The organism is Methylobacterium sp. Leaf89 (genome assembly GCF_001422215.1).
Taxonomy (GTDB): Bacteria; Pseudomonadota; Alphaproteobacteria; order Rhizobiales; family Beijerinckiaceae; genus Methylobacterium.
Map to the genome: position 1 here is coordinate 66,387 of NZ_LMML01000029.1, position 47,988 is coordinate 114,374.

The following is a 47,988-nucleotide window of genomic DNA, read 5'->3' on the forward strand; positions in this document are numbered from 1 at the left end:
CGCCGTCTGGCGCCCGCCGCATCGCAGCATGAGTCGCCAAGGGCGGGAGCAAGACGCCTCGCTCCCGCCTCTGTCAAGGGTTGGACGCTCCGATCACGCCACCAGGGCGGCCGGGGCGGCCTCGAGGGCGTCCCGCGCCTCCGCCAGGATGGCGTAGGAGGTTCGTCGCGCGCCCTGGTCGTGGATCGCCGCCGCCACCATGATCTCGTCGGCGCCCGTCTCCCGGATCAGCTCGGCGAGCCCCGCCCGCACGGTCTGGGGCGAGCCGACTAGGCTGCGGGCCAGCATGCGCGAGGCCTGTGCCTTCTCGTGCGGGGCCCAATATGTCTCGATATCGTCGATCGGCGGTCGCAGCAGGCCGCGCGTGCCGCGCACGAGGTTGGTGAACTGCTGCTGGGCCGAGGTGAAGAGCCGGCGCGCCGCGGCGTCGGTCTCGGCCGCCACCACGTTGATGCCGATCATCGCATGCGGGTGGCTGAGCTGCGCTGACGGTTTGAAACGCTCGCGATAGAGGGCGAGGGCCGGCAAGAGCTGCTCGGGCGCGAAATGCGAGGCGAAGGCGTAGGGAAGTCCCAGCATCGCGGCGAGCTGCGCGCCGTAGGTGCTCGAGCCGAGGATCCAAAGGGGCACCTTCAGCCCCGTCCCCGGAACTGCCTGGACCGTCTGTCCGGGCTGCGGGTCGCCGAAGAGGGCCTGCAGTTCCAGCACGTCCTGCGGAAAGGTGTCGGCGGCATCTGGGGAGCGCCGCAACGCGCGCGTGGTGCGCGGATCGGTGCCGGGCGCGCGCCCGAGGCCGAGATCGATCCGGCCGGGGAACAGGGTCTCCAGGGTACCGAATTGCTCGGCGATGACCAGGGGGGCGTGGTTCGGCAGCATGATGCCGCCCGCGCCGACGCGGATCGTCCGTGTGCCAGCCGCGACGTGCCCGATCACGACAGCCGTCGCCGCACTGGCGACGCCGATCATGTTGTGGTGCTCGGCGAGCCAAAAGCGACGATAGCCGTGCTCTTCCGCGTGGCGGGCGAGATCCACGCTGTTTCGCAGGGCATCGGCAGGCGTCGCGCCCTCGGGCACGAAGGCGAGGTCGAGGACGGAAAGGGGGATCATGAAGTCCTTCTGTGTGTCGCGCAGTGGGCCCCGTACCGAGAGATCGCGATGGGCAGGGCCCGCTGCAAGCACGGGCCGGCATGTGTCGCCCGCATGGGTCGATACCAACGATTCACCCTGTCGTCGGAAAGGCGGAGGCCGCACCCGATCCGGAAACCCCGGTTTGCCGGAGTGGGGAGCAGGATGGGCTCGGGCGGCGCGCGGCCGCCGAAGAACCCCGGAACGCGATGCGAACGGTTTTCGAGCGAGACGGATTGGGAACGGACGCGACGGCTACGGAGCGGATGCGGCTTCCTTGTCCGTCGGTCCGCCACCTCATGCAGGTCTTGGCAGCGGGGGCCGTGGTCGCGGTCTTGAGTCTGGCGGCACGGGGAGGAGGGCCCGACCCTGCCGCTCCGGCCATGGAGGCGCCGCCCGGGCCCGGCTTCGTGCCGGTCTCGGCTCAGGCCGTGCGCCCCGCGTTGCCCCTCGCCCTGTCGGCGCCCCGCTTCCGCCTGAACGACCCCGAGGCGATCGAGGCGCCGCGCGCGGAGGCGGCCCGGCTCAATCCGTCGAGCGGCCGTCGGGAGGACCTTTTGGTCCAGGGCGGCTTCGATACGATCGAGGCACCATACCTGCGCCTGACCCTGACCGAAGCATCCGAGACCGAGCCGGGCCCTAGCCTGTTCATCACCCTGGCCCGACGGGCCGCGGATGGTCAGGCCCTGGCCGTGATCCGCACCGGTGAGCGCGGTGCCATCGAGACCAAGTTCGGCCCCATGGAGACCCTCCAGTTCACTCTCGGTGGCGAGGGCAAGCGCGCCTGCACGGGCTTTGCCAGCCTGAACCCCGGCGCGCTCCGCCTGGACGGCTGGCTCTGCGCGCCCCTCGGACAGGCGCCGGAGCCGCGGGCCATCACCTGTCTTCTCGACAAGGTCGTGCTGAACGGTCAAGCTTCTCCAGAGCGAGAGGCCGCCTTCGCGAGCTTCGAAGCCCGGCGCGATCCCGGATGTGGGCCGCCTGCCCTCGTCGCGACGGTTTCGCCGCGGGATTTCGGAAGCGAGACCGGATCGATCCCAAGCCGGGCCACACGAAAAAATGAGGCCAAACTGCGGCGATCACGCGAAGCGCGGCCATAATCCGGGAACCTCGGCCGGGCTGGCACGTCTTCCCTCCATGCTAAGGCCTCAGTTTCTTAAGGAAGCCCGGCCTACAGTCCCACAGCTTCAACGAAGGTGCGTCATGCGCTCTGTCTCGATTGCCCTGATGGGTGCCCTCACGCTCGCAGCCGTCGGCGCGAACACCGCTGCCGAGGCCCAGGGGCGTTATGCGCCGGCCGGCTACCGCGTCAGCCAGCCCCTGCCGATCCGCATCCGTCCGCGGAGCTGGCTCGATGCCGGCAACGTGGTCGAGGCGAACAACGGCTCGGTCAGCAACCCGGCAACCAACCCGCAGTTCATCACTGCGAGCTACCTGAACTCGCCCCCCTATGGCCGCAACGATCGCTTCGGCGGTGGCATCCTGTCGGATCCGATCACCAACGGCCCGTTCGTCGGCGCCCGTTCGAGCGCGATCCGCAACGTCGACCTGTCGGCCATCGACGCGATCGACCCGACCTCCTACGTCTCGCGCTTCGGCAACCCTTACTAATTCCAGCCACGAAAGCCGGACATGCGACGGGCCCCTCACGGGGCCCGTTTTCGTTTGGACGTCGCTCGCTGCGACATCCGCACCTGAATCAGGCGGCGGCGTGCCTCAATTCGCGGATGATCGCGTCGCCCATCTCGGCGGTGCTGATCGGAGCCGTTCCCTCGGCGGCGATGTCCCGTGTGCGGGCGCCGGACGCGAGGGTGCGGGTGACGGCCGAGTCCAGAAGGTCGGCGGCTTCACCCAGGCCGAAGGAGTAGCGCAGGCACATGGCCAGCGAGCCGATCATGGCGATCGGGTTCGCGTAACCCTTACCGGCGATGTCGGGTGCCGAGCCGTGGACCGGCTCGTAGAGGGCCTTGCGGCTGCCCTTGGCATCGACGGCGCCCAGGGAGGCGGAGGGCAGCATGCCGAGCGAGCCGGTGAGCATCGCCGCCACGTCCGAGAGCACGTCCCCGAACAGGTTGTCGGTGACGAGGACGTCGTACTGCTTCGGGCGGCGGACCAGCTGCATGGCACAGTTGTCGGCGAGCACGTGCTCCAGGCTCACGTCGCTGTACTCGGCATGGACCCGGGTCACGACCTCCTTCCAGAGGACGCCCGACTTCATCACGTTGTGCTTCTCGGCCGAGGCGACCCGGCCCGAGCGCTTGCGGGCAAGGTCGAAGGCCACGTGGGCGATCCGCTCGATCTCGGCCGTGGTGTAGACCTGGGTGTCGACGGCGCGCTTCGAGCCGTCCGGCAGGGTGGTGATCTCCTTCGGCTCGCCGAAATAGACGCCGCCCGTGAGCTCGCGCACGATCATGATGTCGAGGCCTTCGACCAACTCGCGCTTCAGGGCCGAGGCCTCGGCGAGGGCCGGGTAGCAGATCGCCGGACGCAGGTTGGCGAAGAGGCCCAGATCCTTGCGCAGGCGCAGGAGCCCTGCCTCGGGCCGGATCTCGTAAGCGACATCCGCCCATTTCGGGCCGCCCACCGCGCCGAGCAGGATGGCATCGGCGGCATCGGCCAGGGCCAGGGCCTCGTCCGTCAGCGGCTTGCCGTGGGCGTCGATGGCGCTCCCGCCGACGAGGTCGCGCTCGATCTCGAAGTGGGCGAGACCCAGCGCATCCAGAGCGCCGATCACCTTCTCGACCTCTGCCATCACCTCGGGGCCGATGCCGTCGCCGGGGAGGAGGAGGAGCTTGTAGGGGGTCATGGGATCAACTCGCGATGGATGTTCGAAGGACGGGGGGCAGGCGGTCCGCCGTCGGATCAGGCGTCAGACCTTGCGCGCCACCGTGAACCGCGCCGCCTGGCGCAGGGTCTCGGCCTTGTCGCCCCAGGATGCCACGGCCTCCTCGCAGACGCCGACGAGGCGGTCGCACTCGGCACGGGCGCCGTCGAGGCCGAGGCGGTCGACCAGGGTCGCCTTGCCGGCATCCTTGTCCTTGCCGGTGGCCTTGCCCATGGCTTCGGACGAAGCCTCGCGGTCGAGGATGTCGTCGGCGATCTGGAAAGCCTGGCCCAGGGCGTGGCCGTAGCGCAGCAACGCCTTGCGCTGGTCCGGGGTCGCGCCGCCGACGATCGCACCGGCTTCCACCGAGAAGGCCAGGATCGCGCCGGTCTTCATGGCCTGAAGCTGCAGCGTATCGTCGACATCGAGGGAGACGGGACCGAAGCGACCCTCGGCGCCGAGGTCGAGGAGCTGGCCGCCGACCATGCCGCCAAGGCCCGAGGCCTTGGCGAGACCGAGCACGAGGTCCGCGCGCACGGCTGGATCGGGTTGCCAGGCGGCGTCGGCCAAGATCTCGAAGGCCAGGGTCTGGAGGGCGTCGCCCACCAGGATCGCGGTCGCCTCGTCATAGGCCTTGTGCACGGTGGGCTTGCCGCGGCGCAGGTCGTCGTCGTCCATGGCGGGCATGTCGTCGTGGACGAGGGAGTAGCAGTGCACCAGCTCGATGGCCGAGCCGGCTGCGAGGGCGCCGGTCTCTGTCCCGCCGAGCATCCGGGCGGTCTCGATGGCCAGGAACGGGCGCAGGCGCTTGCCGCCGCCGAGGACGGCGTGGCGCATCGCGTCCATCAGGCGCACCGGACGGGTGATCTCGCCGGCCTGCGTCTCCGGGGTCAGGCGCTCGGCGAGGTAGGCCTCCACCGTGTCCGCAACCGTGGCAAGCCTGTGGGAAAACGCGTCGACCGGGGCATCCGCCTTGACCGAAGCGTGGGATCCTTGCGTTGAGGTCATGTTCGGTCGGGCCTTCGGTCAGACGGTGTCGTGTCGTGGGCGGGGGAGGTTCGAATTCAGGATCGGGAGGAGAGGGCGGAGCAGCCGTTGCGGCAGGTTTCGGCGCGCCCGCTGCCGATGCGCGAGGCATCCGGCAGGACACGGGCGAGAGGCTTGCGACGGATCGTCAACCTCATCCTGCTCCTCCCCGTCATCGGCCTCGTCCTCTTATTGTCGCTCGCGCTCGTCTATAGTGCGCTGACCCCGCCCTCAACCCTGATGCTGGGGCGATGGTTGACGCTGCAGTCCGTCGACCGGCAGGCGGTGGGGCTCGAGGCCATCTCACCCTACCTCGTCCAGGCCGTCATCGCGTCGGAGGACCAGCGCTACTGCCTGCACAACGGCGTGGATTGGAGCGCCCTGCGGGACGTGGTCGACGACGAGGAGGGCCCGAGCCGCGGCGCCTCGACGATCCCGATGCAGACGGTGAAGAACGTCTTCCTGTGGCCGGGTCGATCGGTGATCCGGAAGGCGCTCGAGATCCCCCTGGCCCTCGTGGCCGATACCCTGTGGGGCAAGCCGCGCACCATGGAGATCTACCTCAACATCGCCGAGTGGGGGGAGGGGGTGTTCGGGGCCGAAGCCGCCGCCCGGCGCTGGTTCGGCAAGCCGGCCCGCGCCCTCACCCGCGGTGAGGCGGCGCTGCTGGTCGCCGTGCTGCCCAACCCGATCCTGCGCAATCCGGCCCTGCCCTCGCGTGGCGTCCGGGCCCAGGCCGCCCGGATCCAAGCGCGGATGAACGGCGTCTCGGGGCTGATGGGCTGCCTGAAGCGGTAGCCCGAGGCCACGGGATCGGCTACCTGCCGCCCATCCTCATCGCGGTGCTGAGCCCCCGCGACCACGACCTGCCCCCGCGCGACCCCACGGGCGAAAGACCGACGATGACCCAGCCGACCTTCGAACTCACCCTCGAGCGCATCGCGCTAATTCGCCGGATGGTGGTAGCCTGGAACCTTGAGGGCGTCGGTGCGCCCATCGTCCACCCCGACGCGCCCTACGGCAGCACCGACCGCGACGGCGATATCTTCAACGTCACCGGCGACGACGACGGGGCCGACGAGGAGCACCGCGCTCTGGGCGATGCCCTTGCGGTTTTCACCGCCAATGCCGTTCTCAAGCCGGGGCGCTACGCCTATCACAACACCCTGGCGAAGCTTGCCTCCGACGATGTCGGCGATGTCTTTCGCGATGAGGCCACCGGTGAGACGCCCGAGCACGTCACCTTCGACGTCGCGGCCGAGCAGGTCGCCCGCGTCAAAGCCCTGGCGATCCGCTGGGACGCCGCCCGCGACGTGCCGGCCGTGGACACGGACGCGCCCTACGGCCCGGGGGTCGGCCTGCCAACCGGGCACCGCGAGATGCAGCCGGTGCTCCAGATCTTCCTGCGCTACGCCGATCTCGGCCCGGGCGACTTCTCCCGCGGCACCTCGGGCTGGCAGCCGGCTTGAGGGGTGCGAACGACGCAGCAAGCGAACGGATCGGCCTGCAGGAACGTTGGCGGTGGAGAACAAGCCGAGGAACGTGACGGATGCTGCAACGCTGGCCGAGCCGGATCTGGGTCGTCCGACACGGCGAGAGCGCGGGCAACGTCGCGCGCGATGCCGCCCATGACGCTGGGCTGGAACGCATCGACATCCCGGAGCGCGACGTCGACGTTCCCCTGAGCGATCGCGGCCGTCGGCAGTCCGAGGCGTTGGGGCGCTGGTTTTCCGAGATGCCGGACGCGGAGCGTCCGAACGTGGTGCTGAGCTCGCCCTACCTCCGGGCACAGCAGACCGTCGCGGGCATTCGCCGGGCCGGCGGCCTCGCATCGGACACGGCCGACGACACCGTCGACGAGCGACTGCGCGAGAAGGAACTGGGGCTGCTCGACCGGCTCACGCGCACGGGCGTCGAGGCGCTTCATCCGGAACAGGCCGAATTGCGGGCCCGCCTCGGAAAATTCTACTATCGCCCCACCTGCGGCGAGAGCTGGTGCGATGTCATCCTGCGTCTGCGCGGCGCCATGGACACGATTTCCCTGCACCACGGCGAGAAGCGCGTCCTGATCGTCGCCCACCAAGTGGTGGTGCTCTGTCTGCGCTACCTCATCGAGAACCTCAGCGAGGCCGAGATCCTCGGCATCGATGCCGAGGGAGACGTCCTGAACTGCTCCGTCACGGAATATGCCTTCCGGGCGCAAACGGGTTCCACCGGCCGCCTCCATCTCGCGCGCTACAACTTCGTCGCCCCGGTCCAGCGGGCAGGCGCTCCCGTCACCGCCGAACCCTCGCTGACGGAAGACGTGCGATGACCGGGAGCGAACTCAACGCCGCGTGCCTGCGGGCGCGTCCGCTTCCGACCCCGGAGGCCGGCAGCAAGGACGACCGCGGCAGCGTTCTCGTCCTCGGCGGCTGCGCCGAGGTGCCGGGCGCCGTTTTCCTCGCCGGCGTCGCGGCCCTGCGGGCCGGTGCAGGCAAGCTGAAGATCGCCTCCGTGCGGAGCGTCGCCGTGACGATGGCCCTGGCCGTGCCCGAGGCCATGGTGATCGGTCTCCCGGAGACCGACGCGGGCGAGATCGAGGCGGAGGCCGCGGCCCCTCGCATCGCCGAGGCGGCCCGGCGCTGCGACGCGGTGCTGCTCGGACCCGGCATGAACACCTGCGCGATCACCACAACGCTGGTCCGCACGCTGCTCGCGGACCAGGACGAGATCGCCTACGTCCTCGATGCCGGCGCCATCTGCGGCCTTGCTGCCCATGCCGAGACGGTGCGCGCCCTTCGCGCTCCGCCGGTGCTGACACCGCATGCGGGGGAGATGGCGCAGCTCCTGGACTGGGACCGCGGGGCCGTAGAGGCCGAACCCCTGAAGGCGGCCCGGCGCGCTGCCGAAATGCTGCGGGCCGTGGTCATCATGAAGGGCGCCGAGAGCTGGATCGTCGCCCCCGACGGCGCGCACTGGCACTACGATGGCGGCGGCGTCGGCCTCGCCACCTCCGGCTCGGGCGACGTCCTCGCGGGCGTCATCACCGGCATCCTCGCCCGGGGCGTCGATCCGCTGACCGCCGCTCTGTGGGGCGTCTACCTCCACGGTGACGCCGGCGCCCGGCTCGCGAAATCGGTCGGGCCCGTGGGATTCCTCGCCCGGCAGATTTCCGGCGAGGTGCCCCAGATCCTCCAGGGCTTCTCTGCAAGTCCGTCCGTCTAGCCGGGTCCCCGTGGGGAGGGGACCCGGCGGGTTTCGCCTCAGGCGCCGAGTTTCTTCCTGCGCTGGGCGAGGGTGCGCAGGCGCAGGGCGTTGAGCTTGATGAAGCCGGCCGCGTCGCGGTGGTCGTAGGCGACGGCGCCCTCCTCGAAGGTGACGAGGTCCTGGTCGTAGAGCGAGTTCGGGCTGGTGCGGCCGATGACATGGACGCCGCCCTTGTAGAGCTTCAGCCGGACCTCGCCGGTGACCATCTCCTGGCTCTTGTCGATCAGGGCCTGCAGCATCTCGCGCTCGGGCGAGAACCAGAAGCCGTTGTAGATCAGCTCCGCGTATTGCGGCATCAGCTGGTCCTTGAGGTGTGCGGCACCCCGGTCCAGCGTGATCGACTCGATGGCCCGATGGGCGGGAAGCAGGATGGTGCCGCCCGGCGTCTCGTACATGCCGCGGCTCTTCATGCCGACGAAGCGGTTCTCGACGAGGTCCAAGCGACCGATACCGTTGTCGTGGCCGAGTTGGTTGAGCTTGGCGAGCAGGCTCGCGGGCGACAGCCGCTCGCCATCGATGGAGACCGCGTCTCCCGTCTCGAAGCCGATGGTGATCACGGTCGGCGTATCCGGCGCCTCCTCGGGCGAGCGAGTGCGCGAGTAGACGTAATCCGGCACCTCGTCGGCGGGGTCCTCCAGCACCTTGCCCTCCGAGGAGGCGTGCAGGAGGTTGGCGTCCACGGAGAACGGGCTCTCGCCGCGCTTATCCTTGGAGATCGGGATCTGGTGCTGCTCGGCGAAGGCGATCAGCTGCTCCCGGCTCTTCAGGTCCCACTCGCGCCAGGGGGCGATGACCGTGACGTCGGGCTTCAGGGCATAGTAGCCGAGCTCGAACCGGACCTGGTCGTTGCCCTTGCCGGTGGCGCCGTGGCAGACGGCGTCCGCCCCGAGCTTCTCGGCGATCTCGATCTGCTTCTTGGCGATCAGCGGCCGGGCGATGGAGGTGCCCAGGAGATAGACGCCCTCGTACTGGGCGTTGGCCCGGAACATCGGAAACACGTAGTCCCGCACGAATTCCTCGCGCAGATCCTCGATGAAGATGTTCTCGGGCTTGATGCCGAGCAGTTCCGCCTTCTTGCGGGCCGGCTCGAGCTCCTCGCCCTGGCCGAGATCGGCCGTGAAGGTGATGACCTCGCAGCCATAGGTCGTCTGCAGCCACTTCAGGATGATCGACGTGTCGAGTCCGCCCGAATAGGCGAGCACGACCTTGTTGACGGGCTTCGGGTTCGCGTCGGTCATGGGCTCGCTTCCGGTTCGGGCGTCGTGTGCGTCGGCGTCGCGCGCCTCCGCGTCGTGATTGCCGCGGCTTATCAGTGGAGCGCGGGGCCGTGCAACCGCTGTGCCGTCGGACGCGTTCGCTCAGCGTGGCCGTGAGCGTGAACCGCCTTGTCGCGAGCCTTCGGGCGGGCGACACTCACGACCGTTCTCGACCCCGGAGATTCGACGCATGCCGCGCAGGCCGACCCTCGAATTCTGGTACGAGTTCGCATCGACCTATTCCTACCTCTCGGCCATGCGGATCGAGGCCCTGGCGGCGGCGGCCGAGGTCGAGATCCGCTGGCGCCCCTTCCTAGTCGGACCGATCTTCGCCGCGCAGGGCTGGAATTCTTCGCCGTTCAACCTCTACGCCGCCAAGGGGCGCCACATGTGGCGCGACGTCGAGCGCGAGGCGGCCCGGCTTGGCCTCCCACCCGTCAAGCGCCCCGATCCCTTCCCGCAGAACAGTCTGAGCGCCACCCGCGCGGCGACCTACGGCATGGACCACGATTGGCTCGTGCCCTTCTCCAAGGCCGTCTACGAGGCCGAGTTCGCCCGCGGGCAGTCGATCGCCGAGCCGCCCGCCGTGGTGTCGATCCTCAACGGCCTCGGCCTCGACGGCACGATCATCCTGAAGCAGGCGGCGGCGGAGGCGAACAAGGGGCGGCTGCGCGTCAACGGCGAGGAGGCCCGGTCCCGCGGGATCTTCGGCGCACCGACCTTCCTGTCCGGAGATGGCGAATTGTTCTGGGGCAACGACCGCCTGGAACAGGCCCTCGCCTGGGCGGCGGGGGACCGGCCCGGCGCGATGCGCTGAGGCGGGGCGGCGCGGCGGCGCTGGCGGTCGGGCACCGGCGGGTCTAGAAGCCGGGCGGCTTTCCGCACGCTTCCCCGATCCCCACGCTACCAGGGCCGCCCCATGAGCTTCGCGTTACCGGGCCTCCACCGCCGGCGCTTCCTCCTCGCCTCCACCGGCCTCGCCGCTGGCCTCGCGATCGCCGGGGAGAGTGTGGCACAGGGCTACGGCCAGGCGTTCAAGGTGGACAACGACGAGGGCCGCCCGGTCGCGAACATGCGTCTGCCCGGCGAGATCGTCGGCGAGATTCCAGCTCTGCGCGGGGTCACCTATGTCGGACCGGCCGAGGCCGAGACGACCCTATACGAGTTCTTCGACTACAATTGCCCGTATTGCCGGAAGGCGGCGGCCGACATGGTCTCCCTCAGCGAGAGCGATCCATCGCTGCGAATCGGCCTGATCAACAATCCCATTCTCGCGGTGCAATCGGCCCAGGCCGCGAAGGTCGCCCTTGCGATCCAGCGCAAGCTCGGATCGGCAGCGGCCTGGAGCCTGTATCGAACGCTGCTGGCCAAGCCCGGCAAGATCGACGGGCCCGGCGCCCTCCAGGCCGCCGCCAAGCTCGGTGTGCCCGCCGCCGAGGTCGAAAGCATCGCCGACAGCGAGGAGGTGCGGCTCGCCCTCAAGGCGCAGATGCGCATCGCCGCCGATCTCGGCCTCGCTGCGACCCCCTCCTACGTGCTCGGCAACACGGGGCTTCTCGGCCATCCCGGCCCGAAGGCCCTCGCACGGATGGTCGCCGCGACCCGACGCTGCGACCGCATCGCCTGCTGAGGCGGCCTCACCTTCGCCACCGTTTGTCCGCATCTGAACAGGGTTCGGCATCTCGCGTTGCACAACGCACCGGCGCAAGTTCCATCGTCTTGCGCCCCCCGGACACGCATGCTAGGCCCTCGCCGCGCCGGAAGGGCGGGCTTTTCATGGCCCGCGCAGACCGGCACGTTCCCAATCCTGACGGTTTCAGAGCCCGCGCCGAACACGGCGCGACGCGGCCGGAGCCCTCAGGCAGGATTGAAGAGAGAGCGGCGCGTGGCGCAGAACGGTTCCGAGGCGGGTTCCCCGGTTGCAGGCGTAGCGGCACGCTACGCGTCGGCCTTGTTCGAGCTGGCGCGCGATGAGCGCGACGTCGATGGCGTGGCGGCGAGCCTCGACCGGTTCGACGCGATGCTCAAGGAGAGCGCCGACCTGCGACGCTTCGTGCGCAGCCCGATCTTCACGGGCGCCGAGCAGGAGGCCGCCATCGTCTCGCTGCTGGAGAAGTCCGGCATCGGCGGCATCGGCGGCAACTTCATCCGCCTCGCGGCCGCCAACCGTCGACTGTTCGCCCTTCCCGACATGATCCGCGCCTTCCGCACCCTGGTGCGCGAGTCGAAGGGCATCGTCCGCGCCGAGGTGACCGTCGCCGAGCGTCCCTCCGACGCCGTCGTGGAGGAGATCAAGGCCTCCCTGCGCGACGTGGCGCGCGCCGAGATCGACCTCGACCTCAAGATCGACCCCAGCCTGATCGGCGGCCTCGTGGTCAAGATCGGCAGCCGCATGGTGGACGCGTCCCTGCGCACCAAGCTCAACGGAATTCGCCTCGCGATGCGGGAAGCCCGGTAAGGGCCTTCGAGGCCCGACCGCTTCCCGTTCCCAACCCCATTCATTCAATCCAAGACAAGAGGCCCGACGATGGACATCCGCGCCGCCGAGATCTCCGCGATCCTAAAGGATCAGATCAAGAATTTCGGCCAGGAAGCCGAAGTCACCGAGGTCGGTCAGGTTCTGTCCGTCGGTGACGGCATCGCCCGCGCCTACGGCCTCGACAGCGTCCAGGCCGGTGAGATGGTCGAGTTCGAGTCGGGCGTGCGCGGCATGGCCCTCAACCTCGAGCAGGACAACGTGGGCATCGTGATCTTCGGATCCGACCGCGACATCAAGGAAGGCCAGACCGTCAAGCGCACCGGCGCGATCGTGGACGTGCCGGTCGGCAAGGCGCTGCTCGGCCGCGTCGTCGACGCCCTCGGCAACCCGATCGACGGCAAGGGCCCCATCGCCACCACCGAGCGTCGCCGCGTCGACGTGAAGGCGCCGGGCATCATCCCGCGCAAGTCGGTGCACGAGCCGATGGCCACCGGCCTCAAGGCCATCGACGCCCTGATCCCCGTCGGCCGCGGCCAGCGCGAGCTCATCATCGGCGATCGCCAGACCGGCAAGACCGCCATCGCCCTCGACACGATCCTGAACCAGAAGCCGGCCCATGCCGGCACCGACGAGAACGCGAAGCTCTACTGCGTCTACGTCGCCATCGGGCAGAAGCGCTCCACCGTCGCCCAGTTCGTGAAGTCGCTGGAAGACAACGGCGCGCTCGAGTACTCGATCGTCATCGCCGCCACCGCGTCCGACGCCGCGCCGATGCAGTTCATCGCACCCTTCGCCGGTTGCGCCATGGGCGAGTACTTCCGCGACAACGGCATGCACGCCGTGATCGTCTATGACGATCTCTCCAAGCAGGCCGTCGCCTACCGCCAGATGTCGCTGCTGCTGCGCCGTCCGCCGGGCCGCGAGGCTTACCCGGGCGACGTGTTCTACCTGCATTCGCGCCTGCTCGAGCGCGCCGCCAAGATGGGCGATGCCGCCGGCAACGGCTCGCTGACCGCGCTGCCGGTCATCGAGACCCAGGCCAACGACGTCTCGGCCTACATCCCCACCAACGTGATCTCGATCACCGACGGCCAGATCTTCCTCGAGACCGACCTGTTCTACCAGGGTATCCGCCCGGCGGTGAACGTCGGTCTCTCGGTCTCTCGCGTGGGCTCCTCGGCCCAGACGAAGGCGATGAAGAAGGTCGCCGGCAAGATCAAGGGCGAGCTCGCGCAGTACCGCGAGATGGCCGCCTTCGCGCAGTTCGGCTCGGACCTCGACGCCTCGACCCAGAAGCTCCTGAACCGCGGTTCGCGCCTGACCGAGCTCCTGAAGCAGCCGCAGTTCTCGCCGCTGAAGATGGAAGAGCAGGTGGCGGTGATCTACGCAGGCGTGAACGGCTACCTCGACACCCTGCCGCTGAACAAGGTCCGTCCCTTCGAGGACGCCCTGCTCTCGGCCCTGCGCACCAAGCACGCCGACCTGCTCACCAAGATCCGCGACTCGAAGGACCTGTCGGACGACAGCGCCAAGACGCTGAAGGGCGTCGTCGAGAGCGTCGCCAAGTCGCTCGCGTAAGTCGCGGCATCGACAGCGAACCCGGTCGCCTGCGGGCGACTGGATCTTGAGCGAGCGCAGGCGCCCGGATCGTCCGGGCGCCTCGCCTTGAGCGGCAGCGGATGGATCTGGAAGTCACCCCATGGCGAGTTTGAAGGATCTGCGGAACCGCATCACCTCGGTGAAGGGAACGCAGAAGATCACCAAGGCGATGCAGATGGTCGCCGCCGCCAAGCTGCGGCGCGCCCAGATGGCCGCCGAGAGCGCGCGTCCCTATGCCGAGAAGATGTCCCAGGTTCTGGGAAACCTCGCGGCGAACCTCGTCGGCGGCGTGCAGGGACCCCGACTCCTCTCCGGCACCGGCGCTGAGAAGACCCACCTGCTCATCGTCTGCACGGCCGATCGCGGCTTGTGCGGCGGCTTCAACTCCTCGATCGCCCGCCTCGCCCGTGACCATGCCCGGCGGCTGATGGCCGAGGGCAAGACGGTGAAGATGATCACCGTCGGCAAGAAGGGCTACGATCTCCTCCGCCGCCAGTTCCGCGACGAGATCATCGAGAACCGCGACCTGCGCGGCAACAAAGCGGTCGACTACGAGTTCGCCGCCGAGATCGCCGACAGCATCATCGCCCGCTTCGACGCCGGCGAGTTCGACGTCGCGACGCTGTTCTACTCGCGCTTCCGCTCCGTGATCTCGCAGATCCCGACGGCGCAGAAGCTCATCCCGGCCGAGCTGCCGGTGACCGGCGCTTCCGCTCCGGATGCCGCCCTCCAGTTCGAACCGAGCGAGGAGGCTATCCTCGACACGCTGCTCCCGCGCAACCTCACCGTCCAGGTGTTCCGCGCGCTCCTGGAGAACGCCGCCTCCGAGCAGGGCGCCCGCACGGGTGCCATGGACTCCGCCACGCGCAATGCGGGCGAAATGATCAAGAAGCAGACGCAGATCTACAACCGGACGCGTCAGGCCATGATCACCAAGGAACTCATCGAGATCATCTCGGGCGCCGAAGCGCTATAAGCGCAGACGACGCCCCGACCGCAACAATCCCAAAGGACCCGTAACATGGCGAACACCGCGATCCCCGGCGCCGGCTCGAACAAGGTCGGCAAGATCACCCAGGTCATCGGCCCCGTGGTCGACGTTCACTTCGACGGCCACCTGCCCGAGATCCTGAACGCCCTGGAGACCAAGAACAACGGCAGCCGCCTCGTTCTCGAAGTCGCCATGCAGCTCGGCGAGAGCACCGTGCGCTGCATCGCCATGGACACCTCGGAAGGCCTGGTCCGCGGCCAGGAAGTGACTGACACCGGCGAGGCCATCAAGGTCCCGGTCGGCTTCAACACCCTCGGCCGCATCATGAACGTCATCGGCGAGCCGATCGACGAGGCCGGCCCGATCCAGTCGGACACCCTGCGCGCCATCCACCAGCCGGCGCCCGCCTATTCCGAGCAGTCCACCGAGTCGCAGATCCTCGTCACCGGCATCAAGGTCGTCGACCTCCTCGCCCCCTACGCCAAGGGCGGCAAGATCGGCCTGTTCGGCGGCGCCGGCGTCGGCAAGACCGTGCTGATCATGGAGCTCATCAACAACATCGCCAAGGTGCACTCCGGCTACTCGGTGTTCGCCGGCGTCGGTGAGCGGACCCGCGAGGGCAACGATCTCTACCACGAGATGATCGAGTCCAAGGTGAACATGGACCCCAAGGAGCACAACGGCTCCGCCGAGGGCTCCAAGTGCGCCCTCGTCTACGGTCAGATGAACGAGTCCCCCGGCGCCCGCTCGCGTGTCGCCCTCACCGGCCTCACCATCGCCGAGGACTTCCGCGACCAGGGCCAGGACGTGCTGTTCTTCGTGGACAACATCTTCCGCTTCACCCAGGCCGGCTCGGAAGTGTCGGCGCTCCTCGGCCGCATCCCGTCGGCGGTGGGCTACCAGCCGACGCTCGCCACTGACATGGGCGCCCTCCAAGAGCGCATCACCACCACCACCAAGGGCTCGATCACCTCGGTGCAGGCCATCTACGTGCCCGCCGACGATCTGACCGACCCGGCCCCGGCCGCCTCGTTCGCCCACCTCGACGCCACGACTGTGCTGTCCCGCTCGATTGCAGAGAAGGGCATCTACCCGGCCGTGGATCCGCTGGACTCCACCTCGCGCATGCTCAACCCCGCCGTCCTCGGCGAGGAGCACTACGACGTCGCCCGCAAAGTCCAGCAGACCCTGCAGCGCTACAAGGCCCTGCAGGACATCATCGCGATCCTGGGCATGGACGAGCTCTCGGAAGAGGACAAGCTCACCGTCGCCCGCGCCCGTAAGATCGAGCGCTTCTTCTCGCAGCCCTTCTCGGTGGCCGAGATCTTCACCGGCTCGCCGGGCATTCAGGTCCCGCTGGCCGACACGATCAAGGGCTTCAAGGGTCTCGTGAACGGCGAGTACGACGACCTGCCGGAGGCGGCGTTCTACATGGTCGGCACGATCGAGGACGCCAAGGAGAAGGCGAAGAAGATCGCCGCGGCGGCCTGAGATCTTGAACCTCAAAGCCGTTCTCCTTCTCGTCGGTCTCGTGGTCGGCGGTCTCGCCGGGTATCTCACCCGGCCCGAGGCCGCCGAGATCAAGATCGGGTCGTTCAGCCTCGAGGTTCAGGGGGATTCGCCGGCGGGAACCCGCGGCGGTTCCCTGACCACGGGCCAGATGCAGCATATCGGCATCTTCGCCGTCATCGGCGCGGTGCTGGGCCTCGGGATCGGCTTCGTCGCCGATCGCCGCAGGGCCTGACGACGAACACGACGGCGCGCGCCCCTCTCGGGCACGGCGCGCCGTCCTTCCGCACAGACAACCCGAGCCGGGATCCTCGACCTCATGGCCACCTTCCAGTTCGATTTCGTCGGTCCCGAGCGGACGCTGTATTCCGGCCAGATCGAGGCCGTGCAGCTGCCCGGCATCGAGGGCGAAATGACCGTGCTCCCCGGCCACGCTCCCGTGCTCACCGCCCTCAAGGTCGGCGTCATCGTGATCAACGAGGCCGGCCATACCGGCAAGCGCGTCCTGGTCCGCGGCGGCTTCGCCGATATCGGCCCGACCTCCGTCACCGTCATCGCCGAGCGTGCGAACCCCTTCGAGGAGATCTCGCCGGAGTCCCTCGACCGCGACATCGAGGCGGTCGAACTCCTGCGCGACGCCACCGAAGACTTCGCCAAGAAGGACGAGCTCACCGGCCAGATCGTCCAGCTCCGCGATGCCAAGGTCGCGCTCAAGCTCTGAAGGCTCATCGCCTACGAGGTCCTACCCGGCCGCGTGCGCGAGCAAGGCCTCGCGCGCGGACGCATCGTCCGGGCAGCCCAGATCCAGCCACAGGGCCCGGGCCAGGGCGAGTCGACGACCGATCTCGGGACCGGGCCGAACGCCCCGCGCCACCAGATCGGCCCCCCCGAGGGGAAATTTCGGCGCCCCGACGCGGCCGCTCGCCAGATCGTCGAGATAGCGTTCCGCCCCCGGCGAGAGGTCCGGCATCGGTTCGCTCCGAGTGGTCGTCCGCGCCAGGGAGAGGCCCCGGCGGTCGTGATCGGCGGCCAAGCGTCGAATCTCCGTGCCGTCGATCATGGCCCGTCCATGCAGAGCATCGAGGGCGCGCCCATAGGCCGCGAGGACGTCAAGGTCGGTCTTCGAGAGCCGTAACCTGGCCTCCAGCCGTGCGGCATCCGCAGCGGACCACACCGCCAGTGCCGCCAGTCGGTCGATCGCGGACGTCTCCGAGCCATCCGCGAGGGCACGGGCGAAGCGTCCGAGATCCCCGAATCCGCCGATCAGCCGCAACAGCAGTCCGGTCTCACTCAAGATCGCGACGGCCGCGGCCGTGCCGGGCGCGAGGAGCAGCTTGAGGAATTCCGCTCGGATGCGCTCGCGCGAGAGCCCATCCAAAGCATCGCGGGCGGAGGTGCAGGCCGACAGGCCCTCCGGGTCGGGAGGTCCGGCGCCGTAGCGGGCATGGAACCGGAAGAACCGTAGGATGCGCAGGGCATCCTCGCGAATGCGGGTCCGGGCCTCGCCGATGAAGCGGACGCGTCCCGCCCGCAGATCGTCGACCCCGCCGGTCGTGTCGTGGAGGGTGCCGTCGGGCGTGAGGGAGAGCGCGTTGATGGTGAAGTCCCGGCGCTGCGCGTCGAGGGCAAAGTCGCGCCCGAACCGCACCACGGCGCGGCGCCCGTCGGTTTCGACATCCTCCCGCAGGGTCGTGACCTCGAAGGAGGCTTCGCCCGCGAGCAGCGTGATGGTCCCGTGCTCGATCCCGGTGGGAATGGCGCGCAGGCCGGCCGCCTCGGCCCGGGCGATCACCGCCGGGGGCAGCAGCGTGGTGGCGAGGTCGATGTCGTCGCCGGCGCGCCCGAGCAGAGCGTCGCGGATGCAACCGCCGACGAGCCGGGTCGCCTCGCCCTCGGCGGACAGGGCGCCGAGCACGCGACGGACCCCCGGTCGGTCGAGAAGGTGGCCGAGGCCCGCTCCATCGAGGACGTGTCCGCTCACTGGAACCGCCCGGGCACGACCTGGCCGTTCTCCAGGTGGGGCGGTACGTAGCCGCCACGATGCCGTTCGCTGAAGAGCCCCGTCGCCACCAGGGAGAGGACGACGAGGACGATGCCCGCCAGGGTCAGGCGGAAGGCCTGCCCGTCCCAATGCACGCCGTGGTCGGGCCGGCGTCCGCGGACCGCCAGGTAGAGGGCGTAGAGCAGGAACGGCGAGAGGAAGATCAGGAGTTCTTCGAGGACGCGGCGGATCATGAACGTCTCGAATCGCGATGGGATGGGCGCTGCGTCACGGGAAGAGGCGCTCCTGCAAGTTGTTGACGATCCCGGCGGTGACGCCCCAGATCCGGAACGCGCCGTAGGTGATGGCGTAGTAGCGCCGGTGACGACCGCGCCAGATCGCGCTTTCGATGCGGCGCTGGGCCGGATCGAGGAGGTGGCTCAGCGGAACCTCGAACGTCGCGGCGACCTCGTCGGGGTTCAGCGACAGGTCTGCCTCCGGGTCGACGAGACCGAGCACGGGCAGGACCAAGAATCCCGTGGCCGAGAGATAGGGATCCAGGTAGCCGAGCACACGGATCGCCTCGGCGGGAAGTCCGACTTCCTCGCGAGCCTCGCGCAGGGCAGCGTCGGCCGGGCTCGGATCGCCGGCGTCGATCTTACCCCCCGGGAAGGCGATCTGCCCCGAATGATCGCGCAGATGCGCGGCGCGGACGGTGAACAGCACATGGGGGCCCTCGGCCCGGGGCATCACGGGCACGAGAACCGCCGCGCGCCGGTGGGGGCGCTCCGGCACCACCGCCCCATTGGTTCCGTCGAGGTCGTGGTCGCCCCGCGGGTTCGCCGTCGGAGCGCCATCGCCCGGCGGTTCCGCCGACAGGTACGCGGAGGCCCGGGCGACGAGGTCCGCCAGCGCAGCGTCCTGCCTCATGCGCTCTCGGCGGGCGCGATGCGGTGGAAGATGCCGCCGGCCATGACGCCGAGCCAGCCGTCCTGCTCCTCCGCCAAGGCGAGGAGGTCGTAGGTCAGCGCCCGGGTCAGCAGCGCCCAGAGGTCGCGGCGGACATGGACGTAGGGGCGCAGGCCGCCCCCCGCATCCTGCTCGAAGCGCAGGGCATGGCCGGCTTCCACGGGCACGAGGTCGTCGACATTGGTGCGGAAGGCGATGCGCCGCCCCGGACCGTCGCCCTCGACCGCCATCTCCACGGCTATGAAGGGCGCATCTTCGACCGTGATGCCGACGCTCTCCACCGGGGTGACCAGCACGTAGCCGCCACCGTGCTCGCGCCGCAGGATCGAGGCGAAGAGCTTGACCAGGGCCGGACGGCGGATCGGCCTGCCGTCGTGGTGCCAAATCCCGTCGGCGGCGATCCGCATGTCGATCGCCCCGCAGAAGGGCGGATTCCAGCGCTCCACCGGCGGCGGGCCGCGGCGCGCCACATCGCCCAGGGCGGCACTGAGGCGGTCGATCGTCGGATCGGCGACGGGAGGGGTCGGTTCGGTCATGTGGTCACAAGATAGCGCATCCGGACGGCGGGGGAACGGCGGCGCGACGTCCTCTCCGCGCCGACGAAGGCCAGCGCGCGCAGGTCCGAACCCTGCGTCGTCGCGCCGACCTTGCCAGCGTGCCGCAAAGGGCGCCACACTCCCGGACATACGGCCGACGCCAGGCCCGCCCCTCGATGGCGCATTCCCGCCGCGTGCGGCCCTCGCCGGCCGATGCGGAGAAGTCAGGACCGAGACGCATGATTCAGGGCTCCCAGTCGGCCACCACCCTCGATGACGGCATCGTCGCCACGGCGGAAGCCTGCCTCGGCTCGGTGGGGCAGGCCCGCGAGGCGATCCACAAGGTCATCTTCGGCCAGGAGCAGGTCGTAGACCTCGCCCTGGTCACGATCCTGGCCGGCGGCCACGGCCTGCTGGTCGGCCTGCCGGGGCTCGCCAAGACCAAGCTGGTCGAGACCCTCGGCACCGTCCTCGGCCTCGATGCCCGCCGGGTGCAGTTCACGCCCGACCTGATGCCGTCCGACATCCTCGGCACCGAGATCTTGGACGAGGACGCCGATCGCCACCGGTCGTTCCGCTTCGTCAGGGGGCCGGTCTTCACCCAGCTCCTCATGGCGGACGAGATCAACCGCGCCAGCCCGCGGACCCAGTCCGCGCTGCTGCAGGCCATGCAGGAGAACTTCGTCTCGGTGGCTGGCGAGCGCCACGACCTGCCGCGCCCGTTCCACGTGCTGGCGACCCAGAACCCGATCGAGCAGGAGGGCACCTATCCGCTGCCCGAGGCCCAGCTCGACCGCTTCCTCCTGGAGATCGACGTCGGCTATCCCGACCGCGCCGCCGAGCGCCGCATCCTGATCGAGACCACCGGCGTCGACGAGCACAAGCCGGTGGCGGTGATGTCCACCGAGTCCCTGCTGACGGCCCAGCGCCTCGTGCGCCGGCTGCCCGTCGGGGATGCGGTGGTCGATGCCATCCTCGACCTCGTGCGCGCCGCCCGCCCCGAGGGCGGCGATCCGACTCTCAAGGGCAAGCTCCTCTGGGGGCCGGGCCCCCGCGCCAGCCAGGCCCTGACCCTGGCGGTGCGCGCCCGCGCCCTGATCGAGGGCCGCGTCGCCCCGTCCATCGCCGACGTGAAGGCCCTGGCCGAGCCCGTGCTCAAGCACCGCATGGCACTGAGCTTCGCGGCGCGCGCCGATGGCGAGACGATCTCGGGCCTCATCGCCCAGCTCGCCGGCAAGCTTTAGGGCATGGCGATTCCCCGGCCCGGCGGCGGCGCCCCCCAGGTCCTCGACCGGAGCGCCCGCAATCCCGGACGCCGCGAGACCGAGCATGCGCTCGCCCTGGCCGAGCGCATGCCGCGGCTGATCCTCGAATCCCGCCGGGTGTCCTCGACCCTGGCTCATGGCATCCACGGCCGCCGCCGGGCCGGGCCGGGCGAGAGCTTCTGGCAGTTCCGGCCCTTCGTCGCCGGCGAGGCCGCCGCGCGCATCGACTGGCGCCGCTCGGCTCGCGACGATCGGCTCTACGTGCGCGAGCGCGAGTGGGAGGCCACCCACAACATCTGGTTCTGGATCGACCGCTCGGCCTCGATGGGCTTTGCTTCGCACCTGGCACAGGCACCCAAAGTGGAGCGCGCGCTGGTGCTCGGCTTCGCCCTGGCCGACGCCCTGGTGGAGGGTGGCGAGCGCACCGGCCTGCTCGGCCTCACCCGCGCCACCGCCTCCCGACGCATCGTCGAGACCATGGCCCAGGCCCTCGCCGCCGATGCCAAGGGTCAGGACGACGATGCTCCGCCGCCCGCCACGCCGGGCCGGTTCGACGAGGCCGTGCTGATCAGCGATTTCCTGTCGCCGCCCGATGCCGTGAAGGCGTCGGTGGACCGGCTCGCCGGCCGAGGCACCCGGGGTCACCTCGTGATGATCGTCGATCCCGTCGAGGAAACCTTTCCGTTCACGGGTCAGGCGGTTTTGCACGACCTCGAGTCGAAGCTCAGCCTCAATGTCGGCGATGCTGGCGCCTGGGGCGAGGCTTATCGGGTGCGGATCGCCGCCCATCGCGATCGCCTCGCGGAGATCGCCCGAACCCAGGGCTGGACCCTGACGATCCATCGCACCGACCGTCCGGCGAGCGAGGCGGCCCTGCGCCTCCTCACCCTCGTCGCCGCCGCGCGCGGGACCGGCTGAGGATCGCCGCATGCTCGGACTGCCCCTTACCTTCGCCGCGCCCCTGGCGCTTGCCGCCCTCGTCGCCCTGCCGGCCCTCTGGTTCCTGTTGCGGGTGACCCCGCCACGCCCGCGCCGCATCGATTTCCCGCCCCTGCGGATCATGGCCGACCTGCTGGGCAAGCGCGAGACGCCGGCCCGGACGCCGCCCTGGCTGCTGATCCTGCGTATCCTCGCCGCCGCCTGCCTGATCCTGGCGGTGTCCGGCCCTGTCTGGAACCCCTCCGGCACGGGCGCCGCCTCTGGGCGCACGCCGCTCCTCGTCGTCCTCGACAACGGCTTCACCGCCGCCCACGATTGGCGCGACCGCCTGCGGGTGGCCACGGACGCGATCGAGAGCGCGGCCCGCGACGGCCGCCCGGTGGCGGTGACGGCCCTGGCCGAGCCGGCGGCGGCCCTGGAAGCCAAGGTCCCGTCCGCGGCCCTGGAGCGCCTGCGTGCCATTGCACCGCGTCCGCATCTGGCCGATCGCGCCGCGCACCTGGCATCGCTCACCGCTTTCCTCGAGCGCAGCCCGAGCACGGCGATCCTCTGGATCAGCGACGGCGTCGCGGGCCCAGGCGAGGAGACGTTCGGCAAGCGCTTCGCCGACCTCGTCGGCCGGACCGGGGCCGCGCTCACCATCCTGAAGGCCGATCAGCCGCCGGCGCTCGCGCTCTCGGCCGCAGAAGTCAGCGGGCAGCTCACCGCGCATGTCCTGCGAGCGGCCCCGAACGGCCGCGACACCGGCCTCGTGCGCGCCGTCGACCAGAAGGGCCTGCCCCTGGCCGAGCACGCCTTCACCTTCGGGGCGAACGCCACCGAGGCCGAGGTCGGATTCGACCTGCCGGTGGAGCTGCGCAATAGCATCAGCCGGATCGAGGTCGCGGCCGAGCGCTCGGCCGGCGCGGTCACCCTGGTGGACGAGCGCGGCAAGCGCCGCCGCGTCGGCCTCGTCTTCGGTGGAACCAGCGACCAGGCTCAGCCGCTGCTGGCGCCGACCTACTACCTGTCGCGCGCGCTCGGTCCCTACGCCGACGTGCAGGAGCCCCGGGGTGCCAAGGGCATCGCGGAATCCATCGGGCAGCTCCTCGACAACCAGGTCTCGGTCCTCGTCCTCGCCGATGTCGGCGCCCTCGACGGTCCGACCCTGGCCCGTGTCGAGCAGTTCGTCGACGCGGGCGGCCTCCTCCTGCGCTTCGCCGGACCGCGCCTCGCCGCCGGCAACGACCCCCTGGTGCCGGTGCGCCTGCGCCGCGGCGGCCGCACCCTCGGCGGCACCCTCTCGTGGGACAGTCCCAAGACCCTGGCGCCCTTCGCGCCCGAGAGTCCCTTCGCCGGTCTGAGCCCACCCGCCGATATCGGCGTGCGCCGGCAGATCCTGGCCGAGCCCGACGGCGACCTGCCGGGTCGGACCTGGGCCTCGCTCCAGGACGGCACGCCCATCGTCACGGCGCAGAAGCGTGGCCAGGGCCTCGTCGTGCTCTTCCACGTCACCGCCGATACCACCTGGTCGAACCTGCCCCTGTCGGGCCTGTTCATCGACATGCTGCGCCGGGTGGTGAATCTCGCGGGGGCCAAGGCCCTGCCGGAGGGCGATTCCGCCGCGCGGGCGACCGCCGTGCTGGCGCCGCGCCTCACCCTCGACGGGTTCGGCGCACTCGGGGCGCCGCCGGCCGGCGCCACCGCGGTCTCCGCCGATCATACCGATCGCGCGACGCTGGAACACCCGCCGGGCTTCTACGGCCCGGCCGACGGCGGCATCGCGGTCAACGCCCTCGCGGCGGCGGATCGGTTGAAGCCCCTCGATTTCGCAGCCCTCTCCGGCGCCCGCCTCGGCTCGCTCGCCGGTGCCGAGACCCTCGACCTGCGCGCCACTCTCTTCACCCTGGCCCTGATGCTCCTCATCCTCGACACCCTCGCGGGCCTCTGGCTCGGCGGCTTCCTGCGGCGCGGACGGGGCTTCGTCTCGCGCCCGGCCGCGCTCCTCGTCGCCGGCCTGGCGCTCGGTGCGCTGATCGGCACGCCCGTGCCGGTTCAGGCCCAGCCGGCCCCGCCGGTGCGCGCGGGCGCCTTCGACTCGGCCCTGGCCACCCGGCTCGCCTACGTGATCACCGGAGACGAGGCGGCGGACACCGCGAGCCGGGCCGGACTTTCGGGCCTGACGCAGATGCTGGCGAGCCGCACCGCCCTGGAGCCCGGCGACCCGATCGGGATCGATCCCGCCAAGGACGAGCTCGCCTTCTACCCGCTGATCTACTGGCCCATCGTCGCCGGGCGGCCGCAGCCGAGCGAGACCGCGATCCGGCGCATCGACGCCTTCATGCGCAATGGCGGCACGGTGATCTTCGACACCCGTGACGCGCTCACCGCGCGGCCGGGCGGTCCGCCGACGCCGGAAGGAGCGTATCTCCGCAAGATGCTGGCGACCCTGGAGGTCCCCGAACTCGAGCCCGTGCCACCCGACCACGTCCTGACCAAGGCCTTCTACCTCGTCGACACCTTTCCGGGCCGCTACGCCACCGGCCAGACCTGGGTCGAGACCCTGCCGCCGGCGGGCGAAGGCTCCGAGCGCCGGCCCGCGCGGGCCGGCGACGGCGTCTCGCCGATCGTGATCACGAGCAACGATCTCGCGGCCGCCTGGGCGGTGGGCAAGCGCGGCGAGCCGCTCTACCCCATCGTCGGCGGTGACCAGCGCCAGCGCGAGATGGCCTTCCGCGGCGGCATCAATTTCGTGATCTACACCCTCACCGGCAACTACAAGGCCGACCAAGTCCACGTCCCGGCGCTGCTGGAGCGCCTGGGCCAGTGATGACCCTTTCACCGGAGGCCATCCGCCCATGCTGAGCCTCAGCTTCAGCCCCCTGGTGCCCTGGCCGGTGCTGATCGCCTTCGGCGTGCTCGTCTTGGTCTTCGCGGTGCTGGCCTTCCTGGCCCGGGGCCGCACCGCGATCCTGCGGGCGCTCGCCCTGGCCCTGGTGCTTCTCGCGATCGCCAACCCGTCCCTGGTGCGCGAGGATCGCGAACCGGTGAAGGACATCGCCGCCATCGTGGTCGACCGCTCGGGCTCGCAGGCCCTCGGCGACCGGCCGGCGATGACCGATGCGGTCCGCGCCGAGTTGCAGCGTCGCTTCGGGGCCCTGACCAACATCGAGCCGCGCTTCATCGACGTGCCCGACGCCAAGGAGGGCGACGAGGGCACCCGGCTGTTCACCGCCCTGTCGCAGGCGCTGGCCGACGTGCCGGCCGAGCGCCTGGCGGGCGTCGTCATGCTCACCGACGGCGTGGTCCACGACATCCCGGCCTCGGCGGCGGCCCTGGGCCTCAAGGGGCCCCTCCACGTCCTCGTCACCGGCCATCCGGACGAGCGCGACCGGCAGATCAAGCTGATCGAGGCGCCGCGTTTCGGCATCGTCGGGCGCGACCTCACCATCCGGGCCGAGGTGATGGAGCGGGGTGGAACCGGCAGCGCCACCGTGACCGTCCGCCGCGACGGCGAGGAGGTCGGCCGCCGGACCTTCCCCACCGGCCAGCCCTTTTCCCTGACCATGCGGATCGAGCATGGCGGCCCGAACGTCGTGGAGATCGAGGTCGAGCCGCTTCCCGGCGAGCTCACCACGATCAACAACCGCGCGGTCCTACCGATCGAGGGCATCCGCGAAAAGCTGCGGGTGCTCCTCGTGTCCGGCGAGCCGCATCAGGGCGAGCGCACCTGGCGCAACCTCCTGAAGTCCGACGCCAACGTCGACCTCGTTCACTTCACCATCCTGCGCCCGCCGGAGAAGCAGGACGGGACGCCGATCTCCGAGCTCTCGTTGATTGCCTTCCCGACGCGCGAATTGTTCGTCCAGAAGATCAAGGATTTCGACCTCATCATCTTCGACCGCTACGCGAACCAGAGCGTGCTGCCCTCGGCGTATTTCGACAACATCGTCCGCTACGTTCGCGAGGGCGGCGCCCTGCTGATCGCGGCCGGACCCGAATTCGCCTCGCCCTCCAGCCTGTCGCGTACGCGGCTGGCCGCGATCCTGCCCGGCGAGCCGAACGGGCGGGTGCTCGAGCAGCCGTATAAGGCGGCCCTCACGAACATCGGCAACCGCCATCCGGTGACCCGCGCCCTGCCGGGCTCGGAGGCCTCGCCGCCGGCCTGGGGAGACTGGCTCCGCATCGTCTCGACGCAGGTGAGGCCCGGCATCCAGCCCATCCTGCAGGGTCCGAACGCGCTGCCGCTGCTGGCCCTGTCGCGCGAGGAGAAGGGCCGGGTCGCCCTGCTTACCTCGGACCATGCCTGGCTGTGGGCGCGCGGATACCAGGAGGGCGGGCCCTATCTGGATCTGCTGCGGCGGCTCGGTCACTGGCTGATGAAGGAGCCGGCCCTGGAGGAGGAGGCCCTGCGGGCCCAGACCACGGGGCACGGGCGCGAGGTCCGCGTGGAGCGCCAGACCATGGCCGACACGGCCGAGCCCGTCTCCGTAACGGGTCCGACCGGTCGCCAGCGCACCCTGACGCTGACCCAGGGTGAGCCGGGCCTGTTCTCGACGACCTTCGAGGCGACCGAGCTCGGCCTCCACACCCTGCGGTCCAACAGCCTCGTCGCCTTCGTCAGCGTCGGTCCGCCGAACCCGCGTGAACTCGCCGACGTCTTCAGCGACACCGAGCGCCTGAAGGCGCTCGCCGAAGGCACCGGCGGCTCGATCCGCCGAATCGCGGACGCCGCCGGAGGCACGGTGGTGCCACGCCTGCAGTCCGTCCGCAGCGGCCGTCTCGGCGGCGCCGACTGGATCGGTTTCCGCCCCAGCGACAGTGCCAATATCCGCGGCGTCGAGGTCTATCCCCTCGCCCTCGGCCTCTGGGCGCTCGTCGCCCTGGCCGGTGCCGTGTTGGCGATGTGGCTGGTAGAGGGCCGGCGCGGACGGGCCATGTGACGCGTCACGCCGGCAGCCGCTCGAAGAATCGCGCGATCTCGGCCGCAGCCCGGTCGGGGTCCTCACGGTGAGGGAAGTGGCCCACGCCGGGCATCGGCGCGAGGTCGAGGTCCGAGAATGTCTCGCCGAGGCGATCCGTCCAGGCGTAGGGGAAGAGCGGGTCGGAAACGCCCCAGCGGACGCAGGTCGGCACGGCGATCGGGGGCAGCACGGGTGCCTCGCCACGAATCATCGCCAAGCGGCCGGCCTGTGAACTGACGTACCAGTTGAATCCGCCCTGGAGGTTGCCGGGGGCGAGGAAGTTGTCGGTGAAGGCGTCGAGCACATCGTCGAACGCGGCCGGGTTCCCGCCGGCCCAGTGGTGCAGGAAGTGACCGATATAGAGCCGGCAGCCCTCGCGCGAGGCCCCGACCTGCGCCGCCGCGAACGGCTTCACGTGGTAGGATTGATACCAGATTTCGGCGAGCATTTCGGGTGCGGCGAGGCGTGGGCCGATGCCCGGATAGGGGCAATTGAAGGTGAAGAGCCCCGTGAGCCGTTGCGGGGCCGCCCGGCCGAGGGCCTGCACCACGTAGGCCCCGACATCGTGGCCGACGACGCCGACGCGGTCGAGGCCGAGGGCATCGAGCAGCGCCACGACATCGTCGGCGTGCACCTCCGCGCCGGCCTTGGCGGACGGCAGCGCATCCGGCTTCTCGCTGGCGCCGAAGCCGCGCAGATCCGGTGCGATGAGCTCGAAGCGGCCAGCGAGGCGCCGCATCACCGGCTCCCAGGTCAGCCAGAATTCCGGCCAACCGTGCAGCAGCACCAGCGGGCGGCCGTGCCCGAGCCGCGCCACATGGAGGGCAACGCCGTTCGCCGTGATCGTGTCGTGCCGGATTGCCGTCGCGTCCATCGTTTCCATCCCTGCCGGCGCCGGGTCGGCGCCCTCGGCGGAGTCAACGCCGGCGGAGGGCGGTGACGTTCCCCGAGACCGTTGCGGCCGCGCCGGCGCGCAGTTCGCGCCAGAGGAAGCGGGCCGGGTCGACGGGGGAGGGCGGAATGAGACGCCCGAACGGGATCGGCGCGAAGCCGAAGCGCCGGTAGTAGGGCGTGTCGCCGATCAGGATGACGAGGCCGTGGCCGGCGGAGGTCGCCGCGTCGAGGCAGGCCGTCATCAGGGCGGCGCCGATACCGCGCCCCTCGAAGCTGGGATCGACGGTGAGCGGCCCGAGCACGAGGAGCGGATCGCCCGCCTCGGCCGGACCCACCCGCACCGAGCCGACGAGGTAGGTCGCCACCAGGGCGGTGAAGCAGAGCTCGGCGACCGGTGCGGTCCCCTCGCGCAGGCGGTAGGCCGTGCGGGCGAAGCGGCCCGGACCGAACGCGCGGGCATGGAGCCGTTCGATCGACTCGGCGTCGCTCGCGTGCTCGTGCCGGATGACGAGGGGGAGGGTGGTCACGTTGCCCGAGCCGAGAAATCGATGCGCGGGTCGATCCAGGTGTAGATCAGGTCGGAGAGCAGGTTCACCGCCAGCCCGAGCAGGGAAAAGATGTACAAGGTCGCGAACACCACCGGATAGTCGCGCCCGACGATGGAGGTGAAGGACAGGAGCCCGAGCCCGTCGAGGGAAAAGATCGTCTCGATCAGCAGCGAGCCCGTGAAGAAGGCCGAGATGAAGGCCGCCGGAAAGCCCGCGATGACGATCAGCATGGCGTTGCGGAAGACGTGCCCGTACAGCACCCGCCGCTCGGACAGGCCCTTCATCCGGGCCGTGAGCACGTACTGCTTGCGGATCTCGTCGAGGAACGAGTTCTTGGTCAGCAGGGTCGAAGTCGCGAAGGCGCCGAGCACCAGGGCCGCCAGGGGCAGCGTCATGTGCCAGGCGTAGTCGACCACCTTGCCCCAAAGGCTCAGGGATTCGAAATTCTCGCTGGTCAGGCCCCGGATCGGGAAGATCTGCACGAAGGACCCGCCCGCGAACAAAATGATCAGCGCGATGCCGAACAGGAAGCTCGGGATCGCGTAGCCGATGATGACAACGGTCGAGGTCCAGAGGTCGAAGCGCGAACCGTCGTGCACCGCCTTGCGGATGCCCAGCGGAATCGAGATCGCGTAGGAGATCAGGGTCATCCAGAGGCCCAGCGAGATCGACACCGGCAGGCGCTCGCGGATCAGCTGCAGCACCGATACGTCGCGGAAATAGCTGTTGCCGAAATCGAACCGGACGTAATCCCAGATCATCTTGGCGAAGCGTTCGGGCGCCGGCTTGTCGAAGCCGAATTGCTGCTCGAGCTTCTTGATGAAGGCCGGATCGAGCCCCTGCGCGCCGCGGTAGCGGGCATTCGCCTCGCCTCCGCCGCCGCTGCGGGCGGCGCCGCCGAGGTCGCCGGCTCCGCCGGTTACCCGCGACAGGCTTCCCTCGTTCTGGCCCTGGAGCTGGGCCAGCACCCGCTCCACCGGGCCGCCGGGGGCGAACTGCACGATGACGAAGGTGATGAGCATGATCCCGAAGATGGTCGGGACCATGAGCGCGATGCGGCGCAGAATGTAGCCGAGCACGGGTGTCCCTCAGGTTCGGCCGATGCGCCGGGCCTTGGCAGCATCGTACCACCAGACGCTCGGCGCGCCGAGATCGTAGGTCGGCCCCTTGGCCGGACGGCCGTAGACGTCCCAGAGGGCCAGCCGGTGATCGGCCTTGTACCACATGGGTACCCAGTAGCGGCCGGCCCGCAGCACCCGGTCGAGGGCGCGCGCGGCGTGGATCATGTCGGTGCGAGAGGTCGCCTCCGTCACCCGCTCGATCAGGGCGTCGATGGCAGGGTTCGCGATGCCCGCCAGGTTGCTCGAGCCGGGCGTGCCGGCGGCGCGCGACCCGTAGGCCTCTCGGAGTTCGGGCCCCGGCGTGAGCCCGCTGGCGAAGCGGCGGGCGGTGAGGTCGAAGTCGAAATCCTTGACCCGAGCCTGGTACTGCGACGGATCGACCAGCCGGATGCTGGCGCGGATGCCGATCAGGCCGAGGTTGCGAATGAAGGGCTGCGTCACCGGCTGGAACACCGGGTCGTTGTCGAGGAACTCGATTTCCAGCGGCTTACCTGAAGCCAAGCGGATCACGCCGCCGTCGCGGGTGCAGCCGGCTTCCCGCAGCAGGGCCACGGCGCGGCTGAGCAGGGCGCGGTCCTGGCCCGAACCGTCTGAATTCGGCGGGCTCCAGGCCTCGCCGAAGACCTCCGCCGGCAGGTCGCCCCGCATCGGGTCGAGGAGGGCCAGCTCCTCCGGCGCCGGGCGGCCGGTGGCCTTCAGGTCCGAGTTCTCGAAGTAGGAGGCCGTGCGGAGATAGGCGCCGTACATCAGGTTGGCGTTCGACCAGTTGAAGTCGAAGCACAGGCCGATCGCCTCGCGTACCCGGGGATCGCGAAAGGCCTCGCGGCGGGTGTTCATCCACCAGCCCTGCGTGCCCGAGGGACGGGCATCGGGCACCGTCTCCCTGCGGACGCGGCCCTCCTGCACGGCGGGGAAGTCGTAGCCCGTGGCCCAGACCCGGGCGGTGAACTCCTCGCGGAAGGTGAAGGCGCCGCCCTTGAAGGCCTCGAACGCGACCTGGCGATCGCGGAAATACTCGTACCGGATGGCGTCGAAATTATTCTGGCCCACATTCACCGGCAGCTCGGCGCCCCAGTAATCCTTCACCCGCTCCAGCTCGATGAAGCGGCCCGCCTCCACGCGGCCCACCTGGTAGGGCCCCGAGCCCAGGGGTGGCTCCAGGGAGGAGGCCTCGAAATCGCGCTTGGCGTAGTAGGTGGCGGAGAACACCGGCAGGGTGGCGACGAAGAGGGGCAGATCGCGGCTGCGGCGGGGCGCGAAGCGCAGGGTCACCGTGGCGTCGTCCTCGGCGACGGCCTCGGCGAGGTCGCGGATCACCTGCGAGATCTCGGGGTGGCCCTTCTCCTTCAGGAGGCGCATCGACGCCGCCACGTCATGGGCGGTGAGGCGCGCGCCATCGTGGAAGCGGGCCTGCGGCCGCAAGCTGAAGCGGTAGGTCAGCCCATCCTCGGAAATCTCCACCGAGCGGGCGAGGAGCCCGTAGAGGGCGTCCGGCTCGTCGAGGGCGCGGACCATCAGCGAGTCGAAGGTCAGGTTCATGCCGGCGGCGCCGTCGCCGCGCAGGACGTAGATGTTCAGGGTGTTGAAGGTGTCGGAGGCCTGGTTGCCCAGGGTGGCGGCGAGCTGCGCCGAGAAGCGCCCCCCCCGCGGCGCGTCCGGGTTGACGTAGTCGAAGTTCGGGAAGTCGGCCGGGTATTTCAGGTCGCCGAAGCTCGACAGGCCGTGGCTGGTGCGGGCCGCCGCCCGGACGGGGGGCGGCAGCACCAGAGTCGCCCCGAGGGCACCGGCGCCTGCGACGACCGCACGCCGGGTCGGGCCGGCGCTCAACGCGGGGCCCCGGTCTTGGCCGCCAGGGCTTCGTCGTACCACCAGGTCGCGGGGAAGCCCGAGCTGCCGTATTTCGGAAGCACCGCCGGGTGCCCGAAGCGGTTCCAGCGCAGGGTGCGCGAGACGTTCGAGCCCCATTGCGGCACGACGAAGTTGTGGGCCAGCAGCACCCGGTCGAGGGCGTGGGTCGCCGCCAGCACGCCCGGGCGATCCTTCGCGAAAATTACCTTCTCCACCAGGGCGTCGACGCCTGCGTCCTTGATGCCGATGAGGTTGCGCGAGCCGGCCTTGTCGGCGGAGGCCGAACCCCAGTACTCGCGCTGCTCGTTGCCCGGGGAGAGGGATTCCGGCCACGAACTCGTGGTGATGTCGAAATCGAAGGCGCGCAGGCGGTTCTGGTACTGGGCCTGGTCGATGACCCGCAGGGTGCTGTTGATGCCGATGAGCTTCAACTGCGCCGCGTAGGGCAGCACGACCCGCTCGAACACGCTCTGGAATTCCAGGAACTCAACGGTGAGCGGCTCGCCGCTCTTGACGTCGGTCATCTGGCCGTTTCGCAGCTCGTAGCCGGCCTGCTTCAGGAGGCCGACGGCCTCGCGCAGATTGGCGCGCACCGCGTCCGGCGTGCCGTTGACGGGGTTCGTGTAGGGCGTGGTGAAGACGGAAGGAGGGACCTTGTCCTTCACGCCGTCAAGGATCGCCAGCTCGTCGCCCTGGGGCAGGCCGGACGAGGCCAACTCCGAGCCGAAATAATAGGAGTCGATCCGCTTGTAGAGGCCGAAGAACAGCGACCGGTTCATCTCCTCGAAGTTCATCGCGAGATTGAAGGCTCGGCGCACCCGCGGATCGGCGAACTTCGCCCGGCGGGTGTTCAACACAAAGGCCTGCATGTTGCCGTTGCCGCGATCCGGGAACTCCTCCTTGATCAGGCGGCCCTCCTTCACGGCGGGGAAAGTGTCGTAGGCGGTGGCCCAGTTGCGCGCCACGTTCTCGGCCCGGAAGTCGAACAGGTCGCCCTTCAGCGCCTCGATCAGCACCGTCGCATCGCGAAAATACTCGTTGCGCATCGTGCCGAAATTGTTGCGGCCGACATTCACCGGCAGGTCCTTGCCCCAGTAATCGGCTACCCGCTCGTAGGTGGCGCTGCGCCCAGCCTCGAACTTCGCCAAGCGATAGGGTCCCGAGCCCAGGGGGATCTCGAGGGTGGTCTGGGTAACGTCGCGCGGCCGCCCCTGCGCATCCGTACCGGTCCACCAGTGCTTGGGCAGCACCCGCAGCTGGCCGAGCACCTGCGGCAGCTCACGGTTGCCGGCTTCCGAGAAGGTGAAGGTCACCTCGCGCGGGCCGGTGACGACGGCCTTGGTCACGGTCTGGTAATAGGCCGAATAGAAGGGGCTGTTCGCCTTCAGGACGTCGAAGGACCAGACCACGTCCTCCGGTGTGATCGGCTGGCCGTCATGCCAGCGGCCCCCTTCGCGCAGGCGGTAGGAAACGGCGGACAGGTCGTCGGCGAGGCGCACGCCGTCGGCCAGGAGGCCGTAGGACGTGAACGGCTCGTCGGCCGATTCCGTCATCAGGGTATCGTAGATCTGGACGATCCCGCCCTCGAGATCGCCCTTCAGACCCGAGACCACGTAGTTGAAGTTGTCGAAGCCCCCCTGAGCCCCCAGCCGCACGAGGCCGCCCTTCGGCGCGCTCGGGTCGGCATAATCGAAATGCTTGAAGTCGGGGCCGTATTTCGGTTCGCCCATCAGCGTGATCGCGGGCATCCAGGCGCCCTTCGGCGCGGCGGGATCCGGATCGGGGGCGGCCCGGGCGGACAGGGCACAGGCCAGGAATGCGAGGGTGGCGAGGAGGCGTCCGATCAGGGCAATTCGCATCACGGGCAGGCGGTCTCCGGATTCCGGGTGCGCGGGTCCGCCGCCGCACCGGCGACGGCAGGCGGGTGTTCTAGGACGGACCGGCCGCGAACGCCAAGCCGGCGTGTGCGCGCACGGCCCCGTCCCGATTTGCGAGCGAGCGACCGCGGCGCGGCGCCTCAAGCCATAGGCCCGGTGGTATGCTTCACATGTACGACAGAAGCGTCATGCAGGAGCCATCATGGCCCAGGACAGCGCGGTTTTGCAGGTACGGCTCGATGAGCGCTTGAAGCAGGCCTTCGCGGATGCGGCGAGGCGGGACAGCACCACCCCGTCCGGGGCGCTGCGCGCCCTCGTTCAAGCCTACGTGCGCGAGAGCCGCCGGAAGGAGGCGCGGCGGCAGAGCCGGCTGGTCGCCGCCGCGCCGGACGCGGATGAGACGGAGGCTCTCATCGCCGACGTACAAGATCTCGGGGATGTGGAATCTCGGTCGTGACCGGACGGCAGGCGATCGTGATCCTCGCCACCAAGGGAAGCTATACGAGCAAACCGCGACCGTGCGTGGTCATCCAAGCGGACAGCTTTCTCCACACGGACAGCCTCACGCTGTGCCTGATGACGAGCGCGCGTGTGCTGGGGGCGCCGATGCTCCGGATCGACGTTGAGCCCAGCCAACGGACTTCGCGAACCCAGCCAGATCCAGGTCGACAAGATCGTCACGGTCCCGCGCGTGAAGGTCGGGAGCATCGTCGGGCGTCTGGAGGACGCCTACATGCGCCGCCTCGAAGAAGCCGTGCAAGAATTCCTCGACCTCGGCCGCTGACGCAGGGTTACCTCGAACGAAGAGGCCGGGCTCTGGCCCGGCCTTGGTCACTCTCCAGATATCTCGCTCAGAGCATCTCGGTCCGCGGCGAAGACTGGCGTCTTACTGCCCGGCCGGCTTCTCGGCCGGCACGGTTGCGGCCGGAGCGGGCGGCGCGGCGGGGGCTGCCCCGACCGGGGTATCGTCGGCGGGCTTCACGGATGCCGGCTTGTTCGCCTCTTCGCCCGCGACGGTGGGCTTGGCGGCCGTCGCCGGGTTGGCGACCTCCGGCTTCTGGTCCTCGGTCGACTTGGAGGCGTCCGCAGGTTTCGGCGCCTGCTCGCGCCGCACTTCCACCGCGGGCTTCGACTCGGGATCGGGCTTGGCCTCGGCCGGCTTGGCATCCCCGGTCTTTGCGGCGGCCGGTTGGGCTTCGGCCGGCTTGTCGCCCTCGGCCTTCTTCTCCACGGCCGGCAGCGGCGCCGGGGTATCGGCGAGGCTGTGCAGGTAAAGGATCACGTCGGCGCGCTCGGTGGGCGAGGTGATACCCGCGAAGGCCATCTTGGTCCCGGGGACGTAGCCCTTCGGGTTGGTCAGGAAGTGGTCGAGCTCGTCGTAGGTCCAGGTGCCGCCCTTCTCCTTGAGCGCGGCCGAGTACTCGAAGCCGGGCTCGTGGGCGCGCTGGCGGTCGACGACGCCCCAGAGATGGGGGCCGACCTTGTTCGGGCCGCCCTTCTCGAAGCTGTGGCAGGAGGCGCACTTCTTGGCCGCGGCCTGGCCCTTCTCGACGGTGGCGCTGGCCAAACGGATCGGCAGGGGCTCGGCCTTCGCCTCGGGCGCGGCGCCACCGGCAGCCTTCGGCTGCGGCTCGGGCAGGGCATAGCCCGCATTGCCCGCGGGCTTGGGATGATAGATCAGCTCGGCGACGAAGCCCGACCCCACGGCGAACAGCAGCGCGCCGAGCGCGGCACCCGCGACCTTGTTCAGCTCGAAAGAGTCCATTCTCGACAACTCCGGTGCGGCCGGCCTGAGGGGGAGAATTCAGGGCGAAGTCCAGCGCGTACCTGTGCCGGACTTTGGAAACGGTCGAGGGTGCTTAGCTGCTGAAGCCCGACCTTGACAATGGCCGAGTCACGCTTCGCGTAGTCGCAGACGGGCAGGTGTCGCCGCCATCCCTCACTTCTTCAGACGCGGGCGGGCGCATCCGGTTCCCGCCTCGCCCGACGCGGCTTTCCCGGCCCGGCGCCACATCGCCAGCATGACAACCCGGGGCGCCGCTGGTAAGCACCGGCCCCAGCCGGAGCAGGGCCCAGACCGATGTCCGATCCCATCGTCCTCATTCCCGCGCGCATGGCCGCGACCCGCCTGCCCAACAAGCCGATGGCCGATCTCGCCGGAGAGCCGATGATCGTGCATGTCTGGCGCCGCGCCGTGGAGGCCGGCATCGGCCCCGTGGTGGTGGCCACCGACACGCCCGCCATCGTCGAGACCATCGAGGCCGTGGGCGGCCTTGCGGTCCTGACTCGGGCCGACCATCCCTCCGGATCGGATCGTCTGGCCGAGGCCCTGGAGATCATCGATCCGCAGGGCAACCATGACGTGGTGGTCAATGTCCAGGGCGACTTACCGACCATCGACCCGGGCATCATCGGCGCGGCGATCCTGCCGCTGGCCGACCGCTCCGTCGACATCGCCACCCTCTGCGCCATCATCACCGAGGATTCCGAGCGGCGTGATCCCAACGTGGTCAAGCTCGTCGGCCACACGGTGGGCACCCGCCGCCTGCGCGCGCTCTACTTCACCCGCGCCGAGGCGCCCTGGGGGGAGGGGCCACTCTACCATCACATCGGCCTCTACGCATATCGCCGGAAGGCGCTCGCCCGCTTCATGGCCCTGCCGCCCGGCGAGCTCGAGGCCCGCGAGAGGCTGGAGCAGCTCCGCGCCCTCGAGGCCGGGATGCGCATCGACGCCATCGTCGTCGACGACCTGCCTCTGGGTGTCGACACCCCCGCCGACCTTGCGCGCGCCCGCGCCATCCTGTCGGCCCGCCGCCTGAACTGAAGCGCCCCGGAAAGACCAGCCCGCATGCCCCAGCACATCGTCTCCTACCAGGGCGAGCCCGGCGCGAACTCCCACATCATCTGCGCCCAGGCCTATCCGGACTGGACCCCGCTGCCATGCCCCACCTTCGAGGACGCCTTCGCGGCCGTGAAGGAGGGCCGCGCGACGCGGGCGATGATACCCATCGAGAACTCGATCGCCGGCCGGGTGGCGGACATCCACCACCTGATCCCGACCTCGGGCCTGCATATCGTCGCCGAGCACTTCCTGCCGATCCATTTCCAGCTGATGGTCCTGCCCGGCACGTCCGTGGCGCAGATTCGGACGGTGCACAGCCACGTCCACGCCCTCGGGCAGTGCCGCAAGATCATCCGGCGTCTCGGCGTCCGCCCCATCGTGGCCGGCGACACGGCAGGCGCCGCCCGCGAGGTGGCGGAGGCGGGCGATCCCACGCGCGGCGCTCTCGCCCCCGCGCTGGCGGCCGAGGTCTACGGCCTCGACATCCTGGAGCACGACGTCGAGGACGAGAGCCACAACACCACCCGCTTCGTCGTGTTCTCGCCCGAGCCCGAGCCGGTCTCGCCCGAGGCCGGCCCGATGGTCACGAGCTTCGTGTTCCGGGTCCGCAACATTCCGGCGGCCCTCTACAAGGCGCTGGGCGGCTTCGCGACGAACGGCGTGAACATGTCGAAACTCGAGAGCTACATGGTCGACGGCCAATTCGTCGCGACCCAGTTCTACGCCGAGGTGGATGGCCATCCGGAGGAGCCGGGCCTGTCGCGGGCGCTGGCCGAACTCGGATACTTCTCGCGCGAATTGCGGATCATCGGGACCTACCTGGCGCATCCCTACCGTGAGGCGAGCCGCATCGCCGCGGAATAGGGGCTCCGCCCCGTCGCTCCCTCGGCAAGGGCAGGATCGCACCGGGGCCGGCCGCCGCCATGCCGCGGCGGATGGCCCTCTTGGCCGTTCCGCGGGCCGGGGCCGCGCGTTCGGTGTGCGGCAGCCGACCCATGGGCATCCTCCCACAACCAGCACGATGATACACGGCGCCAGCCTCCGCGCGGTGTCCGGTCACCATCGCACGTCCGAACCGACATCTCATTCCCTGGTATATTGCATACAAAGAAATTTGATGCATGCTGGCACGATCGGGGCGAACAATCCGATCGAGAAGGAATTCGGGATGGAACGTCAGGACTCACCGTCCGCCAAGTGGTGGCAACTCGCCTTCGGCGTGCTCTGCATGGCGATGATCGCCAACCTCCAGTACGGGTGGACTCTGTTCGTCGACCCCATCGACACCAAGTTTCACTGGGGCCGCGCGGCGATCCAGTTCGCGTTCACCATCTTCGTGGCCACCGAGACCTGGCTGGTGCCGGTCGAAGCCTGGTTCGTCGACCGCTACGGCCCGCGCATCGTGGTCTGCTTCGGCGGCATCATGATCGCCCTGGCGTGGTTCCTGAACGCCCACGCCGATTCCCTCTTTCTGCTCTATGCGGCGGCCGTCATCGGCGGCATCGGCGCCGGGTCCGTCTACGGCACCTGCGTCGGCAACGCCCTGAAGTGGTTCCCGCATCGCCGCGGCCTCGCCGCCGGCGCCACCGCGGCCGGCTTCGGTGCGGGCGCGGCGGTCACGGTGGTCCCGATCGCCAAGATGATCGCCACCAACGGCTACCAGGATGCGTTCCTGTTCTTCGGACTGGGTCAGGGGGCCATCGTGGTCCTCCTCTCGTTCTTCCTGCGCAGGCCGTCCCAGGCCGTGCCGGTCCAGCGCAAGACCCTGCGCCTGCCGCAGGCCAAGGTCGATCGCACTCCGCGCGAGGTGGTGCGCACCCCCGTCTTCTGGCTGATGTACGTGATCTTCGTGATGGTCGCCTCCGGCGGGCTGATGGCGGCGGCGCAGATCGCCCCGATCGCCCACGACTTCAAGGTCGCGGACGTCCCCGTCAGCCTGTTCGGACTGCAGATGGCAGCGCTCACCTTCGCGATCTCCCTCGACCGCATCTTTGACGGCTTCGGACGCCCGTTCTTCGGCTTCGTCTCCGATAATCTCGGGCGCGAGAACACCATGTTCATCGCCTTCTCGATCGCCGCCCTGGCGATCATCACCCTCCTGACCTACGGCACGTATCCGCTGGTCTTCGTGTTCGCCACGGCGGTGTATTTCGGCGTCTTCGGCGAGATCTACTCGCTGTTCCCGGCGACCTGCGGCGACACCTTCGGTTCGAAGTTCGCCACGACGAATGCCGGCCTGCTCTACACCGCGAAGGGCTCCGCCGCGTTCCTGGTGCCAATCGCCAGCGTCATCTCGGCCAAGTACGGCTGGTCGGCGGTGTTTTCGATCATCATCGGCCTCAACGTCGTGGCGGCGATCCTGGCGATGTTCGTGCTCAAGCCCCTGCGCCTGCGCTACCTGAACGACGAGACCGTCGCGATTCCCGTCGCGGCCCGGCCTGCCCAGGCCGCCTGACGCGCAGGCCGTCCCGCGTGCGGCGGGCGTCGACGTCCGATCGGCCGAATGCGTGCCGATCGGGCGATGAATCGAACCGACGGTTGGATCGAGGTCGAGGCCGTCCCGGAACCGAGGTTTTCCATGAACATTGCGGCGGCACTCACCCTCCAGACGCTCCCGTTCGCCGGCATCGTCCTGGCCGGTCGCGACGACCAGGATCTCTTTGCAGTCGTGTATCTCGGTGCGGTGGGCCTAATCCTGACGCTGATCATCCTCACCGGCGAAAGTCCGAGCGACGTCTCGTCCTTCGCCACGGATCTCGAAAGCCTGTTCGTCAACTGATTGCTGCGTCGCGAAATCCATCGCGACCGAGACAAGCGTCTTCGCACGGGAATCCGGTCAGCCCTGCAGGATGGACGATCGAGCGATGCGGACGTCGCGGGGCGACAGTCCTTGAGACGGAGGGCCGCCCCCAGCCCTGCGTCGACGGCATGAGTGGTGTGTAGAATTCAGTATACCAACGGAAATGGTGCGGTGCCATATCAGGTGCAACGCAATCGCCCTGGAACACCACCGATGATCGCTCTTCTCGTCCTCGCCGCCGTCGCTCTCAACGTCTCGCTGGTCTTCGTGGCCGCGAACCTCCTGACGCCGAACAACGGCCCGCTTTCCAATTCCGGCCGCTTCATCGCCAGCAACGAGAACGCCCCGTCGACGATCCGCCTCGCCGCCTGAGGCGATTCCGCCGGGCGTCCACGCCCTGGCGAACGGTCCATGAAAAGCCTGCCCGGCCCGGCCGCGGCGGGTTTTTCGTGCCCGGCTATTCGCGCTTGATGATCCGGTCCACCACGAGGTCGGACCAGAAGCCGGGGCGGAACGAGCGCTTCAGCGCCTCGGGATCGTATTCGGTCTCGACCCAGGTCAGGAAATCCAGGCCCTTGGGCTCGCCCTCCCGGCGGTAGAGCGCGAAGAACGCGTCGAGGATACCGGTCTTGGCGAACCGGAAATGGCCGTAGCGGGCCGAGAGCTGGCCCATGGCCTCCGACACCGGCAGGCCCTCGTGCAGGATGAGGTAGAGCGCTGCCGCGAGGCCGGCGCGGTCCGCGCCCGACTTGCAGTGCATCATCGCCGGGTACGCGACCCCGTCGAAGAACGCCTTGGCGGCCAGGATGGTCTCCCGCGAGGGCGCCTCCCGCGAGCGCAGCACGAACTCCACCAGGGTCAGGCCCTGCCGCTCGCAGGCCTCGCGCTGGAGCGGCCAGGAGCCGTGCTCGCGCCCGCCGCGCAGGGAGATCACGGTGCGGACCCCCTGGCGCTTGAACCAGGCCAACTGGTGCGGCGTCGGTTGGGCGGAGCGCCACAGCTTGCCCGCGCCGATCCGGTGGCGATTCAGGTAGGCGAGGCGGAACACCCCGTGATCCACCAGCAGCATGTTCGCCCAGGCCTTGGCCCGCGAGACCGGGCCGGCGATCGGGCGCTCGAAGCGCGCGATCCGCGCCATGCGCCGGGCGTAGCGGGTCTCGTACGAGAGGAAACGGTTGAACACGGGGACGGTGGGACCGCTCTGTCGGGGACGGGGAGGGGCTGATCTACCAGTGCGCGGCGGCCGCGGCAAACGCGCTGTGGAGAGCGGGGAGCAACCGGCATCGACCTTGCGTTGCTCCCCGTCGCCTTGTCTTCGCCCGGATCGTCGCCTCCGATGCGGTGGTCGACACCGATTGCGAACCGTCCATCGTCTTCATCGAGCGCGGGGATCCGTCATGCGAACGAGCACCACCAGCATCCGCCGCGCCCGTCCGGCCGACGCCGACCCCCTGGCGGACCTGTTCGACGAGACCTGGCGCGAGGCCTACCGGGGGATCATCCCCGGGGTCGCCCTGGAGCGGATGATCGCGCAGCGCAGTTCGCAGTGGTGGCTCGGGGCCACCCAGCGCAGTCGACCCCTCGTGGTGGTCGAGCAGGCGAGCACCATCGTCGGCTACGCGGTCTACGGACCGGCGCGGGGCCGCATCCTGCAGGCACCCGGCGAGATCGACGAACTCTACATCCGCCCGGCCTACCAGGGTCTCGGGCTCGGCCGCCGCCTGTTCCGGGCGGTTTCCAACGACCTGGCCGACCACGGCCTGACCCGGGTCGGGGTCTGGGCGCTCGAAGGGAACGAGCGGGCCTGCGCCTTCTATGCCGGGCTCGGCGGCATCGCGATCGGCCAGGCTGTCGACCGGATGGCCGGAACGGTTCTGCCCAAGGTCGGTTTCCGATTCAGCTGACTTCGCCGAAGCCTGCGCCGCCCCTGCGGTCCGGCTCGGCAAGTCGGATCCTCGGGCGAGCGAGCGGGACGACGGATGAGCGTGACGGCGGCGGATTGGGACAGGCGGGTCACGGACCTCAGCGCGAAGCTGCCGGACCGCATGCGCCGCGCCGTGGACTGGCTGCGCGAGCCGTCGCGGATCTGGGTCCGCCTCCTTGCGGCGATCCTCTTCATCCTCGGCGGCATCTTCTCGATCCTGCCGATCCTCGGCCTGTGGATGCTGCCCCTGGGTCTCGCCCTCTTGAGCCAGGACGTGCCCGCCCTGAAGGTTCCCCTGGAGCACGCGGCCCGCTGGATCGAGCGCATGGTCCAGCGCCTCGCCGCGGCCTGGCGCCGGCGCTTCGGTCCCTCGGACCGGCCCTGAAACGCGCCCGACAATTTCGTGCAAACGTCGCCGCCCGCCGCACGGTACGATTTCCTTCGCGGCGGAAGGGCCTTAAGACACCCGGCAACGGGGCCGGAATGCCCCTGCTTGCGGGAGCACACATATGATCATCGACGCGGTCTCGATCGGCAAGAATCCGCCTGACGACGTGAACGTCATCATCGAGGTACCGATCGGTGGCGACCCGATCAAGTACGAGATGGACAAGGAGGCCGGCGCCCTGGTGGTCGACCGCTTCCTCTATACGGCGATGCACTACCCGGGCAATTACGGCTTCATTCCGCACACCCTGTCGGGCGACGGCGATCCCTGCGACGTGCTGGTGGCCAACACCCGCGCCATCGCCCCCGGCGCCATCATCAGCGCCCGTCCGATCGGCGTCCTCGTGATGGAGGACAATTCCGGCGAGGACGAGAAGATCATCGCCGTGCCGTCGCGCCACCTGACCATGCGCTACGATCGGATCGAGAACTACACCGACCTTCCCGACATCACGATCCACCAGATCCAGCACTTCTTTGAGCACTACAAGGATCTCGAGCCCGGCAAGTGGGTCAAGATCAAGCGCTGGGGCGGCAAGGACGAGGCGCACCGCCTGATCCTCGAGGGCATCGAGCGCGAGAAGGCCAGCAAGGCCGCCAAGGGCAAGTAACGGCCCCCGGCACGTCGTCCTCGGAGACCGGCAATTCGCAGCACGGCGGTCCCTTCCTGACGGAAGGGGCCGCCGTTTCGCGTGTCAGAGCGCCTCGCCGCGCATCAGGCGCGGCTGCGGCCCGCGCGCGGCGGCGGCCTCGCCGATGAAGAGTCGCTTCAAGCCGGGAAGCCGGTCGACGAGGCCGAGGCCGAAATCGCGGGCGAGGCGCAGCGGCGTCACGTCGTTGGAGAAGAGGCGGTTGAGCCCGTCCGTCACCGCCCCCATCGCGACGGTGTCGAAGCGGCGCGCCCGCTCGTAGCGCTTGAGCACGTCCGGGCTTCCCGGATCGAGACCAAGGCGGAGCGCGTCGGTGACCGCTTCCGCCAGGACCGCCGCGCCGGCGAGGCCCAGGTTCAGGCCCTGGCCGGCGATCGGGTGGATGACGTGCGCGGCATCGCCCAGGAGCGCCAGGCGCTCGCCCCGGAAGCTGCGGGCCATGCCGAAGGCGAGGGGATGCGCGCTCGGGCCCCGCTCCAGCGCCAGGCGCCCGAGGTTGAGGCCGAATCGGCGCTCGATCTCCGCCAGGGTCTCGTCGGGGCCGCCTCCGGTCAGGGCCGGCACGTCGGCCGATCGCTCCGTCCACACGATGGACGAGCGGTGCCCGAGGGCGCCCCCGTCCACCAGGGGCAGGATGGCGAAGGGGCCGCCGGGCAGGAAGTGCTCGTAGGCCCGGCCCGCATGGTCGCGTTCGTGCCCGATCGTGGCGACGAGCCCCATCTGCGGATAGGACCAGCCGACCCAGCCGATCTTCGCGGCCTCGCGCAGGCGCGAGCGCGCCCCGTCCGCGGCGACCAGGAGCGCAGCCTCCAGCACGCGTCCGTCGGCAAGCGCGATGCGGGTGGTGGTGCCGGCGGGCGTGGCCTCGAGAAGGCCGGTGGGTTCGAAGAGCACCCCGGCCGCCTCGGCCGCCGCGAGCAACGCGGCCGCGAGGGGCTCGGCCTCGACCATATGGGCGAAGGGCGCGCCGGCCTCCGCCTCCTGCGCGAAGGTGAGGAAGACCGGGCGCACCGGGTCCGACAGGCGGCTGTCGCTCACAACCATGTCGTGGATCGGCTGCGCCGCCCCCTGCACCGCATCCCAGATGCCGAGGCGCGCGAACATGCGCCGGCCGCCGGCCGCCACCGCGTAGGCTCGCCCGGCATGGCGCGCCGCCCCGGCGCTCAGAGCGGGATCGCAGACCGTGACCGTCAAGGCCGGGCCGTTGGCCTGGGCCAGCGCAAGGGCGAGCGTCAGGCCGGGAATGCCGGCGCCGGCGATGACCACGCTGCGCCGGTTTCCGCGCTTCTCCGATCCGTCCATGCCGATCCCCGCCGCCCTCGCTGCCAGGGAGGGAGTGCCATTCCCCGGCGCTGGGGGCAACGCGCGGCGTCAGGGATCGGGCCCGCGCCATCGTCGCTGGGGCCGGTCGCCGAAATTGGCCCGAAGCCCTGCCATCCGATCCTCGCGATCCGATCCTTGCGATCCGATCCTTGCCATCGGAATGGTTCACATGTGAAGGATCGCCCGTGGCGCCGCGGCGCCCACCCGGCCCGGAGATCGCCGGGCGACCAGGGAAGCGGCATGACCGGCATCGTCACCGAACTCCTCGACATCCTCGACCTGAAGAGCCTGGAGCCGGATCTTTACCGGGGCGAGAGCCTGCAGACGGGCTGGTTCCGGGTCTTCGGCGGGCAGGTCGTGGCGCAGGCGCTGGTGGCGGCAACCCGCACGGTGCCGGAGACCCGGCCGCCGCACTCGCTCCACGCCTACTTCCTCCTCGGCGGCGATCCGAAGGCCCCCATCGACTACGCGGTGGAGCGCATCCGCGACGGCCGCAGCTTCACCACCCGCCGCGTCGTCGCGCACCAGCACGGCCGGGCGATCTTCGCGATGTCGGTCTCCTTCCATGACGCGGAGGCGGGCGCGACCCATCAGGCGACCATGCCGGACGTGGCTCCCCCGGAGGAGGTGCCGGAGGCGCCTGCCGCCACCGCCGACGCCGCCCGGCGCGGGCTCGCGATCCCGGCGCCGATCCTCTCCTATTTCGGCCGGCGCCGGCCCATCGAGCTGCGGCCCGTCGAGATCGAGCGCTACCTGCGCCGGGCTCCGCGGGAGCCGCGCTTCCACGTCTGGATGCGCGCCGTCGACCGCCTGCCCGACGATCCGGCGATCCACCGCGCCGTCCTCGCCTACGCCTCTGACATGACGCTCCTCGACGCCACCCTGATCCCGCACGGCCAGACCGTGTTCGACCCGGAGATCCAGTCGGCGAGTCTCGACCACGCCCTCTGGTTCCACCGGCCGTTCCGGGCCGACGACTGGTTGCTCTACGCCCAGGACAGCCCGAGCGCCGACGGGGCCCGGGGCTTCGCGCGCGGTCAGATCTTCACGCGCGACGGCACCCTCGTGGCGTCCGTGGCCCAGGAAGGCATGATCCGGCCGCGCCGCGCCGAGGCCTGACCGGCTCGGCGCAACCGGCGAAAAACGCCTGCGCCGTGCACGAATTGCCTGCCTGGTCGGCTCTGTGCCTAATCTGCGGGCAAACTTGGCCGTCCAAACGCCGCGTCATGAGTCAGTGACCGGATACTTCTTGGGCAGATGTGGGTTCGGCAAAAAAGTTCCGTTGGCATAGTCCTTGAATATGGGTGCGGGTGAACGGGTCGGAAGCGGCCCGGGCGCACCGGCCGGTCCGATCGTGTCGCGACGCTTGCGTGCGCCGGCCGGTGGCCTCCACGCGCGCATGTGTCTGTCCACTCGGTTCACCTCGTCGAACTCAACTCGTAGCTTAAGGGGGCGTCGCCCATGAAAATCGTGATGGCCATCATCAAGCCGTTCAAGCTGGAGGAGGTCCGCGACGCTCTGACCGGCATCGGCGTCCACGGCCTGACCGTGACCGAGGTGAAAGGCTACGGACGCCAGAAGGGCCACACCGAGATCTACCGGGGCGCCGAGTACGCCGTGAGCTTCCTGCCCAAGCTCAAGATCGAGGTGGCCGTGGCCTCCGACCTGGTCGCGAGCGTGATCGACGCGATCGCGGCCGCCGCCCGCACGGGCCAGATCGGCGACGGCAAGATCTTCGTCGTGCCCCTCGAGAAGGCCGTCCGCATCCGCACCGGCGAGACCGACGTCGACGCCCTCTGAGGCGACCGCCTGTCCGGACGATCGCGTCCGGGCGCCCCTGACACGTCCCCTTCACATCAACATCGCACCGCGATCGGGAGTCTCGTTTCCATGAAGCTTCGCAATGCCCTGGCGCTCGGGCTGGGGGGTGCCGCGCTGGCACTCCTGTTCATCGAGCCATCCCTTGCGCAGACGCCCACGGCGGAGGCCGTGACGGCCGCCGCGAGCGCCGCGCCCGTCCCGAACAAGGGCGACACCGCCTGGATGCTCATCTCCAGCGCCCTGGTGCTGCTGATGGTCGTGCCCGGCCTCGCCCTGTTCTACGGCGGCCTCGTTCGCACCAAGAACATGCTCTCCGTCCTGACGCAGGTCTTCGCCATCGCCTGCATCTCCTGCCTGCTGTTCGTGATCTTCGGCTACAGCCTCGCCTTCACCAACGGCGGCGGCCTCAACGACTTCGTCGGCGGCCTGTCCAAGGCCTTCCTGAAGGGCATCGACGCGAACTCCACCGTCGCCACCTTCTCGAACGGCGTCGTGATCCCCGAATACGTCTACATCTGCTTCCAGATGACGTTCGCGATGATCACCCCGGCCCTCATCGTCGGCGCCTTCGCCGAGCGGATGAAGTTCTCGGCCCTGGTCGTGTTCATGATCCTCTGGACCACGCTGATCTACTTCCCGATGGCGCACATGGTCTGGTACTGGGGTGGCCCGGACGCGGTCGGCAACGCCGCCAAGGCGCTGGCCGCCGCCACCGACGACGCCTCGAAGGCGACCGCCCAGGCGGCCCTCGACGCGGTGAACGCCGATGCCGGCCTGCTCTTCAAGTGGGGCGCCCTCGACTTCGCCGGCGGCACCGTGGTGCACATCAACGCCGGGATCGCGGGATTCGTCGGCTGCCTCATGCTCGGCAAGCGCATCGGCTACGGCCGTGACCTGCTCGCCCCGCACTCCCTGACCATGACGGCGATCGGCGCCTCGCTCCTCTGGGTGGGTTGGTTCGGCTTCAACGCCGGCTCGAACCTCGAGTCCAACGGCACCGCCGCCATGGCCATGCTCAACACCTTCGTGGCCACCGCCGCCGCAGCCCTCTCCTGGCTGTTCGTGGAGTGGATGCTGAAGGGCAAGCCGTCCCTCCTCGGCATGCTGTCGGGCGCCATCGCCGGCCTCGTGGCCGTCACCCCGGCCGCCGGCTTCGCCGGCCCGATGGGCTCGATCATCCTCGGCCTCGTCGCCGGCGCGGTCTGCTTCATCATGTGCTCCACGGTGAAGAACGCCCTCGGCTACGACGACTCCCTCGACGTGTTCGGTGTCCACTGCATCGGCGGCATCCTGGGCGCCATCGCCACGGGCCTGCTCGTGAACCCGGACTTCGGCGGCGTCGGCCTGCCCGACTACACCTCCAAGCCCGGTGAACTCGCGGTCGGCGCCTACGAGACCAGCGCCGCCCTGATGAGCCAGATCAAGGCCGTCGGCTTCACCATCGTCTGGTCGGGTGTCGGCTCCGCCATCCTGTACAAGCTCGTCGATCTCACCATCGGCCTGCGCGTCACCCAGGACGAGGAGCGCGAGGGCCTCGACATCGCCGATCACGGCGAGCGCGCCTACAACTACTGAGCCATACGACGCCCCCGGGCGTCGGACGGAAAGGCCCCGGTCCCCGCGACCGGGGCCTTTCTCGTTCCGGCCCCCCGGTCGAGCGGGCTCTGCGCAGGCGTCCCGCGGTCTCACGGGGCCGTGAGACGGGACCTGCCCGGTCGCTTGCCACCTGCCCGCGAAGCGCCCACCGCACCGGAACGACTCGATGCCGGAGCGACCCAGGGAAGGACGGCATTGCAACGGTGCGCGCAGGGAAGTCTCAACCTTAGCCAGCCGTTAACTCCGGCGACGCTACCGTCGCCGGACAGTTCCCCATCGTGTCTGGTACCGCATGCGCTCGCTTCGCCGTTCCGCATCGCCCTACGATACTTTCGTCGACAGCTTTCGCCCGTTCCTGGCCAAGCGAATGACGGAGTTGGGCGGTCTCGTGCTGTTTGCCGGTGCCACCGCGCTGACGGTCGCCCTGGCGACGTGGTCGATCGACGATCCGAGCCTCAACCACGCCACCGACCACCCGGCCCACAACGTCCTGGGCACCGGCGGCGCCGTGGTCTCGGACCTGGCGATGCAGCTCCTGGGGCTCGGCTCCCTGGCCTTCGTGCTGCCCCCGGCGCTCTGGGGCATCCAGTTGATGCGCACGCGGGCGCTGCCCCGGGGCGGCCTGCGCCTGACCCTGTGGATCATCGGATTCTTCGCCGCGAGCGCGGTGGCGAGCGCGCTGCCCTCGACGGCGCGCTGGCCCCTGCCCACCGGCCTCGGCGGCGTCGCCGGCGACGCGCTGATGCATGCCGCCCGCACGATGCTCGGGATCGTGGCGACCCCGTTCCGCGCCTTCGCGGGCTTCCTCTTCGCCGGCGTCGCGATCCTGTGCCTCACGGGGGCCTGCCGGGTCGGCGAGCTCGATGCGGAGGATCTCGACGCTTACGACGCGCCGCCGGCCCCCGTGCGCCAGCCCGCGCGCGGCCGGCCCGACGCCAGCCAGGACGGACGCTACGAGGACGACGAGCCGAGCCTGGGCATCGTCTCCCTCGGGGCGATGGCGCAGGCCCTGATGGGCGGGCGCACGGCCCTGGCGGCGCGCATCGCCGATTGGCGCGCCGAGCGCGCGGCCGCGGCCACAGCGCTCGCCTATGCGGGCGCCTCGCCGGCCCTCGCCGCGCAGCGCGCCTTCGCGGCCCCTGAGGACGCCCCCTGGGCGACCCACGCCCCCGATGCCCGGGTGGCCTCGTCGGACGGCCGGCGCGAGCCGGTCTTCGACGCGCCGCCGCAGGCGCCGTCCGCGTCGCGGCGCCCTCCGGTGCCCGTGCATCACGGCGACGAGGAGGCCGACGACACGGACGAGGTCGAGGCCGCGCCCGTCGAGGCCGCCGCGCCGGCGCGCTCCCGGGTGGCGCCCGCGGCCCCGCCGCCCGTCCCGGCCGCCGCCCGTCGCGCGGCTCCGCCCCAACCCCTGAATGCCGAGAACTACCGGCATCCCGCCCTGGAGCTCCTCGCCGACGCGCCGCGCCTGCCTGCCTCGAGCCAGATCTCGTCGGAGGCCCTGGAGCAGAACGCCACCCTGCTGGAGGCGACCCTCAGCGACTTCGGCGTGCGCGGCGACATCCTGGCCGTGCGTCCCGGACCCGTCGTCACCCTCTACGAGCTG

Annotated in this window: 47 protein-coding genes and 1 pseudogene; 32 read left to right on the forward strand and 16 right to left on the reverse strand. The window is 69.9% G+C overall.

Features of this window, described 5'->3' with window-relative positions; genetic code table 11:
• Positions 1 to 93 precede the first annotated feature (93 nt).
• Complete coding sequence (locus tag ASF18_RS15745; RefSeq protein ID WP_056212592.1) at positions 94 to 1,107, reverse strand: LLM class flavin-dependent oxidoreductase; 1,014 nt, start codon at positions 1,105 to 1,107, stop codon at positions 94 to 96.
• A gap of 317 nt (positions 1,108 to 1,424) precedes the next feature.
• Here ASF18_RS15745 and ASF18_RS15750 point away from each other — a divergent pair, with 317 nt between their 5' ends.
• Both ASF18_RS15750 and ASF18_RS15755 read left to right on the forward strand, forming a co-directional pair.
• Complete coding sequence (locus ASF18_RS15750) at positions 1,425 to 2,225, forward strand: hypothetical protein (protein WP_244472730.1); 801 nt, start codon at positions 1,425 to 1,427, stop codon at positions 2,223 to 2,225.
• Between the two features lie 103 nt (positions 2,226 to 2,328).
• The gene (locus tag ASF18_RS15755; RefSeq protein WP_056212588.1) at positions 2,329 to 2,736 is read left to right on the forward strand and encodes a hypothetical protein; all 408 of its coding nucleotides are present in this window, start codon (positions 2,329 to 2,331) and stop codon (positions 2,734 to 2,736) included.
• An 88-nt stretch (positions 2,737 to 2,824) separates the two neighbouring features.
• Here ASF18_RS15755 and leuB read toward each other — a convergent pair whose 3' ends face one another.
• Together leuB and ASF18_RS15765 are read right to left on the reverse strand one after the other, a co-directional pair.
• Positions 2,825 to 3,931 carry a 3-isopropylmalate dehydrogenase gene (gene leuB, locus ASF18_RS15760; RefSeq protein WP_056352959.1) on the reverse strand — a complete coding sequence of 369 codons (1,107 nt, stop codon included), beginning with the start codon at positions 3,929 to 3,931 and terminating at the stop codon, positions 2,825 to 2,827.
• A gap of 63 nt (positions 3,932 to 3,994) precedes the next feature.
• A complete protein-coding gene (locus ASF18_RS15765; RefSeq protein ID WP_056212584.1) occupies positions 3,995 to 4,957 on the reverse strand; it encodes a polyprenyl synthetase family protein in 963 nt (320 codons plus the stop codon).
• A 117-nt stretch (positions 4,958 to 5,074) separates the two neighbouring features.
• Between ASF18_RS15765 and ASF18_RS15770 the strand changes: the two genes are divergently transcribed.
• The 4 genes from ASF18_RS15770 (at position 5,075) to ASF18_RS15785 (ending at position 8,182) form a co-directional block, all read left to right on the forward strand.
• The gene (locus ASF18_RS15770) at positions 5,075 to 5,773 is read left to right on the forward strand and encodes a transglycosylase domain-containing protein (protein WP_082487766.1); all 699 of its coding nucleotides are present in this window, start codon (positions 5,075 to 5,077) and stop codon (positions 5,771 to 5,773) included.
• Between the two features lie 104 nt (positions 5,774 to 5,877).
• The gene (locus ASF18_RS15775) at positions 5,878 to 6,444 is read left to right on the forward strand and encodes a hypothetical protein (protein WP_056352963.1); all 567 of its coding nucleotides are present in this window, start codon (positions 5,878 to 5,880) and stop codon (positions 6,442 to 6,444) included.
• Positions 6,445 to 6,524: 80 nt separating this feature from the next.
• Positions 6,525 to 7,289, forward strand: a complete 765-nt coding sequence (locus tag ASF18_RS15780) for a histidine phosphatase family protein (RefSeq protein ID WP_056212580.1) — start codon at positions 6,525 to 6,527, stop codon at positions 7,287 to 7,289.
• Positions 7,286 to 8,182 carry an NAD(P)H-hydrate dehydratase gene (locus ASF18_RS15785; protein WP_056352966.1) on the forward strand — a complete coding sequence of 299 codons (897 nt, stop codon included), beginning with the start codon at positions 7,286 to 7,288 and terminating at the stop codon, positions 8,180 to 8,182. The genes ASF18_RS15780 and ASF18_RS15785 overlap by 4 nt, the downstream gene beginning before the upstream one ends.
• A gap of 38 nt (positions 8,183 to 8,220) precedes the next feature.
• On the opposite strand, the gene ASF18_RS15790 is transcribed toward ASF18_RS15785, so the two are convergent.
• Positions 8,221 to 9,462 (reverse strand): argininosuccinate synthase, encoded by a 1,242-nt coding sequence (locus ASF18_RS15790; RefSeq protein ID WP_056212576.1) that lies wholly within the window; start codon positions 9,460 to 9,462, stop codon positions 8,221 to 8,223.
• 208 nt (positions 9,463 to 9,670) lie between these two features.
• On the opposite strand from ASF18_RS15790, the gene ASF18_RS15795 reads away from it, so the two are divergent.
• The 8 genes from ASF18_RS15795 to atpC all read left to right on the forward strand — a co-directional run bounded on the left by ASF18_RS15795 (position 9,671) and on the right by atpC (position 16,779).
• Positions 9,671 to 10,297 carry a 2-hydroxychromene-2-carboxylate isomerase gene (locus ASF18_RS15795; protein WP_056352967.1) on the forward strand — a complete coding sequence of 209 codons (627 nt, stop codon included), beginning with the start codon at positions 9,671 to 9,673 and terminating at the stop codon, positions 10,295 to 10,297.
• 102 nt (positions 10,298 to 10,399) lie between these two features.
• On the forward strand, positions 10,400 to 11,110 hold the full coding sequence (locus tag ASF18_RS15800; protein ID WP_056352970.1) for a DsbA family protein: 711 nt from the start codon (positions 10,400 to 10,402) through the stop codon (positions 11,108 to 11,110).
• 255 nt (positions 11,111 to 11,365) lie between these two features.
• Positions 11,366 to 11,938, forward strand: coding sequence for a F0F1 ATP synthase subunit delta (locus tag ASF18_RS15805; protein ID WP_056212570.1), 573 nt, complete (start codon positions 11,366 to 11,368; stop codon positions 11,936 to 11,938).
• 69 nt (positions 11,939 to 12,007) lie between these two features.
• Positions 12,008 to 13,537, forward strand: a complete 1,530-nt coding sequence (gene atpA, locus ASF18_RS15810; RefSeq protein WP_056179751.1) for a F0F1 ATP synthase subunit alpha — start codon at positions 12,008 to 12,010, stop codon at positions 13,535 to 13,537.
• A gap of 121 nt (positions 13,538 to 13,658) precedes the next feature.
• Positions 13,659 to 14,534: a F0F1 ATP synthase subunit gamma gene (locus ASF18_RS15815; RefSeq protein ID WP_056352973.1), complete on the forward strand. Its 876-nt coding sequence runs from the start codon at positions 13,659 to 13,661 to the stop codon at positions 14,532 to 14,534.
• A gap of 45 nt (positions 14,535 to 14,579) precedes the next feature.
• Complete coding sequence (atpD, locus tag ASF18_RS15820) at positions 14,580 to 16,040, forward strand: F0F1 ATP synthase subunit beta (RefSeq protein ID WP_056212566.1); 1,461 nt, start codon at positions 14,580 to 14,582, stop codon at positions 16,038 to 16,040.
• 4 nt (positions 16,041 to 16,044) lie between these two features.
• On the forward strand, positions 16,045 to 16,293 hold the full coding sequence (locus ASF18_RS15825) for a hypothetical protein (RefSeq protein ID WP_056270886.1): 249 nt from the start codon (positions 16,045 to 16,047) through the stop codon (positions 16,291 to 16,293).
• Positions 16,294 to 16,377: 84 nt separating this feature from the next.
• Positions 16,378 to 16,779 (forward strand): ATP synthase F1 subunit epsilon, encoded by a 402-nt coding sequence (atpC, locus tag ASF18_RS15830; protein WP_056212562.1) that lies wholly within the window; start codon positions 16,378 to 16,380, stop codon positions 16,777 to 16,779.
• Between the two features lie 21 nt (positions 16,780 to 16,800).
• On the opposite strand, the gene ASF18_RS15835 is transcribed toward atpC, so the two are convergent.
• The 4 genes from ASF18_RS15835 to ASF18_RS15850 are packed head-to-tail and all read right to left on the reverse strand — an operon-like array spanning position 16,801 to position 19,544.
• The gene (locus tag ASF18_RS15835) at positions 16,801 to 18,039 is read right to left on the reverse strand and encodes a CCA tRNA nucleotidyltransferase (protein ID WP_056352975.1); all 1,239 of its coding nucleotides are present in this window, start codon (positions 18,037 to 18,039) and stop codon (positions 16,801 to 16,803) included.
• Positions 18,036 to 18,293 (reverse strand): DUF6111 family protein, encoded by a 258-nt coding sequence (locus ASF18_RS15840; RefSeq protein WP_056212558.1) that lies wholly within the window; start codon positions 18,291 to 18,293, stop codon positions 18,036 to 18,038. Before ASF18_RS15840 ends, ASF18_RS15835 begins: the two co-directional genes overlap by 4 nt.
• Positions 18,294 to 18,327: 34 nt before the next feature.
• Positions 18,328 to 18,969, reverse strand: coding sequence for a CoA pyrophosphatase (locus tag ASF18_RS15845; protein ID WP_056352976.1), 642 nt, complete (start codon positions 18,967 to 18,969; stop codon positions 18,328 to 18,330).
• Positions 18,966 to 19,544: a DUF1285 domain-containing protein gene (locus ASF18_RS15850; RefSeq protein ID WP_056352978.1), complete on the reverse strand. Its 579-nt coding sequence runs from the start codon at positions 19,542 to 19,544 to the stop codon at positions 18,966 to 18,968. The genes ASF18_RS15845 and ASF18_RS15850 overlap by 4 nt, the downstream gene beginning before the upstream one ends.
• Before the next feature lie 239 nt (positions 19,545 to 19,783).
• On the opposite strand from ASF18_RS15850, the gene ASF18_RS15855 reads away from it, so the two are divergent.
• The 4 genes from ASF18_RS15855 to ASF18_RS15870 are packed head-to-tail and all read left to right on the forward strand — an operon-like array spanning position 19,784 to position 26,670.
• Complete coding sequence (locus ASF18_RS15855; protein WP_056352980.1) at positions 19,784 to 20,788, forward strand: MoxR family ATPase; 1,005 nt, start codon at positions 19,784 to 19,786, stop codon at positions 20,786 to 20,788.
• Between the two features lie 3 nt (positions 20,789 to 20,791).
• Positions 20,792 to 21,727 (forward strand): DUF58 domain-containing protein, encoded by a 936-nt coding sequence (locus ASF18_RS15860; protein WP_056270869.1) that lies wholly within the window; start codon positions 20,792 to 20,794, stop codon positions 21,725 to 21,727.
• A 10-nt stretch (positions 21,728 to 21,737) separates the two neighbouring features.
• The gene (locus ASF18_RS15865) at positions 21,738 to 24,557 is read left to right on the forward strand and encodes a DUF4159 domain-containing protein (RefSeq protein ID WP_056352982.1); all 2,820 of its coding nucleotides are present in this window, start codon (positions 21,738 to 21,740) and stop codon (positions 24,555 to 24,557) included.
• Between the two features lie 28 nt (positions 24,558 to 24,585).
• Entirely contained in the window at positions 24,586 to 26,670 is a 2,085-nt protein-coding gene (locus ASF18_RS15870) for a hypothetical protein (protein ID WP_056352983.1), read from the forward strand.
• A 4-nt stretch (positions 26,671 to 26,674) separates the two neighbouring features.
• Here ASF18_RS15870 and ASF18_RS15875 read toward each other — a convergent pair whose 3' ends face one another.
• Genes ASF18_RS15875 through ASF18_RS15895 form a run of 5 tightly spaced genes read right to left on the reverse strand, consistent with a single transcriptional unit; the run spans position 26,675 to position 32,961 of the window.
• The gene (locus tag ASF18_RS15875; RefSeq protein WP_056352984.1) at positions 26,675 to 27,565 is read right to left on the reverse strand and encodes an alpha/beta hydrolase; all 891 of its coding nucleotides are present in this window, start codon (positions 27,563 to 27,565) and stop codon (positions 26,675 to 26,677) included.
• Between the two features lie 43 nt (positions 27,566 to 27,608).
• Positions 27,609 to 28,112 (reverse strand): N-acetyltransferase, encoded by a 504-nt coding sequence (locus ASF18_RS15880; RefSeq protein WP_056352985.1) that lies wholly within the window; start codon positions 28,110 to 28,112, stop codon positions 27,609 to 27,611.
• Positions 28,109 to 29,212, reverse strand: a complete 1,104-nt coding sequence (locus ASF18_RS15885) for a microcin C ABC transporter permease YejB (protein WP_056212538.1) — start codon at positions 29,210 to 29,212, stop codon at positions 28,109 to 28,111. The genes ASF18_RS15880 and ASF18_RS15885 overlap by 4 nt, the downstream gene beginning before the upstream one ends.
• 9 nt (positions 29,213 to 29,221) lie before the next feature.
• Positions 29,222 to 31,081 (reverse strand): extracellular solute-binding protein, encoded by a 1,860-nt coding sequence (locus ASF18_RS15890; RefSeq protein ID WP_056352987.1) that lies wholly within the window; start codon positions 31,079 to 31,081, stop codon positions 29,222 to 29,224.
• On the reverse strand, positions 31,078 to 32,961 hold the full coding sequence (locus ASF18_RS15895; RefSeq protein WP_056352989.1) for an extracellular solute-binding protein: 1,884 nt from the start codon (positions 32,959 to 32,961) through the stop codon (positions 31,078 to 31,080). Before ASF18_RS15895 ends, ASF18_RS15890 begins: the two co-directional genes overlap by 4 nt.
• 220 nt (positions 32,962 to 33,181) lie before the next feature.
• Here ASF18_RS15895 and ASF18_RS15900 point away from each other — a divergent pair, with 220 nt between their 5' ends.
• Together ASF18_RS15900 and ASF18_RS23130 are read left to right on the forward strand one after the other, a co-directional pair.
• Positions 33,182 to 33,436 (forward strand): hypothetical protein, encoded by a 255-nt coding sequence (locus tag ASF18_RS15900; protein ID WP_056352991.1) that lies wholly within the window; start codon positions 33,182 to 33,184, stop codon positions 33,434 to 33,436.
• 65 nt (positions 33,437 to 33,501) lie between these two features.
• Positions 33,502 to 33,763: pseudogene (locus ASF18_RS23130) on the forward strand (type II toxin-antitoxin system PemK/MazF family toxin).
• A 102-nt stretch (positions 33,764 to 33,865) separates the two neighbouring features.
• Here ASF18_RS23130 and ASF18_RS23135 read toward each other — a convergent pair.
• Complete coding sequence (locus ASF18_RS23135; protein WP_082487638.1) at positions 33,866 to 34,744, reverse strand: cytochrome c family protein; 879 nt, start codon at positions 34,742 to 34,744, stop codon at positions 33,866 to 33,868.
• Positions 34,745 to 35,059: 315 nt separating this feature from the next.
• Between ASF18_RS23135 and ASF18_RS15910 the strand changes: the two genes are divergently transcribed.
• From ASF18_RS15910 to ASF18_RS23765, 5 genes are all read left to right on the forward strand, one after another.
• Positions 35,060 to 35,803 carry a 3-deoxy-manno-octulosonate cytidylyltransferase gene (locus ASF18_RS15910; protein WP_056352993.1) on the forward strand — a complete coding sequence of 248 codons (744 nt, stop codon included), beginning with the start codon at positions 35,060 to 35,062 and terminating at the stop codon, positions 35,801 to 35,803.
• A gap of 24 nt (positions 35,804 to 35,827) precedes the next feature.
• Positions 35,828 to 36,685, forward strand: coding sequence for a prephenate dehydratase (locus ASF18_RS15915; RefSeq protein WP_056352994.1), 858 nt, complete (start codon positions 35,828 to 35,830; stop codon positions 36,683 to 36,685).
• Positions 36,686 to 36,989: 304 nt separating this feature from the next.
• Entirely contained in the window at positions 36,990 to 38,276 is a 1,287-nt protein-coding gene (oxlT, locus tag ASF18_RS15920) for an oxalate/formate MFS antiporter (RefSeq protein WP_056354450.1), read from the forward strand.
• Between the two features lie 123 nt (positions 38,277 to 38,399).
• Positions 38,400 to 38,600, forward strand: a complete 201-nt coding sequence (locus ASF18_RS15925) for a hypothetical protein (RefSeq protein WP_056354453.1) — start codon at positions 38,400 to 38,402, stop codon at positions 38,598 to 38,600.
• Positions 38,601 to 38,834: 234 nt separating this feature from the next.
• Positions 38,835 to 38,993 (forward strand): hypothetical protein, encoded by a 159-nt coding sequence (locus tag ASF18_RS23765; protein ID WP_156389716.1) that lies wholly within the window; start codon positions 38,835 to 38,837, stop codon positions 38,991 to 38,993.
• An 85-nt stretch (positions 38,994 to 39,078) separates the two neighbouring features.
• On the opposite strand, the gene ASF18_RS15930 is transcribed toward ASF18_RS23765, so the two are convergent.
• On the reverse strand, positions 39,079 to 39,804 hold the full coding sequence (locus ASF18_RS15930; protein WP_056352996.1) for a tyrosine-protein phosphatase: 726 nt from the start codon (positions 39,802 to 39,804) through the stop codon (positions 39,079 to 39,081).
• Between the two features lie 214 nt (positions 39,805 to 40,018).
• On the opposite strand from ASF18_RS15930, the gene ASF18_RS15935 reads away from it, so the two are divergent.
• From ASF18_RS15935 to ppa, 3 genes are all read left to right on the forward strand, one after another.
• A complete protein-coding gene (locus tag ASF18_RS15935; RefSeq protein ID WP_056270834.1) occupies positions 40,019 to 40,525 on the forward strand; it encodes a GNAT family N-acetyltransferase in 507 nt (168 codons plus the stop codon).
• A 75-nt stretch (positions 40,526 to 40,600) separates the two neighbouring features.
• Positions 40,601 to 40,930 carry a hypothetical protein gene (locus tag ASF18_RS15940; protein ID WP_056352998.1) on the forward strand — a complete coding sequence of 110 codons (330 nt, stop codon included), beginning with the start codon at positions 40,601 to 40,603 and terminating at the stop codon, positions 40,928 to 40,930.
• A 124-nt stretch (positions 40,931 to 41,054) separates the two neighbouring features.
• The gene (gene ppa / locus ASF18_RS15945; protein ID WP_056212520.1) at positions 41,055 to 41,603 is read left to right on the forward strand and encodes an inorganic diphosphatase; all 549 of its coding nucleotides are present in this window, start codon (positions 41,055 to 41,057) and stop codon (positions 41,601 to 41,603) included.
• A gap of 84 nt (positions 41,604 to 41,687) precedes the next feature.
• Here the strand turns inward: ppa and ASF18_RS15950 are convergent, their stop codons facing one another.
• Positions 41,688 to 42,944 carry an FAD-dependent monooxygenase gene (locus ASF18_RS15950; RefSeq protein WP_056353000.1) on the reverse strand — a complete coding sequence of 419 codons (1,257 nt, stop codon included), beginning with the start codon at positions 42,942 to 42,944 and terminating at the stop codon, positions 41,688 to 41,690.
• A 261-nt stretch (positions 42,945 to 43,205) separates the two neighbouring features.
• On the opposite strand from ASF18_RS15950, the gene tesB reads away from it, so the two are divergent.
• The 4 genes from tesB to ASF18_RS24810 all read left to right on the forward strand — a co-directional run.
• A complete protein-coding gene (gene tesB, locus ASF18_RS15955) occupies positions 43,206 to 44,084 on the forward strand; it encodes an acyl-CoA thioesterase II (RefSeq protein WP_056353003.1) in 879 nt (292 codons plus the stop codon).
• A gap of 342 nt (positions 44,085 to 44,426) precedes the next feature.
• Entirely contained in the window at positions 44,427 to 44,765 is a 339-nt protein-coding gene (locus ASF18_RS15960; RefSeq protein ID WP_055948310.1) for a P-II family nitrogen regulator, read from the forward strand.
• A 90-nt stretch (positions 44,766 to 44,855) separates the two neighbouring features.
• The gene (locus tag ASF18_RS15965) at positions 44,856 to 46,361 is read left to right on the forward strand and encodes an ammonium transporter (RefSeq protein ID WP_056212514.1); all 1,506 of its coding nucleotides are present in this window, start codon (positions 44,856 to 44,858) and stop codon (positions 46,359 to 46,361) included.
• Positions 46,362 to 46,674: 313 nt separating this feature from the next.
• Positions 46,675 to 47,988 (forward strand): DNA translocase FtsK 4TM domain-containing protein (locus ASF18_RS24810; protein WP_244472731.1); only part of this gene is annotated, 1,314 nt, incomplete at its 3' end.

Bases quoted from the DNA above. Each gene is read 5' to 3' on its own strand.
- ASF18_RS15745 (WP_056212592.1), bottom strand. From the start codon at position 1,107: ATGATCCCCCTTTCCGTCCTCGACCTCGCCTTCGTGCCCGAGGGCGCG.
- ASF18_RS15750 (WP_244472730.1), top strand. From the start codon at position 1,425: ATGCAGGTCTTGGCAGCGGGGGCCGTGGTCGCGGTCTTGAGTCTGGCG.
- ASF18_RS15755 (WP_056212588.1), top strand. From the start codon at position 2,329: ATGCGCTCTGTCTCGATTGCCCTGATGGGTGCCCTCACGCTCGCAGCC.
- leuB (WP_056352959.1), bottom strand. From the start codon at position 3,931: ATGACCCCCTACAAGCTCCTCCTCCTCCCCGGCGACGGCATCGGCCCC.
- ASF18_RS15765 (WP_056212584.1), bottom strand. From the start codon at position 4,957: ATGACCTCAACGCAAGGATCCCACGCTTCGGTCAAGGCGGATGCCCCG.
- ASF18_RS15770 (WP_082487766.1), top strand. From the start codon at position 5,075: ATGCGCGAGGCATCCGGCAGGACACGGGCGAGAGGCTTGCGACGGATC.
- ASF18_RS15775 (WP_056352963.1), top strand. From the start codon at position 5,878: ATGACCCAGCCGACCTTCGAACTCACCCTCGAGCGCATCGCGCTAATT.
- ASF18_RS15780 (WP_056212580.1), top strand. From the start codon at position 6,525: ATGCTGCAACGCTGGCCGAGCCGGATCTGGGTCGTCCGACACGGCGAG.
- ASF18_RS15785 (WP_056352966.1), top strand. From the start codon at position 7,286: ATGACCGGGAGCGAACTCAACGCCGCGTGCCTGCGGGCGCGTCCGCTT.
- ASF18_RS15790 (WP_056212576.1), bottom strand. From the start codon at position 9,462: ATGACCGACGCGAACCCGAAGCCCGTCAACAAGGTCGTGCTCGCCTAT.
- ASF18_RS15795 (WP_056352967.1), top strand. From the start codon at position 9,671: ATGCCGCGCAGGCCGACCCTCGAATTCTGGTACGAGTTCGCATCGACC.
- ASF18_RS15800 (WP_056352970.1), top strand. From the start codon at position 10,400: ATGAGCTTCGCGTTACCGGGCCTCCACCGCCGGCGCTTCCTCCTCGCC.
- atpA (WP_056179751.1), top strand. From the start codon at position 12,008: ATGGACATCCGCGCCGCCGAGATCTCCGCGATCCTAAAGGATCAGATC.
- ASF18_RS15815 (WP_056352973.1), top strand. From the start codon at position 13,659: ATGGCGAGTTTGAAGGATCTGCGGAACCGCATCACCTCGGTGAAGGGA.
- atpD (WP_056212566.1), top strand. From the start codon at position 14,580: ATGGCGAACACCGCGATCCCCGGCGCCGGCTCGAACAAGGTCGGCAAG.
- atpC (WP_056212562.1), top strand. From the start codon at position 16,378: ATGGCCACCTTCCAGTTCGATTTCGTCGGTCCCGAGCGGACGCTGTAT.
- ASF18_RS15840 (WP_056212558.1), bottom strand. From the start codon at position 18,293: ATGATCCGCCGCGTCCTCGAAGAACTCCTGATCTTCCTCTCGCCGTTC.
- ASF18_RS15845 (WP_056352976.1), bottom strand. From the start codon at position 18,969: ATGAGGCAGGACGCTGCGCTGGCGGACCTCGTCGCCCGGGCCTCCGCG.
- ASF18_RS15850 (WP_056352978.1), bottom strand. From the start codon at position 19,544: ATGACCGAACCGACCCCTCCCGTCGCCGATCCGACGATCGACCGCCTC.
- ASF18_RS15855 (WP_056352980.1), top strand. From the start codon at position 19,784: ATGATTCAGGGCTCCCAGTCGGCCACCACCCTCGATGACGGCATCGTC.
- ASF18_RS15860 (WP_056270869.1), top strand. From the start codon at position 20,792: ATGGCGATTCCCCGGCCCGGCGGCGGCGCCCCCCAGGTCCTCGACCGG.
- ASF18_RS15865 (WP_056352982.1), top strand. From the start codon at position 21,738: ATGCTCGGACTGCCCCTTACCTTCGCCGCGCCCCTGGCGCTTGCCGCC.
- ASF18_RS15870 (WP_056352983.1), top strand. From the start codon at position 24,586: ATGCTGAGCCTCAGCTTCAGCCCCCTGGTGCCCTGGCCGGTGCTGATC.
- ASF18_RS15875 (WP_056352984.1), bottom strand. From the start codon at position 27,565: ATGGACGCGACGGCAATCCGGCACGACACGATCACGGCGAACGGCGTT.
- ASF18_RS15895 (WP_056352989.1), bottom strand. From the start codon at position 32,961: ATGCGAATTGCCCTGATCGGACGCCTCCTCGCCACCCTCGCATTCCTG.
- ASF18_RS15900 (WP_056352991.1), top strand. From the start codon at position 33,182: ATGGCCCAGGACAGCGCGGTTTTGCAGGTACGGCTCGATGAGCGCTTG.
- ASF18_RS23135 (WP_082487638.1), bottom strand. From the start codon at position 34,744: ATGGACTCTTTCGAGCTGAACAAGGTCGCGGGTGCCGCGCTCGGCGCG.
- ASF18_RS15910 (WP_056352993.1), top strand. From the start codon at position 35,060: ATGTCCGATCCCATCGTCCTCATTCCCGCGCGCATGGCCGCGACCCGC.
- ASF18_RS15915 (WP_056352994.1), top strand. From the start codon at position 35,828: ATGCCCCAGCACATCGTCTCCTACCAGGGCGAGCCCGGCGCGAACTCC.
- oxlT (WP_056354450.1), top strand. From the start codon at position 36,990: ATGGAACGTCAGGACTCACCGTCCGCCAAGTGGTGGCAACTCGCCTTC.
- ASF18_RS15925 (WP_056354453.1), top strand. From the start codon at position 38,400: ATGAACATTGCGGCGGCACTCACCCTCCAGACGCTCCCGTTCGCCGGC.
- ASF18_RS23765 (WP_156389716.1), top strand. From the start codon at position 38,835: ATGATCGCTCTTCTCGTCCTCGCCGCCGTCGCTCTCAACGTCTCGCTG.
- ASF18_RS15935 (WP_056270834.1), top strand. From the start codon at position 40,019: ATGCGAACGAGCACCACCAGCATCCGCCGCGCCCGTCCGGCCGACGCC.
- ASF18_RS15940 (WP_056352998.1), top strand. From the start codon at position 40,601: ATGAGCGTGACGGCGGCGGATTGGGACAGGCGGGTCACGGACCTCAGC.
- ppa (WP_056212520.1), top strand. From the start codon at position 41,055: ATGATCATCGACGCGGTCTCGATCGGCAAGAATCCGCCTGACGACGTG.
- ASF18_RS15950 (WP_056353000.1), bottom strand. From the start codon at position 42,944: ATGGACGGATCGGAGAAGCGCGGAAACCGGCGCAGCGTGGTCATCGCC.
- tesB (WP_056353003.1), top strand. From the start codon at position 43,206: ATGACCGGCATCGTCACCGAACTCCTCGACATCCTCGACCTGAAGAGC.
- ASF18_RS15960 (WP_055948310.1), top strand. From the start codon at position 44,427: ATGAAAATCGTGATGGCCATCATCAAGCCGTTCAAGCTGGAGGAGGTC.
- ASF18_RS15965 (WP_056212514.1), top strand. From the start codon at position 44,856: ATGAAGCTTCGCAATGCCCTGGCGCTCGGGCTGGGGGGTGCCGCGCTG.